Below are 57671 nucleotides of genomic sequence, written 5' to 3' on the forward strand. Positions count from 1 at the left end.
CATTCGCCTTTTACAGCAGTTTAGTTCTCGGTCTTATTTTGATGGCTGCCGGCATCCCATTGATCGATTCAATCGTTCATGGCTTGGGAGCGACGCCTGACTCCTTCGGATTCACGAAGGACTATGTCACGATTATGCTTATTGGTTCACCTTTCGTCGTTCTATTCTTCACGCTGGAGAATATCGTGCGCTCGGAGGGGGCAGCAATCACTTCGATGATCGGTATGCTTCTCAGTGTTGTTGTGAATATTATTCTCGATGCGCTAGTCATTTTCGTCTTCCATTGGGACGTGATCGGGGTTGCATCTGCTACAGTCATTTCTAACTTGGTTGCTAGTGCATTCTATGCCTTCCACATGGGATATAAGAGCCAATTCTTAACCATCTCCGTAAAATGGTTCAAAGCTTCCAAAGACATTCTCAGCAATGTATTTAAAATTGGAGTTCCAGTCTTTGTTATGAGTCTCTTCATGGGTGCAATGTCACTCATCTTTAACCGTTTTCTGGTCGAATATGGGGAGCAGGCCATTGCGGCCTTCGGGATTTCATCACGTTTATTACAATTTCCAGAGGTTATCCTGATGGGCTTATGTGAGGGAGTCGTGCCGCTGATTGCCTTCTCTTTTACAGCTAACAAATTACGCATGAAGCACACCATTACTTTTACAATCAAAGTGACTGTGGCATTAGCAGCCGTGTTCGGCATTATTGTATATCTGATTTCAGACCACTTAATCGGTTTATTTACGAATGACCCTCAATTAATTGAACTGGGCAGCTACATTCTTCATGTAACGTTCTTATCCCTGTTCATTTCAGGAACGACTGCGTTGTTTACAGGGATATTCCAAGCGACAGCACAAGGAACCGCCGCCTTTATTATGTCAATTATTCAAGGTATTACTCTGATTCCAGTATTGTATATCGCTAATCGAATGAACGGTTTTCACGGAGTAGTCTGGTCGCTCGTCATTTCGGATGCTGTTGCGTTCCTTGTGGGTGCCATCATGCTGTATGTTCTGCGGAACAAATTGCAGCCTGATTTAGATACTTTAGTACAGTAGAATCCTAAGCTTTAAGTTGATATTTTAAGTTCATCTAAAAAAACCTTGGATCAGCAAGGTTTTTTTGGCTCGTATGATGACGCAGCCTGCCATGAGGCAGCACATAGCTGCTTTGGAGGCGAAGCTCCAGTTAAATTTTAATGCTGACTTCTCCACTTGAAAGATACTCCTCGTCACCATTCTCATATCTGACTTTCAGATGGCAATCGTCATCGATATCAATGGCTGTTGCTTTACGTTGTTCATTATCCTTTATCACGGTCACAGGTTCTCCAAGTGAAATTAACCTTTTTTTGTATTCGGAAAGAAACAATCTGTCCGTTAAATGCTCATAATATCTCATGAAATTGTTTAGTACTTCTGCAACGAGACGGTTGCGGAGATCACCATAAGGATTGTTTTCGGAAATTACAGTTGTTGCAATCTCGGTAAGATCAGTGGGAAAGCCTTCGGAAGGGAGGACTACATTGATACCGATGCCGAGAACAGCATAATCAAGCCAGCCGTTTTCCAGTGACACGGATGCTTCGGTAAGAATCCCGCACACTTTTTTCCCTTCCATGAAAACGTCATTTACCCATTTAATCTGCGTTTCTTTACTGGATACGCTCTCGATAGAAAGGGCTACAGCTACTGCGGCGCAAGTGGTCAATAAAGCTGAGTCTGTTGCGGACAGCTTGGGACGCAGCAGGATGCTCATATAGATACCCGTTCCAGGTGGAGAAAAGAACTTCCGGCCCATTCGCCCGCGACCAGCTGTTTGTTCTTCCGAAAGAATCACCTTACCTTCAGCTTCTCCATTTGAGGCAAGGTTTTTTACGGCTTCATTCGTGGAAGATATGGTCTTAAAGACTTCAACTCGTAACTTTTGCCCCCGAGTATCCAGGTACTTTGAAATTGCACTGGCTGATAAGATATCCGTTTGTGGTGACATGGAATATCCTTTATTGGTTACAGCTTGTATGGAATAACCGTCTGTCTGTAAAGATTTTATGGCTTTCCAGACCGCGCTGCGCGTCACGGATAACTGAACGGCTATTTCCTCGCCGGAAAAATATTCACCCTTATTACTGTCGAGTAAGGCAAGAATATGTTCTTTTACTGTCATGAACTTAAACCTCCAAAAGTATAACTCTCCGACCAAAACCCATTGAATAGATTAACATCCAACGATTGCGACTGAATACTCTAATTCTATATAACAATAGGAAAAACTCAAGCATGGTATTTTATTCTATTGTAAACCATATAATAATTTATGGTTTACAATAAAGAATATCTCCATTATAATTCAGCTTACTGGACGTATTTACTAACCAGAATACAATCATTGATATCCAATGGAGGTCATTTTTTTGAAGACAAAAGAACTTATTTATGCTGCATTATTCGCAGCACTTATCGCGGTGTTGGGGATGATACCGCCCATCCCACTAGGCTTCATCCCCGTTCCGATCACTGCCCAGACACTTGGCGTCATGTTGGCTGGATGTTTTCTGGGGAAACGGATGGGCGCTCTCAGTCTAATTATTTTCATCATACTAGTAGCCATTGGGCTGCCTGTACTGACCGGCGGTCGCGGCGGAATCTCGGTGCTAGTTGGACCTTCTGCAGGATACATATTTAGCTTTCCAATTGCGGCCGGCCTTATTGGCTGGTATTCCGAAAAAATCTGGCCGAAGGTTCGAACTTGGAAGCTGGTAGCTATCAACATAATCTTCGGTGTATTACTAGTGAGTCTGATTGGTGCCCCTGTCATGGCATTGATAACCAATACTTCGATCTGGGCTGGTCTTGTCGGAGCGTTGGCCTTTCTTCCGGGAGACATCATCAAAGCCGTTATTGCAGCCGTCATAACGATGCAGCTGAAAGCAATTAGCCCTATTGAAGAAAAAACACAAATATAATGTGATGTGAAACTCGGGTAAATAAAGCCCGGGTTTTTTTATTGAAAAATAATAGGGTTATGGTTGCGAATTTGTTTATACTATAAAAATTAAAACGAAATTAAGTGGGTGTAGAAAAATGGATAAGGGATTTAATTTAGCTAGTCAACTATTAACGCTGCTTGATACGGAACATAGATGGTTTACCTTAGCGGAAATTGAAAAAAGTTTAGGGATCTCTGATAAGACCATCCGGAAGATGGTGGAGGAAATCAGCAAGCAATTACCATCTACTGTAACCATTGAGGTTTCTAGAGGAAAGGGAATAGTTCTTCAACGTGATGGGCGAAGTACGATTAGTGAAGTGATTTCTTCTATGTTCAGACAAACCATCTTTTATCGGCTGATGGATTTTTTGTTTACGAATGTAGGGCGACTGTCTGTGGAGGAGCTCTCCGAAGCCATGTTTATGAGTACCTCGTCTTTGAAGAAATTGATTGTGCAATTAAATAATGATGATCTAAAAGCTTATAAGCTACGCATTAGTTTTTCTACCCCCATGATCAAAGGGAATGAAATGAATATTCGATATTTTTATTGGAAGTTATATTGTGATGCGTATGAGTTTACAGGCTGGCCCTTTGCGAATGTTGATTTTGCTTATATTAATCAGTTAATCACAAATATAGAAAATGAGAATAACATTGTATATTTTATCAATTCCAAAAGGAGATTATCGTTTTTGTTGGCCATTGTTATAGAAAGAGTGGCTAAAGGAAAATGTGTGAAAATCGACGAAAATGCTTACCCTTGGGAAAAGGGGATGTTTTATTTTCCAGTGAAAACTATTGCAAAACGTCTTGAGGACAAGCTGTCCCTTAAATTTCCAAACAGTGAAATATTCTTTATGCAATCCATGGTTAGTCTCAGCCAATATCATTATTATGAAGGGTCAGAGATCACTCCGATGAAAGAAGTAGAATTACATAAGGATAAAGAAGAATATCAAATGGGGAATCTGCTTCTAATGTTATTAGCAAAGGTATACCCGAACTTGCATATGCAAGAACGGTTTATTTTGGAGATTTACGGGTTCTTTGACAAGCTATTAATCGAAAATGCCATTCCTGAATGGATGATGATTTCAACAAGTCATTTAACAACATATGTTCAAAAGGAGTGCCAGCAGATTTATCAAGAATTGCAAACCTGTATGCAAACGTGGAATAAAACTTACCCTTCTGTTTTGTTTAATCACTTTCATTTAACAAAGCTAACCTTAATTGTCCGCTCGAGTTTACGTTACAAAAGTAAGAGGGCTTTTTTAGTGATCGGGGAAGAATTTTCAATTCGTCATTACATAGCAGATTTGATAAAAAAAGAAATTGGGGATCAGTTGATCCTTAATACTTCCATAATGAAAGGCCTGACCGACGAGATCATGCAGCAAAATAATATCGATCTTGTCATTAGTAATATCCCGGTTGCATTAAAGACAGTGCCTGTTGTTATTATTTCTACGATCCCCTCTAAAAGAGACTTAGACAACATTCGTAAAGAACTGCTTTTATAATTTGACCAATTATTTTCCGTAAGCTCCGTAAGTTTTTGGTCTAGTTTGTAATGTTAAAAAACCTTATGCTCAATCTAGTTTCGAAACTGATTTTACTTGAAGGCAAGTGGAAAGCGATTTCGGTAAACCTCAGTTTACTATTAAAAGTTGGAGGAAGAACTATGAGTAGGCATTTAGGTGCAAATAAGGGAGAAATAGCAGAGCTCGTTTTGCTCCCAGGAGATCCCTTGCGTGCAAAGTTTGTGGCAGAACACTTTTTAGAGGAGGCTTATTGTTATAACGAAGTAAGAGGGATGTATGGATACACTGGATTATACAAGGGTGTGCCTGTGTCGGTTCAGGGGACAGGGATGGGAAATCCATCGATGAGTATCTACGCGACAGAATTGATCGTCGATTATGAAGTTAAGAAATTGATTCGCATTGGTACATGTGGCGCGATGCAGGAAGAAATCAATATCCGCGATATTATATTAGCCCAAGCAGTATCTTCAGACAGTAATATGACGGAAAAGATCTTTCATGGCTGTAATTTTGCACCAACGGCAGATTTCTCATTGCTAATGAAAGCATATCAACAAGCACAAGCTAAAAATGCCAATGTGTTTGTTGGTAACATCTATAATTCTGATGAATTTTATCGTGAAAATTTAGATCGGCTTCACAAGTTTATGGATTTCGGTGTATTAGCTGTAGAAATGGAAAGTACCGCCCTATACACTTTAGCCGCTAAATATGGTGTAAAAGCTTTATCGATTTTGACCGTCGGCAGTCAATTGTTAAGACAGGAACACCTAACTCATAAAGAAAGTGAACAATCCTTTTATGAAATGGTCGAAGTAGCTCTTAACACAGTCATTGAAGGCTGATTTATTGATAAGAGTGTAGTGTTGTTAGAAAAGAGAGTGAGAAAGAAATGAAGGTAATACTGTCAGGATTGCAGTGGATGATTTTTATGATCGCTGGTGCAATTGCTGCACCCATTGCTATCGCAGATTTATATAACTTAACACCCATAGAGACTTCCGGACTCATTCAGAGCACCATGATTACTTTAGCAATAGCTGGATTTTTACAAGGCCTGATGGGTCATAAATTCCCTATTCATGAAGGTCCGGCAGGGTTATGGTGGAGCATTTTTACCATTTACGCGAGTTTAGTGGGGGGACTTTATTCCTCTAACAACGGCGCTTTACAGGCTTTAAGTGGAGCGATGATCATTAGCGGAGTGTTGTTTATCCTAATTTCAGCATTTAAGCTAATGGATAAAATCGCTCGTCTATTTACTCCAACCATCACCTTTATTTATTTACTTTTATTGATCTTTCAATTAAGCGGATCTTTTATGAAAGGGATGATGGGGATTACCATATCCCACACCATGTTAGATGTTAAAGTGTTCATCCTTAGTGTGATTGTGGTCTGCATTACCTTTTGGTTAGGCAACAGCCGCTTTGTATTACTCAGCCAGTTTTCAATAATTTTCAGTATAGTGATAGGCTGCCTATTATTTATAATCTGCGGTAGTATGCCGGCGGTTTCTCGTGCGGATACTCTATTTAAGCTGCCGGAAATATTCCCATTTGGAAAACCCCGATTCGATGCCGGGACAATTACTACTGCATTTTTACTAACCCTATTATTAATAACCAATGCAGTGGCATCCATCCGTTTGATGGAGACCGTTATGAAACCCAAGCAAGGGGATCATCGTCGTTATTTGCGCGCCGGGTTTACTTCTGGAATTACGCATCTTATTAGTGGTGGTTTAGGAGCGATCGGCTCAGTCCCTATTTCGGGAGCGGCGGGATATGTTGAGCAAACAGGGATGAGGGAGCGCAGATCATTTTTAATAGGCTGCAGCTTAGTGATCTCAATATCCTTGTTTCCGCCTATGATGAATTTCATATCTGCGATTCCAGCTCCCATAGGCTATTCTGTTACCTTCGTCATTTTTGTGAAGATGGTCGGACTAGCGCTAAAGGAATTGAAAAAGGTTATTCATGAAGAGCGAACATTTATTGTCAGTGGGCTTTCCCTTTTAGTGGGTGTAGGTTTAATGTTTATTCCTGCATCAGCTACGGCCCATTTATCTCCGATCGTGATAGCCATTTTAAATAATGGATTAATATGCGGAAGCCTGTTAGCGATTATTTTGGAACAAGGGTTAATGTGGAAAGATGCATTCCGATATGAGGATTCCAAGAAAATTAACCGATAATTTGGAGGGCTAAAAATGCATTATCTAATTTCTATTGCTGGTCTGGTTATTGTTCTATTACTGGCATGGCTAGGAAGTAACAATAAGAAAAAGATTAAATATCGTCCAATCATTGTAATGATTGCTATTCAGATAGGTTTGGGATTAATTATCCTAAAAACGAGCATTGGAGAATTTTTGATTAAAGGGTTTGCTGATAGTTTTGCAAAATTACTTGGATACGCCAATGAAGGTACTGACTTTGTGTTTGGCGGGATTGCAAATGAAGGGGCGCATACATTTTTCCTTTATGTTTTGATGCCCATTGTTTTTATGTCAGCATTGATAGGGATTTTGCAACATTACAAAATACTGCCATTCATTATAAAGTATATTGGACTGGTGCTGAGTAAAATAAATGGCATGGGTAAATTGGAATCTTATAATGCAGTTACAGCCGCAATTGTCGGACAAAATGAAGTGTTTATTTCGGTGAAAAACCAGCTTGGACTATTGCCGAAACATCGCTTGTATACATTATGTGCGTCTGCAATGTCTACGGTATCCATGTCAATCGTTGGTTCCTATATGACGATGCTAGAACCTCGGTATGTAGTAGCTGCATTGATATTAAACCTATTTGGCGGATTTATCATTTCATCCATCATTAATCCGTATGAAGTTACACCTGAAGAAGATATTGTTGAAGTTCAGGTAGAAGAAAAACAAACGTTTTTTGAAATGCTGGGCGAATATATTATGGATGGCTTTAAAGTAGCCATAGTAGTTGGGGTAATGTTAGTTGGTTTTGTGGGAATCATTGCTTTGATTAACGGGGTCTTCAGTGGCATATTCGGAATCTCGTTCCAAGGAGTGTTAGGCTACGTCTTTGCACCCATCGCCTTTCTTATCGGTGTGCCATGGCATGAAGCTGTTGAGGCCGGTAGTATTATGGCGACAAAGCTTGTTGCGAATGAATTCGTTGCTATGCTTGACTTTGTTAAGATTCAAGAAGGTTTAAGTGGCCGTACTACAGCCATTGTCTCCGTTTTTCTAATCTCATTTGCTAACTTTGGGTCGATTGGTACCATTGTGGGTGCAGTGAAGGGATTGAATGAAAAGCAAGGGAATATCGTCGCACGATTTGGATTAAAGCTGTTATTTGGCGCCACACTTGTAAGCGTTTTATCATCTTTGATTATCGGTATCATATTCTAGTTGAAGCAAGGAGTATTAACATGAAACAAACACCCAGGTTTAAGCGGATTTTTGTCATCGTTATGGATTCTGTAGGCATTGGTGAAGCTCCAGATGCTGAAAAGTTTGGGGATGCAGGATCACATACATTACGGCATATTGCAGAAAAAATGAATGGGCTACATGTTCCTGCATTATCCAAGCTAGGGTTAAGTCATATTGACCCAATACCCGGAGTTCCCAAAGTAGAGCGCCCTTTAGCTTATTGGACCAAAATGCAGGAAGCTTCTAATGGAAAGGATACGATGACAGGTCACTGGGAAATCATGGGCCTACGAATTGATGTTCCTTTCAAAGTGTTTCCTGAAGGGTTCCCTTATGAATTAATTAATGAATTAGAAGAAATAACAGGACGAAAGGTGATTGGGAATAAACCCGCTAGTGGCACAGCTATTCTCGATGAGCTTGGACAAGAGCATATGAACACAGGTGCACTCATTGTCTATACTTCAGCAGATTCCGTGATTCAGATTGCGGCTCATGAAGAGGTTATTCCTTTGGAAGAACTGTATCAAATCTGCGAGATTGCCAGAGAGATTACTTTACGTGAGGAGTACATGCTAGGCAGAGTGATTGCTAGACCATTCCTCGGGAAGCCCGGAAATTTCAAAAGAACATCGAACCGTCATGATTATGCCTTGAAGCCTTATGGAAGAACCGTGATGAATGAGCTCAAGGATGCCGGGTTCGATGTACTAGCGATTGGCAAGATCTCAGATATATACGATGGGGAGGGTGTCACCAAGTCTTTGCGTACAGTGTCTAACATGGATGGCATGGATAAACTCATGGAGACCCTTCATACTGATTTTACAGGACTTAGTTTCTTGAATCTTGTTGATTTCGATGCACTTTATGGCCATCGTAGAGATCCGATCGGGTATGGGAAAGCGCTAGAAGAATTTGATGATCGATTACATGAAGTTCTAAAGGAGCTATGTGAAGACGATCTTCTAATAATTACGGCAGACCATGGGAATGATCCCATTCATGCGGGTACGGATCACACCCGTGAATATGTTCCTTTACTACTCTACAGTAAGAGTTTCAATCGACAAGGGGAGCTGCCTATATCGAAGACTTTTTCGGATATTGGAGCAACAGTTGCTGATAACTTTGTTGTGACCATGCCCCAATTTGGTCAGAGTCTCCTACAGGAGCTTAAATAAACTTAATTTGAATAGACACTTTGAAAAGAAACAGGGTACCTAACTTGTATTAGTAAAAGGTATCCTGTTTGTTTTTTATCTACATATCTTCGTATCTAAAAAGCTGCCGAGTAAGCGGCTTTTTTTGTTATTACGGATCAAATATTAGGGTAATAATCAATTATTAAAGGGGTTAATTTTATAGCCACCTGTCGTTAATCCTTTATTCGATGAATCGCATTCTAATACAACGTTATAAATAATCTAGTTTCTACTCATGCCACTCCTTCGATAGTAATAGTGTTGACAACCTGTATATACAGGTTTAAACTGTGTGAAGTGTTTGAACTTGTATATACAGGTTTAATGGTTGAAATAAAGAATTCTTTTTGGAGGTGTTCAACTTGAGTCAGTCCCAGTATTCGGAATGGTGGCGCCGCTCCACGGTGTATCAGGTGTACCCGAAGAGCTTTAAGGACACTACAGGCAACGGAACAGGAGATATTAAAGGACTTATTGAGAAATTAGATTATTTGCAGAAGCTTGGAATCGATATTGTCTGGTTACAGCCGGTTTATGTTTCGCCGCAACATGATAACGGTTACGATGTAGCAGATTATGAAAATATCAACCCGGATTTCGGTACGATGGAGGATTTTGACGAGCTAGTACAGGAATTGCATAGACGCGAAATGAAGCTAATGATCGATATCGTGGTTAACCATACTTCGACTGAACATGAGTGGTTCAAACAGTCCATTTCAAGCAGGAACAACCCTTACCGTGATTACTATATCTGGAAGGATCCGGCTCCGGACGGGGGCTTACCCAACAACTGGCAGTCGAAGTTCGGGGGTCCTGCCTGGCAGTTCGACGAAACTTCGGGACAATATTATCTTACTCTCTTCGATAAAACCCAGGCGGATCTGAATTGGGAGAATGAGAAGGTACGTAGAGCAGTGAATGATATGATGTTATTCTGGGCTAAAAAGGGTGTCGACGGCTTCCGCATGGATGTAATTAATTTAATCTCCAAAGATCAGCGCTTCCCTAACGATGACGGGAGTGTTCCACCGGGGGATGGACGTAAATTCTATACTGACGGTCCACAGGTCCATGAATACATCAAAGCAATGTATAAAGAGGTGTTTGGTCCGTTTGAGATGGTGACTGTAGGAGAGATGTCCTCAACTACACTGGAGCATTGTATCCGGTACTCAAGTCCCGAAGAGCGGGAATTTTCCATGACCTTCAATTTTCATCATTTAAAAGTCGACTATCCGAATGGACAGAAGTGGGAACTGATGCCTTATGATTTCGAGGCAATGAAACAGTTGTTCTCGCAGTGGCAGACTGGAATGCAGAAAGGCGGAGGCTGGAACGCACTATTTTTTAACAATCATGATCAACCACGTGCCCTTTCCAGATTCACTGATGATAGGGTTTACCGTGTGGAAAGCGCCAAGCTGCTCGCGACAACTCTGCATGGCCTTCAGGGAACACCTTATGTATATCAAGGGGAAGAAATCGGTATGCCGAATCCGGTATGGAAAAGCATCGATGAGTTCCGCGACATTGAGTCACTAAATATGTACCGCATTCTGTGTGAACAGGGGAAAAGCCCGGAGGTTGCTCTCAGCATTCTCCAAGAACGTTCGCGGGACAATTCACGTACGCCGATGCAGTGGGATGACAGCCGGAATGCCGGATTTACCACTGGTACTCCATGGTTGAAGGTAGACGAGCGGTATCCAAACATCAATGTGCAGAAGGAGCTGGAAAATCCTGGTTCCATCTTCCACCATTACCGTAAACTGATTGCACTACGCAAGGAATATGAAATATTTATAGAAGGTATTTTCAAGAGACTCGATGAAGGTCATCCGGAAGTATTCGCATACGCCAGAACAGGCGATGAAGAGACACTTGTTGTGGTCTCGAACTTCAGCAGTAAAAAGATCTCTTTCCGCTTTGAAGATAATCACTGGTCTGAATTGTCGCCAAGTGGTAAGGACGAGCTTCTGATTGGGAATACAGCAGATGCACCTAAATTAACACAAAAGCTTCAGCTTAGTCCTTATGCTTCCTACATGTGGTTAGTCCGCTAACGAGGTGTACTTAAGAAGGAGCACACATCAATTTTGTAAGGAGTGAAGATATGGCTATAGACCGCAAAAATGTTGAAGATATTGTACGGGCGGTTGGGGGCAAGGAGAATATTGAAGTTGCGACGCATTGTGTAACCCGGCTGAGATTCTCGCTGTATGACGAGAACAAGGTGGATTCGGAAGCCCTGGACCGTAACGAACTCGTAAAAGGACAATTCTCTACGCAGGGGCAGTTCCAGATCGTTATCGGACCAGGAACTGTAGATAAAGTATACGATGAAATGATTCAGATCACTGGTGGTGCCCGCTCTTCCAAGGATGACGTGAAATCAGCGGCAGCACGGAAACAGAATCCACTGCAGCGGGCGATCAAAACACTGGCTGATATTTTTATTCCGATTCTTCCGGCCATCGTAACCGCAGGTTTGCTGCTTGGGATTAATAATATTTTGACCGGACCTGGTATCTTTTTTGATAGTAAGTCATTGGTAGATGTCTATCCTGCATGGAAAGACATTGCTGCGATTATTAACACGATTGCCAGCACAGCCTTCACCTTTTTACCAGCACTTATCGGTTGGGCAGCTGTTACACGTTTCGGGGGCAGTCCTCTGCTCGGGATCGTGCTAGGTCTCATTCTCGTACACCCGGATCTATTAAGTGCCTACAGTTATGCAAGTGCTTCAACTGAGGGAACCGTTCCGACCTGGAATTTGTTCGGCTGGCATTTGGAGAAGATCGGTTATCAGGGGCAAGTATTGCCTGTACTGGTTTCGGCCTATATTCTGGCTAGACTGGAGAAGTTCCTCAACCGTCGGGTGCTTGATTCCATTAAACTACTGGTCGTTGCTCCAGTGACCCTGCTGGTTACAGGTTTTCTGGCCTTCACCATTATCGGACCGGTTACGTTCGCCATTGCCAATGCTATCACCTCGGGTTTGATCTATGTATTTGATCATTTTGCGCTCCTTGGTGGTTTGATCTATGGTGGATTCTATGCACTTCTGGTCATCACTGGGATGCATCATACTTTCCTGGCAGTCGATGTACAGCTCATCGGCAGTGAGGGGGGCACCTTCCTCTGGCCGATGCTGGCGCTCTCCAATATTGCACAAGGCGCTGCGGCACTGGCGATGATGTTCGTTGTTAGAGAACAAAAGGCAAAAGGTTTGGCGGCTACGTCTTCCGTCTCTGCATTCCTCGGCGTGACTGAACCGGCAATCTTTGGGGTGAATATCCGCTATCGCTACCCTTTCATCTTCGGGATGATCGGCTCAGCAATTGCCGGTATGCTCCTTACCGTTAACCAGGTTCGCGCTTCATCCATTGGCGTAGGGGGAATTCCCGGTTTCCTTTCGATTTTCCCGAACCAGTGGGGCGTATTCTTCATAGGTATGGTTATTGTTCTCGTTGTGCCATTTGCCGCCACAGTATTGTACGGACGTTCTGTAGTGGGTCGTTCCGAAAAGAACACAGCTACAGAGGCTTCTAGTACTACGAGCGAACCAGAGGAATTGAGCAGCCGTCATTCAGTTCAAGGGTCACAGGAATCAGTTAATATTCTGGAGCTTGTCTCCCCGCTTAGTGGAACTGCAGTATCGCTAGAACAGGTACCCGATCCTGCCTTTGCTGAAAAGCAAATGGGTGAGGGAATTGCAATCGAACCTTCTGAGGGGAAAGTATATGCTCCCTTTGATGCTACAGTAGCTCATGTGATTAAGAGCAAACATGCGCTTATACTGGAGCATGCCAGCGGTGTTCAGGTATTAATCCACGTTGGAATTAACACGGTGGCGCTTAAAGGTAGCGGTTTTACCAGCCTGAAGAATATTGGTGATAAGGTGCAGGCAGGCGAGCTTCTACTAGAATTTGATATGGAAGCTATCCGCGCAGCAGGTTACCCGGTGATTACTCCAATCATCATTCCTGCAGGTCAGGAGATGGTCGAGAAGATTGAAGAGAAGACCGGACCAGCTACGGCCAAACAAACAAGCATCTTGACTATTCATCTCAAGGGTTGATAAAGGCTATATTGGCAAAGACTTTATACTATAGAAAGACAGCCCCTTGGGGGCTGTTTTTCTATAAATATAAGAATTTATATGTTCAACGCTATGAATTCCCCTCCAATTGAATCGATGCTTCCAAAGGCATGACGTGATACAATAAAGGGCGGTGATCAAAATTGAGAGAAAATAAATATTTGCAAATTTATAATGAATACAGCAACCAAATCCATTCTGGACAACTGCTGCCGGGAACCAAGCTGCCTTCCGAAAGTGAACTCGCCGAAGCTTACGCCACTTCACGAGAGACCGTGCGCAAAGCGCTGAATCTACTTTTCCGAGAAGGATATATTCACAAAATTAAGGGAAGAGGCTCCTTTGTGCTTGACATGACCCGAATGGATTTCCCCGTTACCGGTTTGATTTCATTTAAAGAGATGGCCGATACACTGGGTACTGCCTCGCGGACACTGGTAGAGCGGACGATACAAGAGCCGGCAGGCTCCGCTCTCGCCAGACATCTGCAGATTCCACCTGAAACTCTGGTTTGGAAGGTTGTTCGTGCCAGAGAGATTGAAGGTGAACGGATCATTTTGGATAAGGATTATTTTCGTGCGGATATCGTTTCCTTCCTGAGTGCGGAAATCGCCGAGGGCTCAATCTATGAATATCTGGAGCTGGAATTGGGCCTTAAGATCAGTTATGCGAAGAAGCTGATATCTGTTGAACCTTCCACCGAGGAGGATCATAGACTGCTCGATTTGAAGAATTTTACGCATATTGTAGTAGTACGAAACTATGTTTATTTGGAGAACACGGTGCTTTACCAATATACCGAGTCTAGACACCGGCTGGATAAATTTCAGTTTGTGGATTTTGCTCGGAGGGTGAGACGATAAGCTAATCAGAGGGTGTCCCAGTTTGGGATACCCTTTTTTTTATGAGAGTTTCCTGAGAAAAAATACAATCTAATTGTGAAATCTCTATCCCTTTCAATCACTATCAGGTGTGTTGGAGTTATATAGCCAATACTGTGCAAATTTTCGATACAAGAGCGCTTTAAAGGTTCATTCGCTCCATTCGTAAAAACGATATATTAAGAAAAAAAGCTGCCCTCAGAGGCAGTTTTTTTATGTAAGACGATCGAATGTTGAATCTCAATAGGAACAGATAAATGATTAACGACCCTATCTTTTCATGTAAAACCCATTAAATACCATATTGTCATATGACAAAAGTGATGACAACCCACACTATTTAAATGTTCTTTATACATATATATTGTTGGAATATGGAAACAGCGATACCTTCGTTGCCAGTCGTAACAAATACGGTATACGTTGCATGCCAGAATTAGTAGGTGGAAATTTCCTGCATTCTGTAAAAATTATTTATTGCATTAATAGAGCAGAGTTGCATACCCGGCTGTCTTTTTAAGCTTATCATTATTTGTGAAACTGGCTAATAGCAACTTTGGTTGTCTTGAATGCAACGCTAATAGAATGGTAGATTTAGGGAAAATGTCGAATATAGGAGGAAAAGCGATTGAATATTAGCATTATATTGTTGGCTCAGCACTTTAACCTGACCGTACAATGTCTGGATCGGATTAAGAAATATACGTCTATGTCCTATGAGCTGATTGTCGTCTCGGATAACGAATCTGCCGAAGTGTCGAATTACCTTGCGTATGAATACGGCGTTCATGTCATTCATAGCCGGAGCAAAGGGGTTGCAGCAGCATTCAATCTGGGCGCGGTGTCATCTTCGGGAGATCATCTTGTATTCATCCGCGATCAGATTATGGTTAACGAGGGATGGTTAGAACAGTTGTCGGGCTGTCTGGACCATCATTCCAATGCTGCAATCGTGGGTCCGAGGATGAATGATGTTAGCGGCGCTCAACGGATTCCGATTGTATATCAGAACATGGAGCAACTCTATCAGTCGTCATCGATGCTTTCCATCGGGAAATCAATGTCTTGGACCCGGGTTCCTAGACTTGTCAGTTTACTAATGATGATACCCCGTCGCTACTTTGAGCAGATCGGGTCCTTTGATGAGCGATTTGAGGTCGAATCTTACGAGGATGACGATCTGTGTTATCGCACGTTATCTATGAACCTGGATATTTACATAGCCGAAGGATGCGTAGTCTTCCGGAATGAACCTCCTTCAGTAGATCCCAATGATCCTGATTGGTACAATAACCGATTAATCTTAAATCGTGCTATGGCCATAAGCAAGTGGGGATTCGATTTAACTTCTTCCTTGTATAGTGGCACAAGGAAAGTCACTGTCAGCCTATGCATGATCGTAAAAAACGAAGAGTACACCTTAGGGCGTTGTTTATCCAGCGTGAGGGAGCTTGTCGATGAGATCATTATTGTGGATACAGGTTCGAGTGATGGAACCAAAGAGCTCGCGGCATCTTATGGAGCACGGGTTTATGATTTCGAATGGGTGAACGATTTCTCCAAAGCAAGAAATTATGCCTTCAGTCTCGCTACTCAAGAGTACCTGATGTGGTTGGATGCGGACGATTATCTGCAGTTAGAGGATGCAAAGGCTCTCCAGTCCATCGTATCCGATCTACCATGGGATATCGATGCTGTATCGATGCATTATTATCTCGACCGTGACAAAGACGGAAGTGTAACTTCGAGCTTGAGACGTAATCGCCTTCTAAGACGAAATTGTGAATTCCGTTGGATTGGAGTCGTTCATGAGTACCTTGAGGTCGCAGGCAATGTGTTCTATGCCGAGTTAGGCATAACACATGATCGAAAGCATACGCAGTCCTCGCGTAATCTTCTCATCTATGAGGGGATGTTGAAAGCGCAAACGAGGTTCACTCCGCGGGATTTATTTTATTATGCCAACGAGCTATACGATCACGGCCAATGGCAGCGAGCGATAGAGCAATACGATGCCTTCATAGTCATGCCGAATGGCTGGTTGGAGGACAAGCTACTTGCGAGTCGGCGTGCCGGAGATGCATTGTCACAATTAGGTCTCTTTCAAGAAGCCAAGCTTAAAGTACTTCAAGCTTTTGCCTTGTCGCCTCCCCGAGCCGAAGCCTGTTGTCAATTAGGGTCTTATGAGCTAATCGAACAACGGTTCGAGAATGCTGCTTTTTGGTACAAGCTAGCCACGGAAGTACCAAAGCCGACTGAGCTTAACGCTAGAGTAGACCTTCCGGCATGGACGTGGCTGCCGCATTTGCAATTATGCGTCTGTTACGATCGCTTAGGACAATACGAACAAGCGCATTATCACAATGAGATAGCTGGGGGCTATGTACCGGATTATCCGAGCGTCATGGTTAATCGCGATTATTTGAAGCAATACATAACTTTATAAATTTGAGGGGGATTTAGTAATGGCAAGATTAAAGAGGACGAAGACAAGTGGCAAGAAAAGTGGCAAGCAGTTAGCTTACAAGAGCTCAATGGCATTTATTCTGATGAGTCAGTTGATTGCACCCTTGAGCCCTGCTTATAGCAGTATTCTACCCCGGGCAAGTGCAGCAGCTTACAGTGATGTCGATTCTACCTCATGGGCATATCAGTATATCACTAAAGCTTCCGCGCTTGGGGTAATCGAAGGAGACGGTTCCGGAAACTTTAGCCCTAACCGACCAGTCACGAATCAGGAAGCGGTTGTTATGGTACTCAGGTTCATGGGATATGAGCAACCTAAGGCTACTAGCGGCAGCTTGCCCTTCACCGTAGATTCTTGGGCTACTGTTTGGATTCAGCAAGCGATTGACATCGGCCTCGTGATTCCAAGCGAGGAAGCGAGACCCAACACCGTCATCTGGGGAAAAGAGCAAGCAAGTCGAGAGTGGATAACACGTCTAATTATTCGTGCCGCAGGCAAAGAATCCGAAGCTATCGAGTTTAGGGATAGCGACATAGGTTTCTCGGATGCATCAGACGCATCGGACTGGGCAGCAGGCTACATTAATGCCGCAGTTAACCGCAAGGTCATATCTGGCTTCCCTAATAATACTTTCAAGCCTAAGCAGACGGCTACTCGCGCCGAGTTTGCAGCTATCTTGTCTAAGACTGAAATATTTGCGAGCAAGGTATCCGATCGGATTATCCATGGCTCTGTCGTCTCGATGTCCAAAAATTCGATCGAACTCTTAAGCAGCAGCGGTCAGACAGAGAAGCTCGAAATCAATAGCAAATCTGTTCTGTTCGGGGACAATGGCAAGGGCGTGTTTCCTGCGGGGTCTTTGGTGACGCTTATTCATAATGGAGGAATGGCATCCTTCGTTGAAGTGTTGGGATTAGGGGCTGTAGGCCAGACTAGTTCGAAAGGGGAAAAAGGAGACACAGGTGCTACCGGTCCAGCGGGTCAAAATGGGGTATCTGGTTCAAGTGGACCGCAAGGTGTCACTGGTGCGACCGGAGCGACTGGTGCAACCGGAGCTGTCGGGGCAATTGGGGCTGTTGGAGCTACTGGCACAACCGGGGCGAATGGTGCTAATGGAGCGACTGGTGCTGTCGGGGCTACTGGTGCTGTCGGGGCTACTGGGGCTGTTGGAGCTACTGGCGCAACTGGAGCAACTGGTGCTGTCGGGGCTACTGGGGCTGTTGGAGCTACTGGCACAACCGGGGCTACTGGTGCTAATGGAGCGACTGGTGCTGTCGGAGCTACTGGGGCTGTTGGAGCTACTGGCGCAACTGGAGCAACTGGTGCTGTCGGGGCTACTGGAGCAGCCGGAGCAAATGGGGCAACAGGTGCCACGGGTGCTAACGGTGCAACTGGCGCTAATGGAGCGATGGGGTCAACTGGCGTAACGGGTGCACAGGGTATTCAAGGGATAACCGGTGCTCCCGGATCGACTGGCGCAACTGGCATTGGTCTTGATAGCATTGCTCCGTTCAATTCAGCGACTTCCTATCATGCAGGACAAGTCGTTACTTATTTAGGAAGTATCTACATCGTTACTATAAACAACCCATCTGGAGTACCTTCTGATATAAATAACGACTTTACCCTGCTTGTCTCTAAAGGTGAAACCGGAGCTACCGGGGCACAAGGAGTTCAGGGAATTCAAGGCGTAACTGGCGATACAGGCGCACAAGGAGTTCAAGGGGTGACTGGAACTACCGGAGCTACAGGTGCAATAGGAGTTCAAGGAGTAACTGGCGCAACCGGAGCTACGGGAGTACAAGGAATTCAAGGGGTAACCGGAGCTACCGGGGCATCTGGCGCATCAACTATAATTCCATTCTCTTCCGGATCACCAATTACTGTAACAACAATCGTCGGGGGATTAAAAGGTACAGTTGCGATGCTTGGATTTGGCAGTTCGTACTCAGGAGCTAGTATAGTAGGTGGAAAAATAGATTTAACCAGAAGTAATGGTTCTGATCCTACAAAAGATCCGTACAACCAAGCTTTTATCGTTCCACGTAATGGTACGATCACTTCAATATATGCTTTTTTCAGCCCAACTTTAGCGTTTTCTTTAATAGGCACGACCATAAACGTTCAAGCAGAAATATATAAAGCGGATAGTAATAGCAACAGTTTTACACCTATTATTGGTTCAGCAGTATCCTTGGCGCCTAGTTTGACAGGAATAATTTCTATTGGATCTACTAGTGACGGATCAGTCAAAGGCATAAATACGGCTGTTCAGGCTGGCGATCGCTTAATGTTAGTGTTCTCTTCGACGGCTTCCGGTCTAAGCTTGATAAATACTGTAACAGGTTATGCCAGCGCCGGAATTGAGATTAAGTAATTCAAGATTTGAGGTAGGAACCATCCATTTTATTTGATAGGAAGTGATTAAAAATGGCAAGGAAGCTATTTCCGATAAAAAAATTGAGCTTAATGTTGGTGTTAGTTCTTATATTTCCATCCGTCATTCAATTCCCGTCTGTAGGAGATGCAAAAGGACGCTCTTTTGAACAAGTAAAGCTATTGGCTGCACCAGCGAATCTGGCAGTCAGCGATTCAACCTCCACAAGCATTCGCCTTACCTGGGATGCCGTAGAGGGAACCTCTAACACGGATGTGAGTTATAAGGTAAATCTAATGGAGTCTACCAATCCTAGCGTAACCGATGTGGTCTATACCTTCGATTCAGGCGAATTAACGGAGTATACGGTGAAGGAATTGGTTTCCGACCGGAGCTATACATTTACGGTCCAAGCCGTAAACATATCCGGACCCGTGTCAAAAACAAGTCCACCTTTAACCGCAAGTACGCTTCCAGCGGAAGCGTACCCACCAACAACGAAGGAAGAGGAACTCCCTCTAGCCGATCAAGAATCACCGAGTACGCCCGAGCTAACTCTTTTCAGTCGCACATCAGATAGCATTAGCTTGGCATGGACTTCATCCGAGGATAATGTCGGAGTTGCGGAATATGTTCTATATAAGGACTCTGATCTGTTGGCAGAAGTAACAGTTAGCACAACGGTCTACACGGCCGTCGACTTGAAGGCTGGACAGGAGTATACCTTTGTAGTACAAGCTATAGACGAAGCAGGGAACAAATCAGCAATTAGTAACGAGTTGAAGGTTAGTACACTTGATGTTGTAAGTAATGTTGGTCCCATTATGAGCATGGGCAACGGGAATTCCTTTCATACATTGACTGTACAGCCGGATGGTACCGTATGGGCTTGGGGCAATAATAGGATGGGCCAGCTCGGTGATAGCACAACCATTGCTCGTAATAAGCCTGTGCGAATTGTTGGCTTGCCGGAGATAAGCGCCACATCCGTTGGACAAGACCATTCCATCGCGCTCGCGACGGACGGAACGATTTGGACATGGGGAAGCAATAGCGTGGGCCAGCTGGGTAATGGTACGTCGGCGCCCCAGCTTGTGCCGCAGCAAGTGACTGGATTAGTGAATGTCATAGCGGTTCAAGCAGGTGAGCAGCATTCGTTAGCGTTGTTGTCCGATGGAACGGTGTGGGCATGGGGACTTAACACATATGGTCAGCTTGGAGATGGAACCACCGAGGATAGTGCATTACCGGTGCAGGTTGCAGGTTTGGACTCAATCGCATCGATCTCAGCCGGAGCCTTTCATAATCTAGCGGTTAGCCACGATGGTCAGGTTTATGCATGGGGGTTCAATGCCTACGGTCAGCTCGGAGATAACACAAAAATCGACCACGTGACCCCAGTGCAGGTTGCTGAGTTAAGCAGCGTTACTTCCGTATCTGCCGGCTTCTATCACAGCATGGCAGTGAAAAAGGACGGAACCGTATGGAGCTGGGGAACGAACGTTAAGGGAATCTTGGGGGATGGGACAACCGAAGATCATTATACTCCCGTTCAAGCCTTGGATCTTGGTTCAGTTATCAGTGTATCCGCTGGCGCCTTGCATAGCATGGCTCTGAAAAGCGATGGAAACGTATGGTTATGGGGAGCGAACAATGAGGGCCAGCTCGGTGGTAGTGCTGAGTCGGAGCGTTCCCTCGCTTCTAAGCTCAACATTGGCAGTCGTATCGTCGCTATTAGTGCAGGTTATATGAGCGGCGGTGCGGTTAGTGAGGAGGGGACCTTGCTGACCTGGGGGTATAATGGGTTAGCTCAGCTTGGTGATGGCACTTATACTAATGTCATAGAACCTGTTGCAATTTCGCTTGTAGAAGAATCTTATTAGATTTGAAGAGTAGGGAATTTCATGCCTAAATGGCAATGAATTCCCTATTTTTATAGGTGAGTCAAAAAGAGAAAACTCTTTTCATATTCATACTTTATTATTACAGCTATCCGTCTAGACTGTTAAAATGATGGAAGTATGGTAGACAAAGGGGATAAGCAATGAATAACGGTTTTCAGATCAATACTGAGGAGAATCGACTCCGAACTCTGAGACAAGTAAAACAAGCGGCCTTTCATGCTTTGCAGGAATACGAAATAGACTGGAACTCCATTCACTTCATTCAAGTATCCGAACATGTCACCTTCCGCATTGTAAGCGAAGTGGGGGAACAGTTCTTGCTCCGTATTCACCCGAATAACAAACAACGCGAAGGAACCATTTCAGAAATAGAGTGGTTGTTCGCATTGAAGAGTAAGGGCCTCATCTTGCCCGAAGCTGTAATCAATCGTGAAGGGGCCTTTATTACGGAAACGTCGGTGTGTGACGGACAACGGTTTTATTCGAGCATAATGAGATGGGTCGAGGGAAAGCATGTAGACAAAAGCGAACTAACGGAGGAGGGCATCCGTAAAACAGGATCATTGATGGCAAAGCTTCATGAGGCCAGCTCTGATTTTAGTCCTTCCAGCGGCTTTACTCGTCCTTCTTGGTGTGCACTGAGCTTTAAACGGGACTGGGATCACCTAAGTCTACATCGCAAACATTTCATATCGGATGAGGGTTTTAAGTTGTATTCCGTAGCTGCCACTAAAGTGGCAACATGTCTCGAAACGTTCACAAGACATGAACAAAATTACGGGATGATCCACGCTGACTTACATAATGGAAATGTCATTTTTCAGGATAATGAACCGTACCCTATTGATTTTGGCAGGTGTGGCTTCGGCTACCATCTTTACGATATAGCTCAGGCTATTATGGGATTATACCCAACACAAAGAGCTTATTTCGTCGAAGGATATCAGAGAATCAGAAAGCTGGAAGATGAACATATAATGAAGCTAGAGTGCTTCTTAGTCATGGCAATAATCGAAGCCTATAGCTTTCATGCAGAGAATCCGCTAGAGACCGAGGGTTTGATCGAAGAGCAGCCATATGCTCAAGCGATTTTGAGAGCTTATGTGAACGGGACAACCTTTTTATTTAATTCTCTGGATACTTCAATATAAAAGATTAGAAAATGATGTGCGTTATATTCTTCAAATGGTATTATTAGGATGAACTGCTGAAAACTATTTAAATTGTATTTGGAATCTTAGCAATGAAAATGGTTGACAAAACTTTATAAAAAGTGAGGAGTAGAGCAATGAACTTTAATAAAGAACAGCTTTTTTGGATAAATCCAATCAATGATTATTCTATTACAGAAAACAGGATTGAATTTGTAACGATGCCGAATACAGATTTTTGGCAACGAACCTATTATGGTTTTAGAAATGATAATTCACCTGCACTGTTAATGAAAACTGCTGAGAAGTATTTTTCATTTATAGTAAGAACAGATTATGATAGTGCAAATAGATACGAGCAGTGTGGGATAGTCATCTATCAGAACAGTGACAATTGGTTCAAAGCATCGGTAGAATATGAAAATGAGGAATTCCAAAGACTTGGAAGTGTGGTTACAAATCACGGATATTCAGATTGGGCAACAACAGATATCGATGCAAATATTAAAACAATGTATTATAGACTAAGTCGACGTGAAAGTGATTTCTGTATTGAAAGCTCTTTGGATGGAACTACGTTTGAACAGATGCGTATTTTTCATTTGTTTGAAGGGAATGAGGAAATAAATTTTGGCTTATATGCTTGTAGCCCAGAGAATTCTTCATTTAAGGGCGTTTTCACGGAAATGGAAATTACTGAGTGTAAGTGGTTGGAGCATAAATAGTCGTTTACACAGCTGAAAGTGAATATTACTCAATAATGGCCTTCCTATAAAGGAAAGGTCTTTTTTAGTGGAGCGGTTATAAAGTTGTCATCAGTTTCCATTTTCTACAGTTATCCATGTGGTAAAATTAGGATAAGTGGATCTTGGGAGGAGAGGACATTGAGTCTTGTGATGATCATTTTGTTACTGTTCTTAAATATTCCAGTATATAGATTTTTGTTTCGTGTGTTCTTCGTGGATAATGATGATTATAACGAATCGATTAGGCATACTTTTACGCCTAACATCATTTCTTTATTCCGGGGAGAGTATTGGAAGGATAGAATGAATACGGCAAGACTTCAGTTTTTTATACTCATTTGCGGTGGGATTGTTGTTTTGGAATACCTTGTTTTGCATAAAATAATTGATATTTTTCGTTAAATAGAACTTCATTTAGAAACTTCTGCTTATGGTGAGCAGGAGTTTTTTTATCTTGCATAAGCACCGCTCTATTATGGAAAACTTATGTAGTGCGAATAAACAGCATGAATCCATTTTGCGAGGTGATAATGATGACAAATCAAGATCCGCAGGAGCTTCTTAAAAGTAAACATAAGCTAGATGAGCAGAAGAGGCAGTTCACAAATTTTGCCCGAAGTGCTTCCGGTCATGGTGAAGTAGAAGCAGGCCAGGAATTCAGTAATGACCGAGTGCCAGATGATCAAAACCGTATGAAATCTGTTGAGAACAGGCAAGATTGATCTTAACAAAGCTATCAAATAAGCCGATCCTTTTCTGGATCGGCTTAGAATAATAATTATTACGTTGTAAGGTTGTTCAATAGGTATCGGATGCTAGAGTTTTCTTGCTTTAATTACAAAAGTTACAGGAAGCATCTTTGCTTTTTTTGCAAAATCGCTTTTATCGTCCCGCGACTGCATAAGTTCATCATCAGATTGCTCAATCATTTGCTCAATAACAAATCCAGCTTTAGAGAGCGCATTCACATAGGTTGATAATTTACGATCCGATAAGGTTAGCGTACTTTCTTCAAGAGATACTGAATACCAAGATTCATCGAAATAACATTTTTTGAAAACAAGCATATCATTTTCTGCAACAACACATTTGTGTATAGGGTGAGACCAGCTGAAAATAAATGATCCATCTTTTTTAAGGTAAGAAGCAATCCGGCTAAAAGTACCCTCAAGGTCTGTTGTCCAGCCTATGGCATAAACCGAATAAACAAAGTCAAAATAATCCTCTGGCAGGCCACATTCTTCTTCCATGGGAGAACAGATCAAATTTGCTGAAAGTCCGTGCGCCGTCAAAAGTTGCCTAGTCTTTTCGATTTGATTCTCTGATATATCCGTACCCCATAGTTCAGATGCATTGCGTTCCCCCAAATATTGCAAAGATTGACCGCTTCCACAGCCTATCTCCAGCAACTTTTTCCCTGAGACATCACCAAAAAGTTGACATTGTTCTTCTGAGACAAATGCTCCATATAAAGGTAGTGCGGTAGCTCCTAAAACATCATTTCCTTTTGTATCCCAAAATAAGCTGTTTGTTTCATGAATAGCATTCGTATTCATATCGACCGAGATGGCGACGCCAACCTCACCCGCGCCTATAACGTTTGTTCTATAACCAGAATTTTTGTCCATGCAGACACCCGCCCCAAATATAGATTATATAAGCCTAAACATATCTCCCGACTTGCGCGTAATCCTAATAACATATATCGAACACGAACAAGCTGAGGTATCAACCATAGAATAATCTACCATTTTTCTATGAACATATCTACCCAAAATTTTCCATTAAAACTTCCATTTATAATAAAGCATGAATTTCTGTTTCACTCGCAGGGGGAGAAGAATACGTATGAATGGAACGATATATGAATTACGGTCAGGATCAATTTTTCTTGCTGCTCCATTCGCTAGAATGGCGATTCTATCATCAGGACTTATACGAGGTGATCTCAATAAATTATTTTGCCAATCTGGATGCCTATGGGTTTGTTCACTAAATAGCGCAAGTATCCTGGTTGTCCGTTTGGCTGCAGATCAAGCGACGTTAAAGTTATTGGATGTACGCCATATTGAAAACTATAACAAACTCCGAATAATAGGAACCTATTCAAGTTACTCCAATTGCATCGTTTATATCTGAATATGATTTTTCAGGAAAAACCATCGTACCTTTTATTACTCATGTGGATATGGACCTGGACAGAGCTTTGAAATGATCAGAGAGCTTGTCCCGGAGGCAAAACGTCTTATTGGCTTTGATATAGAGTGTAATGAAGTGACAACTGCACAAGAAGCTGTATCTGAATGGCTACGTGAAATTGGGATAATTCATCCTTGTTTAAGATACTGACTATACAATCCTCTCTATCAATATTCCCACTTGTTTGGCCATTTCACGAGGTGGATAAGGCATTTCATTCTTAAACCACCATTCCACTACCTCTACATAAGCCGCTGCAATAAATCGAAGAATTACCTCTTCATTGAACCCCTCATTTTTCCCTTCTTCTATAGTCACTTCATCCTTTAAACCTTCCATGACAAATTCAAGGAATCTATTACGAAAAGAGAGGGCGCCTTGACTGGCTAACATCGTCGAGAAGAATAAATAATTGCTTTCTAGGTATTCAAACCAAATCAAACCTCCATCTATAAAATCCATTTCAACTGATGCATTACGTAGTTCTTCTAGTTCATTAATATGTTCTTCAATAAGCTTATCCAGCAGATCAAATTTATCTAGATAATGAAGGTAAATCGTTCTACGACTTACGTTTGCTTTGTCGGAAATATCCTGTATCGTAATCTGATTAAAGTTTTTTTCGGAAATAAGTTCAATAACCGCTTGTTTTATCGCTTCTTTAGATTTAAGTATTCTTCTATCTACTTTAGGCATATGAGGATCACTGCTTTCTATAAATATTAGCTATTTTGAATCAATCTGTGAACTAATGCACAAATATCGGTCAATTAGTAATTGTAGACCTTTAATATCTATATATAATAATACACAGATGTAACCTAACAGAGCAACTTTCAAGTTAATTTATACGGTACATCTAAAAAATATAACGAAATGAAAGTGAGGAACTATAGAATGGAATATGTAAAACTTGGAAATACAGGTTTGGATGTATCACGAATTTGTCTTGGAGGGATGAGTTTTGGTATAGGAGAACGAGGCGATTTTCCGTGGGCACTTAATGAAGAACGCAGTCGTCCTATGATTAGAAAAGCACTTGATGTAGGAATCAATTTTTTTGATACTGCGAACGTCTACTCGGGCGGAACGAGTGAAGAAATCATTGGACGGCTCCTAAAGGAGTATGGCAACCGGGATGAAATCGTCCTAGCATCTAAAGTTTTTTACCCAACGAGTGAAGGTCCAAATGGTAGTGGGCTTTCCCGCAAAGCTATTATGAGTGAAATTGATAAAACACTTAAGCGTCTAGGAACCGATTATGTCGATCTCTATTATACCCACCGTTGGGATTACAATACGCCTATAGAAGAGACTATGGAAGCTTTGCATGATGTCGTGAAGGCAGGTAAGGCTAGATATATTGGCGCTTCCACGATGTATGCTTGGCAGTTCTTAAAAGCACAACATGCTGCTGACCGTAATGGTTGGACCAAGTTTGTAGCTATGCAGAATCATTACAATCTCTTATACCGAGAAGAGGAGAGAGAGATGATGCCACTATGTAAGGAAGATAAAATCGCAGTAATGCCTTGGAGTCCGCTGGCTGCTGGAAGATTGGCAAGACCTTGGGGGGAAACGGACGAGCGTGCCAAAGTTGATGCAATCGCAACAGCGATATATTCCTCAACAGCTGATTCAGATCGACTAGTCGTTGAACATGTAGCCGAAGTTGCTGCAACAAGGGGGGTACCGATGTCACAAATCGCACTTGCTTGGTTGCTTCACAAGGAGCCCGTTACATCTACAATTGTTGGAACAACTGAAATCTCTCATATTGAAGACGCAGTAGCTGCACTTTCGATTAAGTTGACACCTGAAGAAATGGACTTATTGGAAGAATCTTATGTGCCACATCCAGTTCTGGGTATGACGTTCTAATCTAAGTTCGGGTATAAACGAGTCCTCAAAAGTAATGTTCGATACAGATTTGTTATTAATATGTCGAAGCTTTAACTTTTAAAGATGAAAGGGAGTATTAATTATGACCAAAGTATTGATTCTTGGAGCAAACGGAGGAATTGCTGGTTATGCTATCGATTTATTCCTCAAAGAAACGGATGCTGAGTTAACGCTTTTCCTACGGAATGCTGGCAACCTAAGAAAACTTGATCCGTATCGCACTCGTGTCATTGAAGGCGATGTTATGGATATGGAAACATTAAAAAAAGCAATGGCAGGCCAAGACGTTGTCTATGCCAATCTAGCTGGCAACCTCGAAAAAATGGCTAAGAACATTGTAGAAGCTATGAATGCGAGCAGCGTAAAACGCCTAATTTTCATCAATTCTATGGGCATTTATGATGAAGTTCCAGGGGAGAAATATGGTAGCATTTTAAACCCATATCGAAAGTCAGCTCAAGTCATTGAGGCTTCAAATCTTGACTATACGATATTGCGACCCGCATGGTTTACCAATAAGAATGAAATCAACTATGAAACAACTCAGAAAGGCGAATTGTTTAAGGGGTCGGAAGTATCACGTAAGAGTGTTGCTGATTTAATTGTTAAATTAGCTGTAACGCCGGGATTGGAAGTCCGTAGTAGCTTGGGTGTGAATAAGCCTGAGTAAGTTTAGAATACGATGGGCTTCTGAATTCATCAGGAGAGTGGAGAGAGCAATGGGGAAGTCAATAAAATTAACTTTAGTTGGAAAAGAATATACAGCAACATTAAACAGTAACCGTACAGTAGAAGATATACTAAATATGTTACCAATGGAATTAACCCTAGAACGATATGCAGGTCACGAATACTACAGTTCACTTCCTAACAAGCCATCAATTCAGGGAGTTCCTATGACTTCAGATGCACATGCAGGTGGCATATACTACTATGATGGCTGGAGTGCTTTTACAGTGCTTTTTGATGACGCACATATTGCTCCTTATGAGGTCGTGCATATCGGAGATGTAAATGAGGATGTCATCCTACCGTTATCCGTAGCGGGTGCTACTGTAAAGGCTAAAGTTGAGATAAACTAGTGAAAAATAAAATATTAAATATACTGTACGAAATCCGCGCCCAGCGCGGATTTTCTGTTTTATGGGTACAATCTTTGATTAAGCCAAGAACTTGCACCTATTACTCACAAATTCTATCCAACAAGGCCCCTAACTGTTCTGCTAATACTTGATGAGTTACAGGCCTTTTGTTCGTAAACCACCATTCAACTACGCCCACATACGAGGAAGCCACAAATCGTACGACAAGATCTTTATTTAGCCCTTCGTTTTTCCCCTTTGTGTTATCTACTTCATCTTTGAACTCTTCAATCAAAAATTCAAGGAACCGGTTGCGAAAGAAAGGCGCTCCTTTACTCGCTAACATCATGGAGAAAAAATCGTAATTACTTTCGAAGTATTCCGTCCAAATCAGAGACCCAGTTACAAAATCCAAATCAGCTGCCGCTTCGCATCTCTCCTGAAGCTCATTAATATGGTTTTCAATAAGTTTATCCAACAAATCGTATTTATCCATGTAGTGGAGGTAAATCGTCCCACGACTGACATTTGCTTGATCCGAAAGATCTTGAATGGTTATATCATCAAAATTTTTCTCAGCCATTAGTTTAATTACTGCTGTTTTTAATGCTTCCTGGGTTTTAAGAATTCTTCTATCGACCTTAGTCATTTTGCCCACCGAACTTTCTTTATCATCATAAATATAGAGAAAATACATTTTTGTACTTGTTTTTAATTATTAACAAATGTTTATTATTTTTTCAATATAAATCAGTAAATAATAAACAAATTCAATCATTCTATTTATTAATGCACAAATCACTTGAAATTGACAATAGACCTCAAATACAAATCAATTATAATAATAGACATAAGTTCATTAAGATAATTATGAACATTAATTATGGAATTCATCTTTTTTTAGAAAGGATTGTTGTAGTATGTGTAACAATCATAACAACATTACTACTCGAGTACTATGTGTTCCAGCGGCAAAGACACCATTTGAACTAACAACCATAGAACGTAGAGATTTAAGGCCAGATGATGTTTTAATAGATATTAAATATTGTGGTATCTGCCATTCTGATATTCACAATGCTCATGATGATTTTGGCAGCGGAGTTTTCCCGCTGGTTCCGGGTCATGAGATTGCAGGTGTTGTTACTGCTGTAGGTAGTAGTGTGACAAAATTCACTGCTGGCGATCGTGTTGGCGTAGGCTGCTTTGTTGACTCGTGCGGGGAATGTGACTTCTGTCTCAGAGGAGAAGAGCAGTTTTGTAAGAAAGGTGTCGTCGTCGTATTTAATTCTATAGATTACGACGGAAATCTAACATATGGTGGATATAGTCAGAAAATCGTTGTGAAAGATAAGTTTGTTGTACGTATTCCGGATGCCTTAGAACTGGATGTGGCAAGCCCACTGTTGTGTGCAGGCATTACCACTTACTCGCCTCTTAGACATTGGAACGCTGGACCAGGTAAGAAGGTTGCGATTGTGGGAATGGGAGGACTTGGTCATCTGGCAGTTCAGTTTGCCCATATGATGGGCACTGAAGTAACTGTCCTAACTCATAGTTTGAACAAAAAAGAAGAAGCCTTTGCATTTGGTGCAAATCACTATTATCTAACGAATGATCCCGCTACATTTACTGAGTTGGCAGGTCAATTTGATCTAATTTTAAACACAGTTTCTGCGAATATAGATGTCGATGCCTTTCTATCCATACTTAATGTGGACGGAGCATTAGTTAATTTAGGTCTGCCAAACAAACCAGATCAATACAATGTTTTTTCCTTATTTGCTGGGCGTCGGAGCATTACTGCATCAAACGTTGGTGGTATCAAAGAAACTCAAGAGATGCTCGACTTTTCGGCTGAGCACGGAATCGCTCCAATGATCGAAGTCATTCGTGCGGACCAAGTTGACGAGGCATATGAACATGTCCTTCGTGGTGATGTTCGATATCGGTTTGTAATCGATATGTCTACATTGTAATTGTTTATTCTGATGAAGTATGGGTCAATCAAAGGATTGACTCATCTTTAGTTTATCTGTAACTTCCATACCGTTATTGGGGTAGATAAGTCGACTATGAAATAACCGAAAAGGATAAACTTTTAATAGGAATCGAGATCTCACGGAAAAGTATCTACAGAAAGCGATAAACCAGCTTTTATTAAATTAAGAGGAGGTTTGAATCATGAGAATAACGGAGGCAGCAAATAAGTACCATGAAAGAATGTTCCCAGGCTATGAATCTAAATTATTAACAACGGATCCAGATTTTATTGAACGGTTCGATAACTTTGCCTTTGATGAAGTGGTAAATCAGGACGATTTGGATGATCGTACTCGTATGATGGCCATTCTCTCTGTTTTAATTGGCTGTCAAGGGATTGACGAGTTTAAAGCCATGCTTCCAGCAGCACTAAACTTTGGTGTTACTCCTGTGGAAGCGAAGGAAATTGTCTATCAGTCAGTGCCTTACCTTGGCATTGGAAGGGTATTTCCCTTTCTGCATGCGGTAAATGATATTTTGACTGCCGGAGGTGTGGAACTACCTTTACCTAGTCAGGCAACTACAACCACAGAGAATCGTTTAGAAGCAGGAATTCAAGCACAAGTAGAAATTTTTGGAGAAAGCATGGAACAATTCTGGAAATCCGGTCCGGAAGAGAGTCGACACATTAATCATTGGCTTGCTGCTAACTGCTTTGGCGATTACTATACCCGAAAAGGACTCGACTACAAACAAAGAGAGATGATTACATTCTGCTTTCTCTTTGCCCAGGGTGGATGTGAACCTCAGTTAACCAGCCATGCGGCCGCCAATATCAGGCTTGGAAATGATAAGTCATTCCTGATCAAAATTATATCTCAATGCCTACCTTTCATAGGTTACCCGCGCAGTCTGAATGCTCTACGATGTGTGAATGAAGCAGCAGCGAAATCTAATTAAAAAAGAACGAAATAAAATTTTGGAGGAATTAATTATGAGTACATGGCTTATTACTGGTGTTAGTAGTGGCTTTGGTTATGAGATGACAAAACAGCTTCTTGAGAAGGGTGACAAGGTTATCGGAACTGCCCGTAACAAAAACAAGGTCGCCGAATTCATCGAGAATTATCCCGATACCTTCACTTGCGAGACACTGGATGTAACCGATGTTCCTGCTATTCATAAACTTGTTGACGGCTCTTTTGAGAAGTTTGGACATATCGACGTTATCCTAAGCAATGCAGGTTATGGCCTTTTCGGTGCAGCCGAGGAACTCTCAGACGCCGAGATTGATCATATCATCGCGACTAACCTAACTGGATCCATCCAGCTAATTCGGTCATCTCTGCCGCATCTGCGTGTTCAGGGTGGCGGGCGAATTATTCAGATCTCCTCCTATGGTGGGCAGGTTGCCTTTCCAGGTAATTCAATGTACCATGCCACCAAATTTGGTATAGAGGGATTTTGCGAATCGGTCGCTCAAGAGGTTGCACCGTTTAACATTGGTATTACATTGGTTGAGCCAGGAGGCGCCCGTACCGAGTTTCGATATGGCAGTGCACAGGTAGCGAACCTGATGCCAGAATACGATGAAAATCCGGCGCACAGCTTCTTGAATATGCTCGACCCTTCCAATGGACTAGCTCCCGGTGATCCAGTGCGTATGGTTTCCCGAATCATTGAGAGCGTTGATCAAGAACCTGCGCCAATGAGAATGGTACTCGGTTCTCAAGCACTGGCAAACACCGTTTCGACCTTGAAAGCCCGTATTGCTGACTACGAGACGCAGACTGAACTGGCCGCATCAACTGAGTTTCCTGCGGGAGAATAAGAGGATAACAGTACCATTTTTCCGTTAGGGGAAAAAGTTAAAGCAAACTTTACGGGTGATGCTTATTTGCAAATGGTGTTTACAGATCCTACTCCTCTTAATACTGCAATTGGAAATGTAACCTTTGCTCCAGGTGCTCGCAATAATTGGCACGCTCATCACGTTGGACAAGTTCTGTTAATTACTGGCGGCAACGGCTGGTATCAAGAAGAAGGAAAATCTGCCCAATTACTTAAAACAGGTGATGTGGTCAATATTCCACCTAACGTAAGACATTGGCATGGTGCGACAAAAGATAGCTGGTTCGTGCATCTGGCCATGACTCCAGGGGAAACAGAATGGTTTGAAGCTGTCGATGATGAATGGTTTGAACAACTGTAGAAATTAATCTATATAAATAGAAGGAGGTTTACATTGTGGAATATATTAAATTTGGAAATACAGGTATGGATGTCTCTCGGATTTGCCTAGGCTGTATGAGCTTTGGAGATGTGCAGCCAGAAGGGCATCAATGGGTGCTTAATGAGGAGAACAGCCGTCCTATTATAAAAAGAGCGCTGGACCTCGGCATCAACTTTTTTGATACAGCGAATATCTATGCAAGTGGAACCAGTGAAGAGATTATAGGACGAGCTCTAAATGATTATGCAAATCGGGATGAAATTGTCCTCGCAACAAAGGTTTGGGGGCGCATGCATCAAGGTCCAAACGGTGCTGGGCTTTCCCGAAAAGCTATAATGAGCGAGATAGATAAAAGTCTAAAGAGACTAGGGACCGATTATGTGGATCTCTATATCACCCATCGTTGGGATTACAACACGCCAATTGAAGAAACCATGGAAGCTATGCATGATGTGGTGAAGTCTGGAAAGGCCAGATATATCGGTGCTTCTGCTATGTATGCATGGCAATTTCAAAAAGCATTACATGTGGCGGAGAAAAATGGATGGACTCGTTTTGTATCCATGCAAAATCACCTGAATCTCATCTACCGCGAAGAGGAAAGGGAGATGATGCCACTTTGTAAGGACCAAAAAATTGCGGTGACTCCCTATAGTCCATTAGCATCTGGAAGACTGATTCGCGACTGGTCGGAAACCACGCAAAGATCCGAAACAGATCTAATTCAAAAAGCAAAATATGATTCTACTATTGATGCAGATCGATTGATCATTGAGCGAGTGGCGTCAATTGCAGAGAAGCGCGGTGTACCCCGTATTCATATTGCGCTTGCATGGCTGCTGCAAAAAGAATCTGTAGCTGCTCCTATTGTAGGTGCTACGAAAATTTCTCAACTCGAAGATTCAGTAGAAGCTCTATCTGTGAAATTAACCTCTGAAGAAATTTCATCACTAGAAGAACTATATGTTCCGCATTCTATAGTGGGAGCTCAGTGAACCCATTTTTTCTGAATAAGGGATATCGTAGTTAAATTGAGGAAGAAATGAAATGGAATATGTAACATTAAATAACGGGGTAAAGTTAAACTAAAACAACCCACAGCCAAGATCATTTTTATTATAAATCTTGGCTGTGGGTTGTTATCTATTTGTAATGAATATTATGATAATGGTTCATATCGCTAGTCATTGGATGCTCATGTGTGACATGGCAGGCGTTTGGAAAGTGCCACAGCAATTGTCAGATTCTAACCGTATATACACAGTTTCTTCCTCCCGCTAATATGTACTCCCCCCGTTCAATATGAACATTATTACCTAGAACAGTTTTAAATAGATGTAACTCATTTTTGCATAACCCGGTACATACAACAGCAGCTTCACAGATCGGGCAATGTTTCTCAATGAATAAAAGACTGCCATCATCCTGCTCCTTAACCTCGGCCATATAGCCTTCATTTGTTCGAATCTCGGCCAGTTTCTCCAGTTTCACTCTAACATCTGCTGTTTCACCAAGATACTGAAGATATTTTTCTTGCATATTTTTATTTCGAACAGCCAGCAGCTTGTCCAGCCCCTCGTTTCCGAAAGCTTCTTTCATGGAATGGATCAGACTGACGGATAAATCCGAATATCCGCTTGGAAAAAACCGATCGGCCGCGGGTGTTAAGATCCATAACTTGGTGGGTCGACCCATGGGACGGGACTCTTCTTCATTAGTAACCAGCCCTTCTTCTTTCAGCGCATTCAAATGTTGACGAATAGCCATTCCAGATAGCGAAAACTGCGAGGAGAGTGCCATAACATCCATTCCCCCTTGCTGCTTTAACAGATCAATGATCGCTCTTCGGGTCTTGGTTGAGACATCCTTTTTGGTTTGATTTCGGCTCAAGGTGCACCTCCTTTTGAAGCAACTAAATCTACATCACAGACTACATTTTAAACAAAAATGTTGACAAAGTCAAAGCTGAACTGTAGCTTAGACATTATAAACAAAAATGTTTACTAAGTGTCCGGATACGATGTATACATACCAATTTTCTTGGAGGTCACATTTCATGTCGTCTAATCATCAAAGTATTTTCAGCCCACGTTATTTTGCACTATCCATAGGTATTATTCTGTCAGTGATGGCCGTTGGATTCGAAGGTCTGTCCGTAACCACCATTGCCCCTTCGATTGCTGGAGATTTGAACGGCCTTAGCCTGTTTGGCTGGATATTCAGCACGTATCTGCTTACGCAGATTATCGGAACTCTGGTCGTCGGTCGAATCATAGATAGAAGAGGACCTGCAGTACCGTTCACTATCGCACTACTTTTGTTTATCGTTGGGTTGATCGCTGCCGCAACATCAGGCGATATGTATACCATGATAGGATCACGGGCCATGCAGGGTTTGGGTGCCGGAGCTATGATGACTTGTGTGTACACAGCAATATCCTTAAGTTACCCGGATGAATTACGCGCCAAAATACTAGGAGCGTTTGGTACGGCCTATGTTCTTCCGTCCATGCTCGGTCCATACGTTGCAGGTCTTATCGCAGATCAGTGGTCCTGGCGGTTTGTTTTCTGGGGAATATTACCGATCCTGATAATTTCAGCGCTGCTTAGTTTACCTGCGTTCACGAAATTAAAAACACCGAAGACACAAGGGGATATCGGAGCTTCATCGACTTGGATGGCTTTACTGTTAACGATGGGTACAGGGATTTTCTTGGTTGGTCTAAGCATGCTTCCGAGTATTATGGGATTTGTTTTAGTCCTTATCGGCTTAGTACTGATGATATTTCCGCTCCGCAAACTGCTGCCGAAGGGAACTCTTACGCTTCGAAGAGGCATGCCAGCTATTCTGGCAACACGTGGGCTGTTCTTCGCTGCCTATACCAGCACACAGAATTTCTTGGTATTGGCTCTAATCGATGTGAAGGGAATAACGCCTTCTCAGGCCGGATTGATTGTAGCGAGTGCTGCGTTGAGTTGGTGCGTCATAGCGTATCTGCAAGGACGGTGGGATTCGGCAGATCAGGGGCGTGGACGGCATACGCGAATTATTCTGGGTGTATTGCTGCTTGCCATAGGGATTACTATCGTATTTTGGATACCCGTGGTGACCGTTACCGTTGCAGTTTTTGGACAGATCATCGCTGGAATCGGCATTGGATTGGCGCATCCGATTAGCGGTGTTGTGGCGTTTTCTCAGACAAGAGAAGGAGGTGTCGGCAACACCTCGGCAAATCTGCAATTTGCGGATTCTTTTACACCCGGTGTAGTTATCGGGATCGGCGGTTCCATTCTTGTGGTTTGTCAGGCTGGCGGAATGTCACTCCAATCCGGATTAATTGTAGCAATGGGTTTCCATCTCTTGTTGATTGTAATGAGTTTATTTGCGAGCACTCGGATCTCACCAGTAGCTGAACAGATAGGAACGGGTATCCAATCTTTAGGTTTGAAAAACAAATAAACGAAGGAGGAGTTCACAATGATCATCGAGGTCAGTGATAAGGCATCAGAAAAAATCGCCGAAATCTTATTAAGTGCGAATATCCGAAATCCATTCCTTAGAGTGGGTGTTGATGAAGGGGGATGCAGTGGATTATCCTATACCCTAGTCGTAGATGAACAGCAGGCAGAAGAGGATATTGTATTAAATAAAAAGGATTTTAGTATATTGGTTCACCCGAATAGTATTCCTTATATTGACGGTCTTGAAATTGACTATGAAGAGAGTGGAATGGTAGGCGGATTCACTATGAATAACCCTAATGCAAAAGCTTCATGCGGATGCGGAGCCAGTTTCAGAATGGCCAATTATCGTGGCGAAATAAAAAAATGTGATTGAACAGCAGAAAGGAGAGAAGAGGAATGATATCATTTGCAGTATCCGAAAAAGCATTGGATTCATTTAAGAATGAATGGGGTTTGGAAGAGGGGCAATATGTAAGAATTTATGCAAAATATGCCGGTGGAGGCTCAGATGCCTTCACTGTTGGAATTAATGCAAGTGCTACACCGATCGATCCCGCATGGGTTCAATCCATTGGCGGATTTCATTTCTTTGTTGAAAAAACTGATGTTTGGATTTTACAGGATGAACTTCTTCAAATTGATTGTAATGAAAACGGCATATTTTCAACCAAAATCTCCTGAGCATCTTCTTGGGTACAATGTACATTAGAATATCTACTACACTTCTAGCAATTTCGCACACTATTGTCTATACTGTTTTAAATAAATATAAGAATTGGATCTGATTTTAAAAGAAGCATGGTGCTAGGAAGCAGGTGCAGAACATTGATAAATTTGGACAAATTAGCAAAGGCATTTACTAAAGGTGTCTATGAAATAGAAGATAGAAGCCGCTTAGTCATCCAGCCCAAAAGCTTATTAAGTGAATTCACCACCGTTAAGCATGGATTTTTATTTATCATTCGCGGGGGAGCCAGAATACGTGTGAACGGAACGGTATATGAATTACGGCCAGGATCAGTTTTTCATGCTGCTCCGGGCATGCAGATGGATTCGCAGGTTATAGGACAATCTGAGCTCGAGTATTACTCACTTTTTTATAAATTGGATATGCCGGAAGAAATGAATAGTACTCACGAATTTGACTCTCATTTCAAGCTGGAGCCGGGAGCGAATCTAAAGATTATTGAATTACTAATTATGCTCCATCAGAATGCCCATCCATCCGGAGAAATTGGGAAGCTGCGTATCAAGGAGTTGTTCTTAAGCCTGATGCATCAGGTTCTGATTGCGTGCAGTTACAGAGAGAACGATAGTTCTCCGAATCAAAGAATGGTAGACGAAGCTCTTGCGTATATTAAACTTCATTATATGAATTCACTTACACTCGGTGAGTTAGCGGAACAGCATGCAATGAGTGCCAACCGCTTCTCTTACCTCTTTCATAAATATACGGGACTACGACCAATCGACTATGTCGTTAATTATCGTTTGGAACGGGCCTGTGAATTACTCAAAGCAGGTAATTTTCCTATCCGCGAGATTGCTGACCGTGTTGGTTATGACAATCCACTATATTTCAGCCGATTATTCAAAAAGAAATTCGGTGTTTCTCCCTCTGCTTATAAATAATGTACATAATGAGCTTCTTTTACTTGAACTACGTCTGCAGCTACTGGTGATAAGCCAGAAGTGCAGACTTTTTTTATTTAGATTAAATAATGATGCATGCTGGATTTGAGATTTGTACATTTGAATTTATTTAAATTTTTGATAAACTCACCTTTGTAACTGAGAATCATTATCAGTAAATTGATTTATAAATGAAAGGCTGGTAGATATGACAGAAAAAAGACCAAGACAATTATGTATTGGCCTGTCCTTAAATGCAACCTGGATGAAAGGAGACGGCTGGCGACACCCGGATAGCGGAGTAGAGAAGATGGAGTCTATTGATTACTATATTAATTTGGCAAAAATGGCTGAGAATTCAAAGCTCGATTTTCTTTTCAGGGCTGATTATCTGTATGTTAGCCCGCAGATGTTAGGAGACTCCTCAAATTTCGGCAGCCCCGACCCTGCATTGTTTTTTGCAGCGATAGCTCGTGAAACCGAGCGGATCGGACTGGTAACGACGATTTCCACTACTTTTAATCCGCCGTATGTTGTTGCAAGGCAATTGCAGTCCTTACACTGGCTGAGCAATGGACGCGCCGGCTGGAATATTGTCACTTCGATTGAAGGTGCCGATAATTTCAGCGATTCACCTATGCCGTCACCGGAAGAAAGATATGCCAAGGCTATGGAATTCACGGATGTTGTACGCAAGCTTTGGGAGAGTTTTCCGAATGAAGCGATTGTTATCGACCGTCAGTCAGGTATGTTTTCGGATAAGGATAAAGTGACTGCCATTAATCATTCCGGGGAATTTTTCAGTGTAAAAGGGCCGCTTACTTTGCCTGCTCACAAATCAGGAACACCGCCGCTATTTCAAGCTGGTGCTTCAGACATTGGACGGAATTTCGCCTCATCTGTAGCTGATGCTATTTTTGCGGCAATGCCGGATAGCGAATCGGGAGTGGAACTAAGGAATGATCTGAGAAGAAGAGCGGTTGAGCAGGGCCGTGATCCGGATGCTATCAAAGTTTTGCCGGGCTTATATTTTTTCCTGGCCGATACGCGCGAAGAAGCACTTGAATTACATAAGGCTGCACATGCGAATTTAAGCCTTGAACGCAGACATGCTTCGCTCAAATCGGTGATGGGTCTTGATTTAAGCGGTTATCCCTTAGATAAGCGAGTAACTGACGATATATTACCCGATTCCAGTCAGGCCGTCCGCAGCCGGACTCATGCCGAATTGTTACGGCGGTATATTATCAAAAACCAGCCTACAGTGAAAGAAATCTTGGACAGGCCGGAGGTTGTCGGATCTGCACATTGGGTATCTGTCGGGACAGTAGAGGATGTGCTGAACGATATTATTGAACGGTTTGATGCGGAGGCTATGGATGGCTTCATCGCCTTGCCAGGCGGCTCGGAACAATCTATGGAGTTGTTTTTTGAGAAGTTGGTACCGGAGCTGGTTGAAAGAGGTTTATTCCGGAGTGAATATACTGGAAGCACTTTCCGTGAGCATTTAGGGATTTAAAAAAGAGAAATGAGGCGATTGAACGATGCATGAAGAGGAATTGTTTGATGTTACGATTATTGGCGGCGGTCCGGCTGGATTATTTGCTGCATTTTATAGCGGACTCCGTGAAATGAAAACCAAAATTATAGAATTCCAACCTGTGCTTGGCGGCAAGGTGCATGTCTATCCGGAAAAGATGATCTGGGACGTAGGAGGCTTACAGCCTATTCTTGGCTCACAACTTATTGAACAAATGGTTGCTCAAGGGATGACTTTCCAACCGGAGGTTGCCTTTAATGAAAAGGTCACATCCATCTCGCAAGATGAAGCAGGTTACTTTATTTTACACACCGCCGCAAACCGGAAGCATTTCACTAAAACTGTGATATTGGCCATTGGAGGAGGCATTCTGAAGCCGGTCAAGCTCGAAATCGAGGGTGCCGAAAGATTCGAAATCACAAATTTGCATTATACGGTGAAGTCACTTGCCCGATTTAAAGAGAAGACTATCCTAATATCGGGAGGCGGCCATTCTGCTGTTGACTGGGCGAATGAACTGGCTCCGATTGCCAAAAAGGTGTCTCTGACGTACCGGAAAGAGAACTTAAAGGGGCATGAAGCCGATATTTCACGCTTGGCAAACAATGGCGTAGAGTGCTTGTTAAATACTTCAATCGAAAAGTTGATTGCCACACCGGATCACGAAAGAATAGGGACTGTACTGCTGAAAAGTAATGACAACGGAGAGGCATTTGAGCTGTCTGTCGATGAGGTCATCATTAATCACGGTTATGAGCGCGACAAAGAACTGCTGGTGAACAGTGAAATTAAAATGGATCTGTGGGAACATCAGATTTCAGGATCAGTAACGAGCGGGACATCCGTGCCGGGTATTTATGCGGCAGGTGATGTTCTACATCATGATGGGAAACTGCACCTGATCGCGGGGGCATTCCAGGATGCTGCCAATGCGGTAAACCAAGCCAAACAATACATCACACCGGAGGCAAATTCGTCCGGGATGGTGTCTTCACATAATGACCTGTTCACGCAGAAAAACCGTGATTTAATGAAGCATTTATACAGACAGTAATGATAACAACTCAAGGGGGAGCCAAATGAAAAGACTATATGGATGGATTGCATCCTTAATTATACTTGCAGGATTACTGGCTGGATGTTCCGAAACTTCAGTCACGCCTACACCGGAAGCCGGCAAGATCGATGAAGCGGGATGGCCAAGAACAATTGCGGATGCCAGCGACAATGGAGTGGTGCTTAAGACACGTCCTGAGCGTATAGCGGTTCTGCATCCCTTGTATTTAGATTACTTTTTTGCTCTAGATACTCCTCCAATCGCATCAACCAATGCAGCGGAAGCGATGAAGGATTTTGCTACTTTACAGCCTTATGCTGGAACTGCTGAAATTATTGATTTGGGCAGCAGCAATGCGAATCTGGAAATGATCATGGATGCAAAGCCAGATGTGATTGTAACCTTCAAGGGTTCTGTTGATAGCAATTATGAAGAGTTGAATAAGATTGCACCAGTCATCTTAATTGACTACACCGATACCTGGGAAAAAACGGCGATGCTGTGTGCTCAGATTGTTGGTAAAGAGACATTAGCGGAACAAGCCATTAAGGAAACCCAAGAAATGATTGCAAAAACAAAAGAACAGTTAAGTAGTCTTGAGAATAAAACATTTGCTTTACTACGGGTCGACGGAAAAGCCAATTTTAATGCTCAAGGCTCTAAAAACACGATGTACTACAATCAAACTGTAGGCTTTGGGTTGTTGCCACCAAAGGGATATCCTGAAGAGGGAGGGTCACTTTCTCTGGAGGGAATATACAGCATGAATCCAGATTATATTATTATCCAGCATGATATGGATATCGCAAAGGCAGCCATCAAGGACAAGGAAACTTCGAACGTGTGGAACTCACTGGAAGCAGTGAAAAACAATCATGTACTTATCTTTGATAACTCACTCAATAGCGCAAGTATCCTGGCTGTCCGTTTGGCTGCAGATCATTTTCTGCAATTGGCGTCTGAACAATAAAATTATATTACAAAATCCGATTGCACCTTTTAGGGCAATCGGATTTTTGTTATTAAGTTAAATATCTTGACTGTTATTGATAATGGTTATCATTTATGATGAGTATTAGACAGATAACGGAGGGGTAGTCATTATGCACAAAAGCAATCAAATATTGCTTTGGGACCAAGCGACGGTCAAGTTATTGGATGTGCGCCGTATTGAAAGGGTTCGGGGCGAAATTCTTCATAAATATAAGATTCCTGCCAGTATATTTTTACTTTCGGTACAAGGGAGCGCTCAAGTTCAATTAGATCAGTCTGAATTTTCTTTTACAGGATTTCAAGTCCTGCATAGCGGGAAAGGAGCGACCCTTAATATTGTTCCGACAAGCAAGAATTTTGTTTACTATATCATTTATTACCGTGCATGGATGCAAGAGGAGGATCTGTTCCAAACACAATATTGTTTTTCCCCAGATGCACCCATTTTACTTTATAACAAAATGCAATTGATGTATCAAAAATGGAACGAGCAAGAAGAGAGACTCAATGTAAAATCACTTTTTTATCAATTCATTCATCAGGTTTTAAAAGAATTACATAGAAAAGAGACTGAAGTGAAACAAACAAGTGTTGCAGTCCAGGTAATCACCTATATCCAGGAGTACTATGCGGAGCCAATTACATTAGATTCGCTTGCGGAAGTATTTAATTTCAGTGCTTATCATTTGTCATCCTTGTTTAAAGAGCACACAGGTATGAGTCCGATTGATTACTTAATTCGGTTTAGGCTTGAACTTGCAACGGAGCTTTTAATGACAACAGATGCTTCGGTCGGGGAAATATCAGCAAGTGTTGGTTATAAAGACGTATATTATTTCAGCCGAATTTTCAAGAAAAGAAAAGGTGCATCCCCTGCACATTTTAGAACAAGAGAGTTTCAGCGGCCTAAAGTTGCTGAAAGTCCATTAAACTTCCCCACATCCTCTATTTTTGAACCCATCGTTCAACAGTATATTAATAATGATAATCATTATCATAATACGGAAAAAGGGGAATTACCTATGTTTAAAATGACAAAATCTCAGACGACGGCAGCTTTACTGCTTTGCAGTTCTCTATTATTAGGTGCTTGCTCAAGCGGGACGGGTACTGCTACGAAGGAACAAAGTAATGGGAATGGAACCGTAAATCAAGCAACATCAGAAGAAAGTACGAACACTCGAATAGTATCAACGCCTAAGGGAGATGTGGAAGTACCAGCAGAGCCGAAAAGAGTGGCGGCTGACCAATATATGGGGCATTTATTGAAATTAGGAATTATACCCATCGGAGCAAGAACGTTTATGCTGGATGAAGGCTGGATGGAAAAAGCGGACATACCCAAAGAAACGATCGAGAAAATTGAGGATTTAGGGGATTTTCCTTTAAATTTGGAAAAATTAACGATGCTAGATCCGGACTTAATTATCGGTTCGATCGATGAGAACATAGAACAATATGAGAAAATTGGGACCACTGTTTTTCTGCCTTATTGGGAGGGGTTAAAAACAGCAGGGCCGCTTGATAAATTTAGGAGTGTAAGCAAAATATTCGGAAAAGAAAAAGAAGCAGAAGAATGGATTACGGAATATGAACTGAAAGTAGCTGAAGCAAAGTCGAAACTTGCCGGGGTTATCAAGGAAGGGGAAACCGTTTCGATTGTTCAGTTTTCACAAAAGGCCGTGTACGTCTTAGCGGCAAAGGGAGGAAATTATGGTTCTTCCACTATATACAATATGCTGAAGCTACCTCCAACAGAAAGTGCCAAAAATATGGCGGAGGGGTTTGAATCCATTTCACTTGAAGTGCTTCCAGAATACTTAGGTGATTATGTTTTTGTATATAATGGCGATGCGGATGCAACCAATAAAGCAATGGAAAGTAACATATGGAAAGGCATCCCTGCAGTGAAAAATGGCAAAGTTTATTTGTATGGCGATAATTATCATGATGAATTCGTAATGGAGGACCCTTTTTCATTAGAGCTTCAGCTTGATACGATTGTGAATTTGTTACTTGGTTATCAGTAACTTAGGAGAGAGCGAAACGGAGCATTTATCCGTTTCGCTTTTTTTTGTACTAATATCCCGATAGCCCAATCCTTCATCATGAGCCTCAGCAACTGTGACTTTTTTCATAATACCCTTTCTATATTCGACCCGTTTCATAGGCCAAAAGTATAATTTTTACAGCAGTTTACATAAATCTATCTTTTTTTTAATTGTTTTGAGATAGGATAGTAGATGTCAAGCAGGTGGGTATTTATGGTAATTACTCACCGGACTATTTCTTGAGGAGGAAGGGTATGAAGGAGAAGAATTCAGTTTGGAAAAAGAGGCTGATGAACAGCACTCTAGCTGTGGCGGTGGCCGTACCACTTCAGCTGTTCACGTTCGGAGCCGGTTCGGCGGTATTCGCAGAAGGACCAAACGATCCTGCACCGTACATTGAGGCCAAAGTGGTCAATGAGCATGCAGGCCAGAAGATCCTGTTTGACAACACCCATGAGCAGACTGCGGGAGCAGCCGATTGGGTGATTGACGGCGCTTTTTCAGACTTTGGGAATGCCCTTGCCCAGGAAGGCTATTATGTCAAAGAACTCCGCAAGACGACTCCAATTACTTTGAGTGATCTTTCCGATTATGATGTCTACATCGTCGCCGAATCCAACGTGCCCTACAAAGCAAGCGAGCAGCTTGCGATGGCGGAATATGTGGAGGATGGCGGCAGTATTTTCTTCATCGGCGACCATTATAACGCCGACCGCAACAAAAACCGCTGGGATGGTTCTGAAGCTTTCAACGGCTACCGCCGTGGAGCGTGGGACAATCCAGCCAAAGGCATGAATGCCGATGAGGTCGCTTCTGCAGCCATGCAGGGTGTGGTTAGCTCTGACTGGCTGGCGGACGAGTTCGGTGTCCGTTTCCGCTACAATGCGCTTGGCGACATTAACGCAACCAACATCGTGGCTCCCGATCAAGCCTTCGGCATTACAACGGGCGTATCGGCGGTAGCTATGCATGCCGGTTCCACGCTGGCCATTCTAGACCCAGCCCGTGCGAAAGGTATCGTCTACCTGCCGCAAACCAATGCTGCCTGGGCCAATGCCGTAGACCAGGGGGTCTATAACGGCGGCGGTGTGGCAGAAGGTCCTTATGTGGCAGTTGCGAAAAAAGGCGCCGGCAAGGCAGCCTTCATCGGTGACTCATCTCCTGTAGAGGATGCAACACCGAAATACCTGCGCGAAGATACCGGCGCCAAGAAAACAACTTACGATGGCTTCAAGGAAGTGGACGATGCCACACTGCTGGTTAACACCGTCAACTGGCTCGCTGAGCAGGAGAGCTATACGGATTTCACCCAGGTGAATGGCCTGATGCTAGATCAGCCGACAGCACTGCTGCCATTCGAGGAGCCAGCGCTGTCCACTGAGCCGCAACCGGAGCCTTGGGCTCAACCAAATGCTGGCTACAAATGGTATGATCGCAGCACCTTCAAAGCAGGCTCCTACGGCGGACCAGCAGCCACTGCAAGTGCGGTTTATAACTTCACGCACCAGGCTGTGCTGCCAAATGCACAGAATTTTCAGATTCGGGTGAGTGCAGATAATCTTCCAGCAGGCACAAGCGTTTCCGGCTTCCAGGTAGGTGTCTACCAGGTAAGCAGCGGCGCCCAAATCGCCAAGATTCAGAACAGCGACGGCACCTGGCCAAGCAGCTACGGCTATAGCTCCTCATTCAATCTGACGACTGATCTGAACGGTCATGCCTACAAGGACCTGACGATCCAGATCAAGCCGGGCACCACAGCTGCATCCAATCTGCGCCTCCGTCAGAACAGTACAAACCTCAAGACTGAATCGGTGACGCTGGGCAATGTTCCTGCTGAACCGCTTCCGGCTGAGGAAGATCCCATACCGGCTACAATCTCTATCGGCGATTCCCGGGCTAAGGCAGCCGGATCACTGGTAACGGTGGAGGGGACCGTGACGACCGAGCCGGGTATCTTTGGCGGACAGTCCTTCTATCTCCAAGATGGAACCGGTGGGGTTTATGTCTTCCAGAGTCAGAGCGGCTTCCACGTGGGCGATAAGGTCAAGGTAACAGCGTCCACCGCACTGTACAACACAGAGCTGGAGCTGACCGAAGCAGTACAAATTGCAAAGACGGGCACGGCGGCACTGCCGCAGCCGATTACGGCGAACATGGTGAATGATGTCAACCAAGGCCAATTGGTTCAACTGAACGGTGTGACAGTGGCGAACATTATCAACGCTACGCCAAGCGGCTCCTTTGAATTCGACGCAGTTAACGCCGACGGGACAAGCAATCATGTGCGCGTGGATGCCCGGACAGGCATTACTAAGGATATCTTCCCTTATACTGAGGGACAAAAACTTAATATCACAGGTGTTGCCGCAATTTTTAAAGGCATCTACCAGCTCAAGCCGAGAAGCCTCGATGACTTCGCCGCAGCAGAAGAAGAGGGGGCTCCGGTGACAACGGCGACGCTGTCTGCCGAGCCTAATGCTTCCGGCTGGTTTAACCAGCCGGTCACCGTTACCCTGAAGGCGAATACAGATACAGCTAATGTTTATTACTCGCTTAACGGCAACAATGAAGCTGAGTACAGTACACCTGTGGACCTGAAGGAAGACGGGCGGCATACATTGACATACCATGCTGTGCCGGGAAAAGGCAAATCGGAAGATCCCAAGACGTTGAACCTCAATATTGATACGTCTCCACCGGTTGCCGAACTGAAGGAATCCGGCCATGAGGTGAGAGATGTAGAAGAAGGAGCGCAGCTTTACTTTGAATTGACTGCTGACGATATATTGTCAGGTGTCACCTCGAAACAGCTTCTATTAGATGGGAAAACGATTGCCGAGGGCCAGACCCTGAGCGCCGCCGATTTAGGCGCCGGCTCCCACACCGTGAAATACACCGTGCAGGATGCGGCCAGCAATACGACTGAAAAGAGCTATACTTTCCAGGTTATTGGCGGCCAGGTGATTGCGACTGGTAAGCCAGGACAGGCTGATCTTTCCTCCAACAGCAGCTATGCTAATGGACTTAGTGATGGTAACTATACGGTCACCATGAACCTATGGTGGGGTAATAACGGCACGAGCTACAAACTCTATGAGAACGGCACACTGATTGATTCTAAGACACTGAAGGATGTATCGCCGGCTGCCCAGACGGCAAGCACAGAGCTTCATGGCAAGGTGAACGGCACTTATGTATACACTGCGGAGTTAACCAACAAATATGGCACGACCAAGATCGATTCGCTTACGGTCACCATAAGTGACTCTGCGCCGGGCAAGCCGATTCTGTCCGAAGATAACTGGGACGGAGATGGCACCTATAAGGTGTCGATGAATCTTTGGTGGGGAACTAACGCTACAGAGTACCGACTGTATGAAAACGGGGAGCTCATCGACTCACAGCCGCTGAATGCCCATACACCTTCGGCGCAAAGTGCAGCAACCACCATCAGCGGACGCTCTGCCGGTGTGTACGAATATCGGGCGGAGCTGGTCAACGCGGCGGGAGTAACTGCCAGTGATACGATCAAGGTAACGGTCATCCGCTAAACTGAATGGCAGTAACAATAACAGTAAAAAACGAAGAGCGCCGGATTCCAGGCCGCTCTTCGTTTTTTACATTACCATTAGTTCATTGTGCCTCGCAAAAAGCTCTGGTTCGCACCAGGGCTGCAAATCATATGGATTATAGGCCGCTATCATCGGTAGTTTCGTAACCATAGTCGAAGGTCTCGATAGTACCATCATCATATTGAAGTGTGAGCTGGTCAATAATAATCGTATGTATTGTATTCTGATATGTAAAATCACTGAAAATAAATAAAGTATCATTGGGCTCAACCGGCCCCACATATTTAAGCGAAAAGCTGCTCTTGCCGTTCAGCTGATCATTGGAAGGATCGCCTACTGGATTAAACGTGCTGATGTGGGCTGTGTAATAATTGATCCTTTTACCGGTTAAGTTGTCAGCTTCCCAGGTCAGCTTAACAGCATCGGCAGAGTTCGTACTATACTTGAATTCTAATGGCGCACCAATCCCTTGCCCGGATGGGGTATCTGCTGCTGGCAGATCTTCAGCTTCATCACCGGCGGGTCCGGTATCATCGTCCGAAGGCATATCTTCCAAGACAACGGCTTCCGGGGAAAGTGAAGATTCAGTAGGATCTGATTCAGTAGGATCTGATTCAATAGAATTGGACCCAGTAGTGTTGGATTCAGCAGCAATAGCAGCTTTATCTGCGGTACTAGGTGGTATTTCTTCGATAACGGGATTACTTGCCACATTCTGCCCATTCAAGCGTGTTTCAACGCTAGGGGCCACGTAAATTCCTAAAAGAAAAGCTATCATGATGGATAAAACATAGATGAGGACTAAATTGAACCGATTCAAATACACACTTCCTTTATTGTTATTTTTAATATGAACCTACTTATAATGACATGATTATTAAGGATTTGACAATATTATTGCAAAAAAAAGTTGCGACTGTGCAGAGGCCAAATGTTTAAAGATCAACTCATTTAATATGGGTTGATTTTTTTATGTCCTACATGAAATAAATCAAATTAAGACTATTAATTTAAAAAGATTATGCTATAATCGTAATTATTACGATTAAGATCTTGGAGTTGAATGCCATCAATCGATACTTGTTGCAACGCTTATTGCAGCTCATCCCCGTGCTGCTCGGTATCTCTTGCATTACCTTTGCGCTGATGCACTTAACGCCAGGTGATCCAGCGGAGATCATGCTGCGTGCTGACGGCATTAAACCCACGCAGGAAGCTATTGAGGTGACCAGACATGCACTTGGTCTGGATGGTCCTGTACATAAGCAATATTTTCATTGGTTGAGCCGGGTGTCCCATCTCGATTTAGGCCTATCTTACAGCAGCGGTCGTCCAGTATTCACAGAGCTAATGAGTCGCTTTCCGGCAACTATACTGCTCAGTGCCTGTTCCGTATTGTCCGCTATTCTTATTGCCTTGCCTATAGGAGTGGGATCTGCACTATATCCGGGTAAATTGCTTGATCGACTGGGAAGAGTATGTGCACTGCTCAGTGTTTCAATGCCGGGATACTGGCTAAGTCTGCTCCTAATTTATTATGGTGCGGTGAAGTTTAAGCTATTTCCTGTGATGGGAATGGATGGGGTATCCAGTGTCATTCTACCTGCCCTCACACTAGGATTTGGAATGGCAGGAGTCTACATCCGCTTGATTCGTTCCAGTCTTCTAGACGTTTTGGGCAAGCGGTACATCACAGCAGCTAGAGCTAAGGGGCTGCAGGAATGGAGAATAATCATTTGGCATGCACTTCGTAATGCGCTTCTTCCGAGTCTTACCCTCCTTGGAGTTAACATAGCGGGGCTATTGGGCGGTTCCGTTATTGTTGAAACTATATTTTCTTGGCCGGGAATCGGTAAGTATGCCATTGAGGCGATTTTTGCGAAAGACTATATTGTCATTCAGGGTTACGTATTATGGATGGCTGTTGTCGTTGTCCTGATTAACTTGACAGTGGATTTATTACATCTGCTGCTGGATCCGCGAATCAAGCTGCGGTGACGATTTAGAAGGAGCGGATTGTCATATTTCGTATTAGCTTATTTAAGAATAAGGGATCAAGGTTAGGAGCGGGCATAGTACTTTTGTTCATATGCGTTGGACTCTTTGCCCCATGGCTTTCACCTTCCGATCCGCTGCAGATTCACATGGAACACAAACTGGCTATGCCTTCCTGGCAATACCCGCTTGGTACGGATCATCTGGGACGCTGTGTCTTATCCCGATTAATCTATGGGACCCGAACCACCCTGAATTATTCGTTTATGGTGTTGATCGTTGTTTTTGCGATTAGCATCCCTGTTGGTTTACTGGCTGGTTACGCTGGCGGCAAGATCGATCATTTGATTATGCGGATCATAGATATATTGCTAGCCTTTCCCAGCTTAATCCTATCCCTTGCGATTACAGCCATGCTAGGTCCCAGTATGAAGAATTTGCTAATCGCATTTGCTGCTGTCTGGTGGACGGGATATGCCAGAGTGATACGCAGCATGGTCCTTCAAATCAAGGAAAGTGAATATATTACAGCGGCCAAAGCGTCAGGCACTTCTCATTTACAAATTATTCCCAGGCATATTCTGCTGAACGCAGCCCGGCCTATTCTGGTTCTTGCATCTATGGAAGTGGGTACGATTATGCTCTCCATTGCGGGTTTGTCCTTTCTGGGTTTGGGAGCTCAGCCGCCTACACCGGAATGGGGAGTAATGCTGAACGACAGCCGTGCCTATATTCAAACGGAGCCACGGTTGATGCTATTTCCGGGAATGATGATCATGCTGGCGGTTCTGGGCTTTAATCTGTTGGGAGAAGGCTTGCGACAACCAGAGCGTGTTTTCGATTCTGTAGTAAAGTGGGGGGCCAGAACATGATGGTAGAGTCTCCACTGCTGAAGGTCAGTCATTTACGCACCTGCTTTCACACAGGCAGTTATAAAGTTACGGCAGTTGATGATGTCAGTATCGAGGTGAAATCCCGGCAGATTGTCGCACTTGTAGGCGAGAGCGGCAGCGGTAAAAGTGTTACGGCAATGTCCATATTAGGATTATTAGATTCTCCAGGTATAGTTGAAAGTGGAGAAATCTGGCTTAAGGGTAACAATCTACGTGAGTGCTCCAGCCGTCAGTTACAGAAGCTTCGGGGAACAGAAATGGCTGTTATCTTTCAAGATCCTATGAACGCGCTGAATCCGGTACTTACTATTGGCAGGCAGATCATGGAGATGATTAAACTGCACAAGCGTATATCGGGAAAAGAAGCAAAGCTGCTTGCCATGAGGCAGATGGAGCAAGCAGGGCTCAGCGATCCTGAATTGCTTTTCAATAAATATCCTTTTCAAATTAGCGGTGGTATGTGTCAAAGAGTAATGATCGCCATCGCACTGGTATCCGGTGCACAATTGCTAATTGCAGATGAGCCTACAACGGCATTGGATGTAACCATTCAAGCCCAGATTCTTAAAGAGCTAGACCGAATCAGATGGACGAACAATGTCGGCATCCTATTAATTACCCATGATCTTGGCGTTGTTGCGGAGCTTGCAGATTATGTATATGTGATGAAGTCCGGGAAGATTGTGGAATCAGGCAATGTGTTTGAACTCTTTTCTAATCCCATGCATTCCTATACTCAATACTTAATGGAGTGCAGATAACAACAGTAATATTACATTTTTCAGGGACGTGGTGATCTTGAAGTTATTGGAAGCGGTAAGCCTGAACAAGAAATATGGGATGGAAAGGGGGTGGTTCACACGTAATGCCAGAAGTGTTCATGCCGTCAACAACCTGTCTCTCAGTCTGGAGAGCGGCGAAACCCTTGGATTAGTGGGGGAAAGTGGCTGTGGTAAGAGCACTTTGGCCAGACTTCTTCTGGGACTGGAGAAACCATCCTCCGGAAGAGTTATGTACCGGAACGAGGATTATACGGACTGGAGCTTCAGCGAAATGCGCATGATCCGCAGGAAGATGCAGATGGTGTTTCAGAACAGTCTGGCTTCATTTAATCCGTTGTTTACGGTAGAGCAGATTATCGGGGAGCCTCTTCGAAACTATGGAGAGAGGAAGGCTGGAGCCCGCAGGGCCACGGTAGCAGACACACTTGAGCTTGTGGGACTTGAACGGCGGCATATTCACCGCTATCCGCATGAACTCAGCGGCGGACAGCAGCAAAGGGTCGGAATTGCACGAGCGATCTCCTTGCGGCCGGAGCTGATTATCTGTGATGAACCTTTCTCGAGTCTCGATGTCACCCTGCGAAAGCAAATGATGGATCTGCTGCAGGAGTTGAAGCATGAGCTGGGATTATCCTATGTATTCATTACACATGACTTGTCAGTTGTAAATCGTTTTTGCGACAGTGTGGCAGTAATGTGTCAAGGGGAAATAGTAGAGAAGCAATCAGGTGCAACTATGTTGCAGCAAGCAGACCACCCTTATACAAGAACATTACTCTCTTCGGTACCCGTGCAGGACCCCCGCTTAAGGAAGAAGAGACTGGGCACAGAGTGGCAACCCAGCCATTCCTATGATGTTAAGTAGAGAAAGGATGTACCAAGAATGAGAACGAACCTTAAGACAAAAAGCCTATTATCAAAATCGTTATTCTTTATGCTTCTTGTGGTAGTTATGGTGATATCAGGTTGCGGTAACAGTAATAACAGCAATTCTACGGCTAGAGCCAATAATACCGCCAATAATGAAGCTGCACAAGGATCTGAAGCTCAGGACAAGACAGTCACTGTTGCTATATCGTCCGATGCCGGTATAGACCGATTGGATGCCGGTGCCTATGATGGTTCGATGAATGTGCACGCGATGATATATGAGGGATTAGTGGAGTATAGTGAAAAAGGCGAAATACTGCCGTCGCTTGCGGAGTCTTGGGATATTTCAGAAGATGGGAAAGTATATACGTTCCATCTTCGCCATGACGTCAAATTCTCTGACGGTACGGAGTTTAATGCTGATGCGGTTAAATTCTCCTTCGAACGCTGGATTAAGGATCCAGCCAATTCGTTAAATGTGGCGACTGCGATGCAATCCCTTGTTGTTGTGGACGAACATACGATTACAATGACATTCAACAAAGCGTATTATCCCTTCTTAACCGAGTTATCCTTTGCAAGACCGGTCCGAATTATCAGCCCTTCCGCTGTGGAACCCGCAGGAGATATTACGGGTAAATTCATCAAAGCGATTGGAACTGGCGCATGGATGGCTGAGAGCTACAAAACAGATCAGGAAGCCGTACTCGTCAGAAATCCGAATTATTGGGGAGAAATGCCGAAGCTGTCGAAAATTATTTTAAAGGTAATCCCTGATCCACAGTCCAGAGTACTAGCGCTGCAAGCTGGAGATGTTGACATTGCCGGGGGACAAATGGGAAAGATTCCGGTCGAAAGCGTGCCAGTGATTGAAGCGGATTCTTCACTGACCTTGCAAAAAGCACAAGGAACAAACTCTCATTTTATGATCTTTAACTACAAAACGCCCGCACTTCAAGATCTGAATGTGCGCAAAGCTATCAATTTGGCAATTAATAAAAAAAGCATTGTCGATGATCTTATGGACGGTATCGGCAGTGAAGCCCAAGGTCTGTTCCCGTTGACGGTTCCTTATGTGACGGAGTCCAATAATACTTGGTACGGCTTCGATCCGCTGGAAGCGAAGCAGCTGCTAGCAACTGCCGGTTACACGGATTCGGACGGAGATGGAATGGTACAGAAGGACGGAGCGCAGCTTGAGCTTAATTTCGTGCTGCAGCAGGCTGAGTATCCCGAATGGAAGTCCATCAGTGAACTGGTTCAGTCTGAGTTAAAGGAGATTGGCATTAGAGTGAATCTTCAGGTTCTTGAGCCGAATGCCTATTACGATGCCTTATGGACAAGCAAAGCCTATGATCTAATTATGTACCGGACTTATGACGATGCCTATAATCCGCATGCATTCTTGCTCTCCTTATTTCATAAAACAGCTGATGCATCTGCTGTGGTATGGTCTGATCCTGCACTAGAATCTCAAATTGACACAGCAGTAGGAACAACCGATATTCAGGAACGTCAGACCGCATATGACTCCATTTTTTCCAAATTGTATCAGGAGGCTATGTTTGCAGCTATTTATTTCCCTGACGATATCTTGGCAGTAAATAATAGAGTGACTGGATTTAAACCGGGGTACTCCACCTTTATGCCGGTCTTCTGGAATCTACTCGACATAGGAGAAAAATGATGTTAAAAGAGATTTCGAAATACTGGACATCAAGCTCGGAGAGTTATGACAAAGTCATACAGACTCAATTCCGCAGTAAAAAAACTATAAACCTCTGGAAACAACTGCTTATTAAAGGGTTGGGAACAACTCCCCAGCAAAAGGTGATGGATGTGGGAACAGGACCTGGCTTTTTCTCCATACTCTTATCACAGATGGGTCATCTGCCTACAGCGGTGGATGCCTCTCAGGGAATGATAGATAGAGCTTCACGAAATTTTGAGAGTTATGGATACAAAGTTCCAGCTTATGTCGCTGATGCTGCCGACTTGCATATGGAGCTAGAGAATAGCTTTGATGCAGTGGTCTGCAGGGATGTAGTATGGACGCTTCCTGATCCACAGAGGGCTTATGCTGAATGGTACCGGATTCTAAAACCGGGCGGGACTCTGATTATTTTTGACGGCAACTATTTGTATAAAGAGAGCAAGACTGTATTCCGTAAACTTTGGTATGCTTTGTCCTGGACGCTGATTCTGCTCACAGAACAAAGAATCCGCCAGCGAAGCAGTCAAGATAAAAACCTGCTAAGCGAGTTGCCATTTGTTAATGTATTACGGCCTGAAGCTGACGAGACAGCGCTGAAACAGGCCGGGTTCCGAACCATAGATGTTCACCGAAACTTTATCCCTGCCCGTGCGATGCCGCTAGATTATTTGAAATACGGTTACCAGAATGTAAACCGGTTCATGATACTTGCCAAGAAGGAGTGAATGATAAATGGGTATACAACAAGAGGTGGAAATGTATTGGGAAGGCGAAGCTGAGCTGTACAGCGAAGGCATTCAGAAGGAACTGAACGGATTCCAGCGGGAGGCCTGGCTGAAGCTTATCCTCGCTAACGCACCACAGAAGGAAAGATTGCAGGTTCTAGATATTGGCTGCGGGCCTGGCTTCTTCTCTGTGATTCTCTCAAGTGCCGGGCATCTGGTTACTGCGATCGATTGTACCGACAATATGCTGGAAGAAGCACGTTCCCACTCCAGTCGGGAGGGTGTCACCGTTACCTTCCGCAAGATGGATTCGCACAAGCTTGACTTTGTTGCGGAGAGTTTCGATCTGATCGTGTGCCGCAATGTTACCTGGAGCCTTACCGATCCGCAGTCAGCTTACAAAGAGTGGAAAAGAGTACTTAAGCCTGGGGGACGGCTACTGGTTTTTGATGCCAACTGGAATCGCCATCTCTGGGACGAAGAGATGCAGCAAAAGCGAGTAGAGGATCAGAAAGTCTATGTAGATAAGGGCTTTGGTGAGCTCCCGCATCATAAGGACATAGAGGAGACAGACCGTCTGAGTCTTGTATTGCCACTGACCAGAGAGTGGCGTCCCGAATGGGATATACGGACTCTCAAGGAAGAAGGATTCACCACTATTTTTGCTGAAGAGAATTTGAACGCCAAAGTACTGGATGAGAAACAGCAAGTCTTAAACCGGTCAACACCGTTGTTCATGATTTGTGCTGAAAAATAATATAATAGTGAGAACCTACACATAATTAAATGAAGTAAACAATAAAAAGCAGCGATCCTCTAAATGAGAGGCGCTGCTTTTTGAGTAAAGGACAAGAACATTATTTCATTTCCGATTTGATGTTGATCTAAAACCTCTTATTTGGCTTGTTCATATTCCGTTCATATTGTCGTCACGAAGAGTACATCTTGATTGATTACACTTTGAATATGTCGTCAAGGCGGCACTTCAGATACAGGGACAAGGAAGGGAAGAGATGAACGTGGCAAATAAGGTGGAAATAAAAACAACTGGGACTAAGAGCCACAAGAAACGGAACCTATGGTTAAAAATAATCGGAGGTATTGTAGGGGCGCTCGTGTTGTTCATGGGCATCGTTTTTATCGTTGATGCAATCAGCGACGGGGTAGAGAAAAAGAAAATCGAATCGTATGGCCAGTATGTTAATGTGGATGGGAAAAAGATGAATGTGCTTATTCAAGGCAGCGGAGAACAAACCGTTGTACTCCTACCGGGACAAGGAACCCCTACGCCTGCTCTTGATTTCAAATTACTGATCGATGAAATTACCCCTAATTATAAAGTCGTAGTGGTCGAGCCTTTTGGTTATGGTTTGAGCGATGAAACCGAGAAGGAAAGAACTACGGAAAATATAGTAAGTGAGGTTCACGAAGCTTTGCAGCAGCTGGGTGTAGACCGTTACATTCTAATGGGACATTCCATCGCGGGACTTTACGGAGCGACCTATGTGAACACATATCCGGATGAAGTTCTTGCTTTTGTCGGCATCGATAGCAGCGTTCCCAATCAACCCGGAATGGATGTCAAATTACCTTTGAAAGCCATGCAATTTCTTCAAAAATCAGGTCTAATGAGATTGGTCCAAAAAGTGAGCGGAGATCCGTATGAATCGCTTGCATTCGATGAGCATACCAAAGAACAAATGCGTTTGATTTCGAATCAAGTCGCGACCAATCCAACGTTGATGAATGAACTGAGCCACCTCGGTTCCAATTTCAAAAATGGAGAAAAAATCACAATGCCAAATGACTTGCCGTTGCTTCTCTTCGTTCAATCGAATAACGAGCACAATAAACAGTGGATTCCGCTGCATGAGGAGCAAGTCAAACAATCCGCACAGGGCAAAATGATCCCAATGGAAGGTTCACATTATCTGCATCATACAAAATATAAAGAAATCGCTGAGGCATTCAAAGAGTACATGAAACAAATTCAAATTCAATAGTAGGGTTGATAATTAAACTGCGGAGCCGAACTTGGTTCCGTGGTTTCTTTGTTTTTTTATTTATAAACACGATTTTTAAACCTTATTCCTGGGACATTGGAGTATGGTATACCTCAAGACAAATTTTGGTCATTTCGTCAATGGATTTTGCAAAGTCTGATTGTATCCATTTAAGGAGAACATTATAGAGGGCCCCTGCTTTAAAGTATATTCGGTACACATTCTCGTCGCTTTTGTCATGAGCAGTAGAAAGCATCATTTCATTCAAGCAATCCAGAATTACATGATCAAATTTTGCACTTTGAAGTGCTTTGTAGATGTTCCGCTGCTGAAAAATTACTTCAAAAAGCACTTTGATAAATTTTTGAGGTTCTTTAGCTTTGCCTGTTAATTCATTGGTGTAAGGTAAGAGTTTTTGATTAATTTCGAAAATAAGCGAATCGACCAAATCCACCAGGATCTCTTGCTTGGAGGAATAGTTGTTGTAATAGGCCGTTCGAGAAACCCCTGCGCGTTTCACAATATCGGTGATGGTGATTTTACTAAAAGACTGTTCCTGGATCAAGAAGACTAATGCCGTGCAGATGGCTTCTCTTGTCAAACGGTTAGTTTCTTTATTGGAACGATGCTGAGAGGTATTTGGACTGTATAATTCATGATTTGAGATGACATTTTCCCTCCGTTTGTACATTCTGATGTTCGTTTCATTGTTTTTCATGAGTCTTTTCAATATGCTAAAACCATAAGGCATTACAAATGTAATGTCAAAATAATCGTTAGTTAAAATGGGAGGGCGTCATGTTAGAAATCTTATATAGACGATTGTCAGCGGTGCTGCTTTTGATCCTAGCACTCTGTGCTACGGTATTCATTGGCAAAGAAACGGTAATCTCGATCGTGACCATTATCTTTTTGTTAGCAGATTTAGGCATCTCTTTTTTACTCTTAAAGAAACGTGAGAAGGTACATGTGGTTTTTATTAGTGTGATGGTGGCAGAAGGGCTATTCTTACTAACAAGAGAATTTTGGCTGCTTGCGCTTTCTATCCTGCTGCTGATCGTAGCGGGCATATGTAGAGGACTCTTTGGGCAATCGGGGAGCAAAAGAGTCACTCCGTTTCTAGCCGTTCGTAAAGTGTTATTCAGCATTACTGCACTTATCGTTACTGCACTTTGGGGGATTGGAATCTATGCAAAACCTATTACAACACCTGTGGCATTATCAGCTGATGCGGCTATGACGATCGATGAACGTAAATTGGATTCTGCAGCAATGATGCTGAAAGATATTGAAGTAATGAATTCTTTTGGAAGCCGTACAACCGGCTCTGAGGGTCACAATCAGTTTATTGCTTGGCTGGAGCAGCAGGTAACGGATATGGGGCTGCAAGTATATCGTGATCGCTATACTTTTGACCGATGGGAAGAAAAGAACAGTGCTTTAATGATTGATCAGCAGGCAATTCATGTCTCTTCAGCTTTTCCCTATTCCGGGGAAACTGACGAAAAAGGTGTGACAGGGGAGCTGGTGTATACGAAGCGTGGTGAATATGGCCAGGCCAGTGGAAAAATTGCTGTCATTGAAATTGAGAATTTTAGAAATTTTCCAAGTGGGATCGTTATGAATATGCGGGCTTCATCTCCAATGGACAACCAAATTGCCCCAAATGAAGGCGATCTGGTCCTCACTACAGCTTTAAAAGAAGCTAAATTGGAGCAAGCGACGGAAATGGGCGTAAAAGCTGTTGTTTTAGTCTGGAAAGGGGTATCTGACGATAAGGTTGAAGAGCAATATGTGCCTTTTACCACCGATTATGCAGGAATCCCTGCAATCTGGGTTAATGAAACGGAAGGGAAAAAGGTGATCAGCGCAGCTCAAGAGCATAAAGAAGGTACGGTTATTTTAGAAGCGGAAATACAAAAAGATGCCCCAACAGAATCCTTTTATGTGAAGATTGACGGTAAGAATAAAGACGAAGCGATTATCGTAAATACCCATACGGATGGGATAAATGTAGTGGAGGAGAATGGCGCTGTGGGTATGCTGTCTATGATTCGTTACTTACAGCAGGAGCAGCCGGAACGTACGATGATTTTCGCTTTTGTGACAGGGCATTTTAGATTACCGGAGTTCAAAGGGTCCTCTCAGGCAACTTCCACCTGGATGGAGGGGCATC

General features: G+C 43.3%; 51 protein-coding genes (2 of these 51 cut by a window edge). 44 read left to right on the top strand and 7 right to left on the bottom strand.

The annotated features are described in order from the left end of the window. Positions 1-1064: the 3' portion of an MATE family efflux transporter gene (locus NYE72_RS15685; protein WP_038571252.1), read on the top strand. Its footprint begins 289 nt before the window's first position; the window shows 1064 of its 1353 coding nt (coding positions 290-1353); its start codon lies beyond the left edge, outside the window; its stop codon occupies positions 1062-1064. Between the two features lie 130 nt (positions 1065-1194). On the opposite strand, the gene NYE72_RS15690 is transcribed toward NYE72_RS15685, so the two are convergent. Further along, positions 1195-2172, bottom strand: a complete 978-nt coding sequence (locus NYE72_RS15690) for a biotin--[acetyl-CoA-carboxylase] ligase (protein WP_038571255.1) — start codon at positions 2170-2172, stop codon at positions 1195-1197. A gap of 247 nt (positions 2173-2419) precedes the next feature. On the opposite strand from NYE72_RS15690, the gene NYE72_RS15695 reads away from it, so the two are divergent. The 16 genes from NYE72_RS15695 to NYE72_RS15770 all read left to right on the top strand — a co-directional run bounded on the left by NYE72_RS15695 (position 2420) and on the right by NYE72_RS15770 (position 23526). Next, positions 2420-2971, top strand: coding sequence for a biotin transporter BioY (locus NYE72_RS15695; RefSeq protein WP_036677150.1), 552 nt, complete (start codon positions 2420-2422; stop codon positions 2969-2971). A gap of 118 nt (positions 2972-3089) precedes the next feature. Then, positions 3090-4523: a helix-turn-helix domain-containing protein gene (locus tag NYE72_RS15700; RefSeq protein WP_036677148.1), complete on the top strand. Its 1434-nt coding sequence runs from the start codon at positions 3090-3092 to the stop codon at positions 4521-4523. A gap of 161 nt (positions 4524-4684) precedes the next feature. Next, positions 4685-5392 (top strand): purine-nucleoside phosphorylase, encoded by a 708-nt coding sequence (deoD, locus tag NYE72_RS15705; protein ID WP_036677145.1) that lies wholly within the window; start codon positions 4685-4687, stop codon positions 5390-5392. 47 nt (positions 5393-5439) lie between these two features. Next, on the top strand, positions 5440-6744 hold the full coding sequence (locus NYE72_RS15710; RefSeq protein WP_076213759.1) for a purine/pyrimidine permease: 1305 nt from the start codon (positions 5440-5442) through the stop codon (positions 6742-6744). A gap of 15 nt (positions 6745-6759) precedes the next feature. Then, positions 6760-7941, top strand: coding sequence for a NupC/NupG family nucleoside CNT transporter (locus tag NYE72_RS15715; protein WP_339209970.1), 1182 nt, complete (start codon positions 6760-6762; stop codon positions 7939-7941). Positions 7942-7961: 20 nt separating this feature from the next. Continuing rightward, positions 7962-9149: a phosphopentomutase gene (deoB, locus tag NYE72_RS15720; protein ID WP_038571264.1), complete on the top strand. Its 1188-nt coding sequence runs from the start codon at positions 7962-7964 to the stop codon at positions 9147-9149. Positions 9150-9532: 383 nt separating this feature from the next. Continuing rightward, a complete protein-coding gene (gene treC / locus NYE72_RS15725; RefSeq protein ID WP_038571266.1) occupies positions 9533-11236 on the top strand; it encodes an alpha,alpha-phosphotrehalase in 1704 nt (567 codons plus the stop codon). 50 nt (positions 11237-11286) lie between these two features. After that, positions 11287-13257, top strand: coding sequence for a PTS system trehalose-specific EIIBC component (gene treP / locus NYE72_RS15730; RefSeq protein ID WP_036677132.1), 1971 nt, complete (start codon positions 11287-11289; stop codon positions 13255-13257). A gap of 164 nt (positions 13258-13421) precedes the next feature. Continuing rightward, positions 13422-14141, top strand: coding sequence for a trehalose operon repressor (gene treR, locus NYE72_RS15735; RefSeq protein WP_038571269.1), 720 nt, complete (start codon positions 13422-13424; stop codon positions 14139-14141). A 646-nt stretch (positions 14142-14787) separates the two neighbouring features. Continuing rightward, the gene (locus tag NYE72_RS15740) at positions 14788-16605 is read left to right on the top strand and encodes a glycosyltransferase (RefSeq protein WP_080742504.1); all 1818 of its coding nucleotides are present in this window, start codon (positions 14788-14790) and stop codon (positions 16603-16605) included. Positions 16606-16624: 19 nt separating this feature from the next. Next, on the top strand, positions 16625-19003 hold the full coding sequence (locus tag NYE72_RS15745) for an exosporium glycoprotein BclB-related protein (RefSeq protein WP_080742505.1): 2379 nt from the start codon (positions 16625-16627) through the stop codon (positions 19001-19003). A gap of 53 nt (positions 19004-19056) precedes the next feature. Further along, positions 19057-20886, top strand: a complete 1830-nt coding sequence (locus tag NYE72_RS15750; protein ID WP_052097057.1) for a fibronectin type III domain-containing protein — start codon at positions 19057-19059, stop codon at positions 20884-20886. Positions 20887-21047: 161 nt separating this feature from the next. Beyond that, positions 21048-22058 (top strand): phosphotransferase, encoded by a 1011-nt coding sequence (locus NYE72_RS15755; protein WP_339209973.1) that lies wholly within the window; start codon positions 21048-21050, stop codon positions 22056-22058. A gap of 137 nt (positions 22059-22195) precedes the next feature. Beyond that, positions 22196-22783, top strand: a complete 588-nt coding sequence (locus NYE72_RS15760) for a DUF1349 domain-containing protein (protein ID WP_036677123.1) — start codon at positions 22196-22198, stop codon at positions 22781-22783. Between the two features lie 159 nt (positions 22784-22942). Next, positions 22943-23206, top strand: coding sequence for a hypothetical protein (locus NYE72_RS15765; protein WP_051490957.1), 264 nt, complete (start codon positions 22943-22945; stop codon positions 23204-23206). Between the two features lie 128 nt (positions 23207-23334). Continuing rightward, positions 23335-23526 carry a hypothetical protein gene (locus NYE72_RS15770; protein WP_036677120.1) on the top strand — a complete coding sequence of 64 codons (192 nt, stop codon included), beginning with the start codon at positions 23335-23337 and terminating at the stop codon, positions 23524-23526. 93 nt (positions 23527-23619) lie between these two features. Here NYE72_RS15770 and NYE72_RS15775 read toward each other — a convergent pair whose 3' ends face one another. Beyond that, complete coding sequence (locus NYE72_RS15775) at positions 23620-24432, bottom strand: class I SAM-dependent methyltransferase (protein WP_076099163.1); 813 nt, start codon at positions 24430-24432, stop codon at positions 23620-23622. A gap of 224 nt (positions 24433-24656) precedes the next feature. On the opposite strand from NYE72_RS15775, the gene NYE72_RS15780 reads away from it, so the two are divergent. Then, positions 24657-24800 carry a hypothetical protein gene (locus NYE72_RS15780; RefSeq protein ID WP_176462520.1) on the top strand — a complete coding sequence of 48 codons (144 nt, stop codon included), beginning with the start codon at positions 24657-24659 and terminating at the stop codon, positions 24798-24800. Positions 24801-25153: 353 nt separating this feature from the next. On the opposite strand, the gene NYE72_RS15785 is transcribed toward NYE72_RS15780, so the two are convergent. Continuing rightward, positions 25154-25699, bottom strand: a complete 546-nt coding sequence (locus tag NYE72_RS15785) for a TetR/AcrR family transcriptional regulator (protein ID WP_076099162.1) — start codon at positions 25697-25699, stop codon at positions 25154-25156. Positions 25700-25900: 201 nt separating this feature from the next. Here NYE72_RS15785 and NYE72_RS15790 point away from each other — a divergent pair, with 201 nt between their 5' ends. From NYE72_RS15790 to NYE72_RS15800, 3 genes are all read left to right on the top strand, one after another. Further along, positions 25901-26884, top strand: a complete 984-nt coding sequence (locus tag NYE72_RS15790; RefSeq protein ID WP_076099161.1) for an aldo/keto reductase — start codon at positions 25901-25903, stop codon at positions 26882-26884. 103 nt (positions 26885-26987) lie between these two features. Further along, positions 26988-27575: an NAD(P)H-binding protein gene (locus NYE72_RS15795; protein WP_076099160.1), complete on the top strand. Its 588-nt coding sequence runs from the start codon at positions 26988-26990 to the stop codon at positions 27573-27575. 49 nt (positions 27576-27624) lie between these two features. Then, a complete protein-coding gene (locus tag NYE72_RS15800; RefSeq protein ID WP_076099159.1) occupies positions 27625-27987 on the top strand; it encodes a cyclophilin-like fold protein in 363 nt (120 codons plus the stop codon). Between the two features lie 100 nt (positions 27988-28087). Here NYE72_RS15800 and NYE72_RS15805 read toward each other — a convergent pair whose 3' ends face one another. Next, the gene (locus NYE72_RS15805; RefSeq protein ID WP_076099158.1) at positions 28088-28636 is read right to left on the bottom strand and encodes a TetR/AcrR family transcriptional regulator; all 549 of its coding nucleotides are present in this window, start codon (positions 28634-28636) and stop codon (positions 28088-28090) included. Positions 28637-28907: 271 nt separating this feature from the next. On the opposite strand from NYE72_RS15805, the gene NYE72_RS15810 reads away from it, so the two are divergent. The 5 genes from NYE72_RS15810 to NYE72_RS15830 all read left to right on the top strand — a co-directional run bounded on the left by NYE72_RS15810 (position 28908) and on the right by NYE72_RS15830 (position 33198). Continuing rightward, positions 28908-29966, top strand: a complete 1059-nt coding sequence (locus NYE72_RS15810) for an NAD(P)-dependent alcohol dehydrogenase (protein ID WP_076099157.1) — start codon at positions 28908-28910, stop codon at positions 29964-29966. Between the two features lie 205 nt (positions 29967-30171). After that, positions 30172-30930 (top strand): carboxymuconolactone decarboxylase family protein, encoded by a 759-nt coding sequence (locus NYE72_RS15815; protein ID WP_076099156.1) that lies wholly within the window; start codon positions 30172-30174, stop codon positions 30928-30930. Further along, entirely contained in the window at positions 30905-31801 is an 897-nt protein-coding gene (locus tag NYE72_RS15820; RefSeq protein ID WP_081382434.1) for an SDR family oxidoreductase, read from the top strand. The genes NYE72_RS15815 and NYE72_RS15820 overlap by 26 nt, the downstream gene beginning before the upstream one ends. A 66-nt stretch (positions 31802-31867) precedes the next feature. Continuing rightward, positions 31868-32182: a cupin domain-containing protein gene (locus tag NYE72_RS15825; RefSeq protein WP_256717831.1), complete on the top strand. Its 315-nt coding sequence runs from the start codon at positions 31868-31870 to the stop codon at positions 32180-32182. Positions 32183-32217: 35 nt separating this feature from the next. Continuing rightward, entirely contained in the window at positions 32218-33198 is a 981-nt protein-coding gene (locus tag NYE72_RS15830; RefSeq protein ID WP_076099153.1) for an aldo/keto reductase, read from the top strand. Positions 33199-33442: 244 nt separating this feature from the next. Here NYE72_RS15830 and NYE72_RS15835 read toward each other — a convergent pair whose 3' ends face one another. Continuing rightward, the gene (locus tag NYE72_RS15835; protein ID WP_076099152.1) at positions 33443-34093 is read right to left on the bottom strand and encodes an ArsR family transcriptional regulator; all 651 of its coding nucleotides are present in this window, start codon (positions 34091-34093) and stop codon (positions 33443-33445) included. 166 nt (positions 34094-34259) lie between these two features. On the opposite strand from NYE72_RS15835, the gene NYE72_RS15840 reads away from it, so the two are divergent. The 9 genes from NYE72_RS15840 (at position 34260) to NYE72_RS15880 (ending at position 46492) form a co-directional block, all read left to right on the top strand. Then, a complete protein-coding gene (locus NYE72_RS15840) occupies positions 34260-35663 on the top strand; it encodes an MFS transporter (RefSeq protein WP_076099151.1) in 1404 nt (467 codons plus the stop codon). Positions 35664-35684: 21 nt separating this feature from the next. After that, the gene (locus tag NYE72_RS15845; protein WP_036677411.1) at positions 35685-36041 is read left to right on the top strand and encodes an iron-sulfur cluster assembly accessory protein; all 357 of its coding nucleotides are present in this window, start codon (positions 35685-35687) and stop codon (positions 36039-36041) included. Positions 36042-36064: 23 nt separating this feature from the next. Then, positions 36065-36349 (top strand): hypothetical protein, encoded by a 285-nt coding sequence (locus tag NYE72_RS15850; RefSeq protein ID WP_076099150.1) that lies wholly within the window; start codon positions 36065-36067, stop codon positions 36347-36349. A 144-nt stretch (positions 36350-36493) separates the two neighbouring features. Next, positions 36494-37300, top strand: coding sequence for an AraC family transcriptional regulator (locus NYE72_RS15855; protein WP_038571278.1), 807 nt, complete (start codon positions 36494-36496; stop codon positions 37298-37300). A 208-nt stretch (positions 37301-37508) separates the two neighbouring features. Further along, positions 37509-38819, top strand: a complete 1311-nt coding sequence (locus NYE72_RS15860; RefSeq protein ID WP_076099149.1) for an NtaA/DmoA family FMN-dependent monooxygenase — start codon at positions 37509-37511, stop codon at positions 38817-38819. A gap of 25 nt (positions 38820-38844) precedes the next feature. Further along, positions 38845-39894 carry an NAD(P)/FAD-dependent oxidoreductase gene (locus NYE72_RS15865; protein ID WP_036677108.1) on the top strand — a complete coding sequence of 350 codons (1050 nt, stop codon included), beginning with the start codon at positions 38845-38847 and terminating at the stop codon, positions 39892-39894. A gap of 25 nt (positions 39895-39919) precedes the next feature. Next, positions 39920-40867, top strand: a complete 948-nt coding sequence (locus tag NYE72_RS15870) for an ABC transporter substrate-binding protein (RefSeq protein WP_076099148.1) — start codon at positions 39920-39922, stop codon at positions 40865-40867. Positions 40868-41000: 133 nt separating this feature from the next. Further along, positions 41001-42920: an AraC family transcriptional regulator gene (locus NYE72_RS15875; RefSeq protein ID WP_076099147.1), complete on the top strand. Its 1920-nt coding sequence runs from the start codon at positions 41001-41003 to the stop codon at positions 42918-42920. A gap of 275 nt (positions 42921-43195) precedes the next feature. Continuing rightward, entirely contained in the window at positions 43196-46492 is a 3297-nt protein-coding gene (locus NYE72_RS15880; RefSeq protein ID WP_076099146.1) for a chitinase N-terminal domain-containing protein, read from the top strand. 136 nt (positions 46493-46628) lie between these two features. On the opposite strand, the gene NYE72_RS15885 is transcribed toward NYE72_RS15880, so the two are convergent. Further along, entirely contained in the window at positions 46629-47333 is a 705-nt protein-coding gene (locus NYE72_RS15885; RefSeq protein WP_076099145.1) for a hypothetical protein, read from the bottom strand. Between the two features lie 239 nt (positions 47334-47572). Between NYE72_RS15885 and nikB the strand changes: the two genes are divergently transcribed. The 8 genes from nikB to NYE72_RS15925 all read left to right on the top strand — a co-directional run bounded on the left by nikB (position 47573) and on the right by NYE72_RS15925 (position 55495). Further along, entirely contained in the window at positions 47573-48511 is a 939-nt protein-coding gene (gene nikB / locus NYE72_RS15890) for a nickel ABC transporter permease (protein WP_339209980.1), read from the top strand. Between the two features lie 32 nt (positions 48512-48543). Then, positions 48544-49380 (top strand): nickel transporter permease, encoded by an 837-nt coding sequence (nikC, locus tag NYE72_RS15895; protein WP_141118477.1) that lies wholly within the window; start codon positions 48544-48546, stop codon positions 49378-49380. Continuing rightward, complete coding sequence (locus NYE72_RS15900) at positions 49377-50162, top strand: ABC transporter ATP-binding protein (RefSeq protein WP_076099143.1); 786 nt, start codon at positions 49377-49379, stop codon at positions 50160-50162. Before nikC ends, NYE72_RS15900 begins: the two co-directional genes overlap by 4 nt. A 37-nt stretch (positions 50163-50199) precedes the next feature. Continuing rightward, a complete protein-coding gene (locus tag NYE72_RS15905) occupies positions 50200-51048 on the top strand; it encodes an ATP-binding cassette domain-containing protein (RefSeq protein ID WP_076099142.1) in 849 nt (282 codons plus the stop codon). 18 nt (positions 51049-51066) lie between these two features. Next, complete coding sequence (locus tag NYE72_RS15910; RefSeq protein ID WP_076099141.1) at positions 51067-52740, top strand: nickel ABC transporter substrate-binding protein; 1674 nt, start codon at positions 51067-51069, stop codon at positions 52738-52740. Continuing rightward, positions 52737-53492, top strand: coding sequence for a class I SAM-dependent methyltransferase (locus tag NYE72_RS15915; RefSeq protein ID WP_256717829.1), 756 nt, complete (start codon positions 52737-52739; stop codon positions 53490-53492). Before NYE72_RS15910 ends, NYE72_RS15915 begins: the two co-directional genes overlap by 4 nt. A gap of 7 nt (positions 53493-53499) precedes the next feature. After that, complete coding sequence (locus NYE72_RS15920; RefSeq protein ID WP_076099139.1) at positions 53500-54249, top strand: class I SAM-dependent methyltransferase; 750 nt, start codon at positions 53500-53502, stop codon at positions 54247-54249. A 256-nt stretch (positions 54250-54505) separates the two neighbouring features. Further along, positions 54506-55495, top strand: a complete 990-nt coding sequence (locus tag NYE72_RS15925; RefSeq protein WP_076099138.1) for an alpha/beta hydrolase — start codon at positions 54506-54508, stop codon at positions 55493-55495. 82 nt (positions 55496-55577) lie between these two features. Here the strand turns inward: NYE72_RS15925 and NYE72_RS15930 are convergent, their stop codons facing one another. Beyond that, complete coding sequence (locus NYE72_RS15930; RefSeq protein WP_212592203.1) at positions 55578-56213, bottom strand: TetR/AcrR family transcriptional regulator; 636 nt, start codon at positions 56211-56213, stop codon at positions 55578-55580. An 80-nt stretch (positions 56214-56293) separates the two neighbouring features. Between NYE72_RS15930 and NYE72_RS15935 the strand changes: the two genes are divergently transcribed. Beyond that, positions 56294-57671 carry the 5' portion of a hypothetical protein gene (locus NYE72_RS15935; protein WP_076099137.1) on the top strand. Its footprint extends 470 nt past the window's final position, so only the first 1378 of its 1848 coding nucleotides appear in the window; it begins with the start codon at positions 56294-56296; the stop codon falls past the right edge of the window.

It is taken from the genome of Paenibacillus sp. FSL L8-0333 (assembly GCF_037965665.1).
Lineage (GTDB): Bacteria > Bacillota > Bacilli > Paenibacillales > Paenibacillaceae > Paenibacillus_AQ > Paenibacillus_AQ odorifer.

Coding starts and splice junctions, on each gene's coding strand:
- NYE72_RS15910 (WP_076099141.1), top strand. CDS start 51,067: ATGAGAACGAACCTTAAGACAAAAAGCCTATTATCAAAATCGTTATTC.
- NYE72_RS15710 (WP_076213759.1), top strand. CDS start 5,440: ATGAAGGTAATACTGTCAGGATTGCAGTGGATGATTTTTATGATCGCT.
- NYE72_RS15925 (WP_076099138.1), top strand. CDS start 54,506: ATGAACGTGGCAAATAAGGTGGAAATAAAAACAACTGGGACTAAGAGC.
- NYE72_RS15795 (WP_076099160.1), top strand. CDS start 26,988: ATGACCAAAGTATTGATTCTTGGAGCAAACGGAGGAATTGCTGGTTAT.
- deoB (WP_038571264.1), top strand. CDS start 7,962: ATGAAACAAACACCCAGGTTTAAGCGGATTTTTGTCATCGTTATGGAT.
- NYE72_RS15865 (WP_036677108.1), top strand. CDS start 38,845: ATGCATGAAGAGGAATTGTTTGATGTTACGATTATTGGCGGCGGTCCG.
- NYE72_RS15700 (WP_036677148.1), top strand. CDS start 3,090: ATGGATAAGGGATTTAATTTAGCTAGTCAACTATTAACGCTGCTTGAT.
- NYE72_RS15850 (WP_076099150.1), top strand. CDS start 36,065: ATGATATCATTTGCAGTATCCGAAAAAGCATTGGATTCATTTAAGAAT.
- NYE72_RS15760 (WP_036677123.1), top strand. CDS start 22,196: ATGAACTTTAATAAAGAACAGCTTTTTTGGATAAATCCAATCAATGAT.
- NYE72_RS15840 (WP_076099151.1), top strand. CDS start 34,260: ATGTCGTCTAATCATCAAAGTATTTTCAGCCCACGTTATTTTGCACTA.
- NYE72_RS15780 (WP_176462520.1), top strand. CDS start 24,657: ATGGAACGATATATGAATTACGGTCAGGATCAATTTTTCTTGCTGCTC.
- treP (WP_036677132.1), top strand. CDS start 11,287: ATGGCTATAGACCGCAAAAATGTTGAAGATATTGTACGGGCGGTTGGG.
- NYE72_RS15770 (WP_036677120.1), top strand. CDS start 23,335: ATGATGACAAATCAAGATCCGCAGGAGCTTCTTAAAAGTAAACATAAG.
- NYE72_RS15820 (WP_081382434.1), top strand. CDS start 30,905: ATGAAGCAGCAGCGAAATCTAATTAAAAAAGAACGAAATAAAATTTTG.
- NYE72_RS15715 (WP_339209970.1), top strand. CDS start 6,760: ATGCATTATCTAATTTCTATTGCTGGTCTGGTTATTGTTCTATTACTG.
- NYE72_RS15790 (WP_076099161.1), top strand. CDS start 25,901: ATGGAATATGTAAAACTTGGAAATACAGGTTTGGATGTATCACGAATT.
- NYE72_RS15930 (WP_212592203.1), bottom strand. CDS start 56,213: ATGAAAAACAATGAAACGAACATCAGAATGTACAAACGGAGGGAAAAT.
- NYE72_RS15745 (WP_080742505.1), top strand. CDS start 16,625: ATGGCAAGATTAAAGAGGACGAAGACAAGTGGCAAGAAAAGTGGCAAG.
- NYE72_RS15920 (WP_076099139.1), top strand. CDS start 53,500: ATGGGTATACAACAAGAGGTGGAAATGTATTGGGAAGGCGAAGCTGAG.
- NYE72_RS15875 (WP_076099147.1), top strand. CDS start 41,001: ATGCACAAAAGCAATCAAATATTGCTTTGGGACCAAGCGACGGTCAAG.
- NYE72_RS15750 (WP_052097057.1), top strand. CDS start 19,057: ATGGCAAGGAAGCTATTTCCGATAAAAAAATTGAGCTTAATGTTGGTG.
- NYE72_RS15810 (WP_076099157.1), top strand. CDS start 28,908: ATGTGTAACAATCATAACAACATTACTACTCGAGTACTATGTGTTCCA.
- NYE72_RS15915 (WP_256717829.1), top strand. CDS start 52,737: ATGATGTTAAAAGAGATTTCGAAATACTGGACATCAAGCTCGGAGAGT.
- NYE72_RS15690 (WP_038571255.1), bottom strand. CDS start 2,172: ATGACAGTAAAAGAACATATTCTTGCCTTACTCGACAGTAATAAGGGT.
- NYE72_RS15880 (WP_076099146.1), top strand. CDS start 43,196: ATGAAGGAGAAGAATTCAGTTTGGAAAAAGAGGCTGATGAACAGCACT.
- NYE72_RS15800 (WP_076099159.1), top strand. CDS start 27,625: ATGGGGAAGTCAATAAAATTAACTTTAGTTGGAAAAGAATATACAGCA.
- NYE72_RS15755 (WP_339209973.1), top strand. CDS start 21,048: ATGAATAACGGTTTTCAGATCAATACTGAGGAGAATCGACTCCGAACT.
- NYE72_RS15860 (WP_076099149.1), top strand. CDS start 37,509: ATGACAGAAAAAAGACCAAGACAATTATGTATTGGCCTGTCCTTAAAT.
- NYE72_RS15815 (WP_076099156.1), top strand. CDS start 30,172: ATGAGAATAACGGAGGCAGCAAATAAGTACCATGAAAGAATGTTCCCA.
- NYE72_RS15900 (WP_076099143.1), top strand. CDS start 49,377: ATGATGGTAGAGTCTCCACTGCTGAAGGTCAGTCATTTACGCACCTGC.
- NYE72_RS15805 (WP_076099158.1), bottom strand. CDS start 28,636: ATGACTAAGGTCGATAGAAGAATTCTTAAAACCCAGGAAGCATTAAAA.
- NYE72_RS15775 (WP_076099163.1), bottom strand. CDS start 24,432: ATGGACAAAAATTCTGGTTATAGAACAAACGTTATAGGCGCGGGTGAG.
- NYE72_RS15785 (WP_076099162.1), bottom strand. CDS start 25,699: ATGCCTAAAGTAGATAGAAGAATACTTAAATCTAAAGAAGCGATAAAA.
- NYE72_RS15870 (WP_076099148.1), top strand. CDS start 39,920: ATGAAAAGACTATATGGATGGATTGCATCCTTAATTATACTTGCAGGA.
- deoD (WP_036677145.1), top strand. CDS start 4,685: ATGAGTAGGCATTTAGGTGCAAATAAGGGAGAAATAGCAGAGCTCGTT.